Origin of the sequence: Streptomyces hesseae, assembly GCF_031845785.1 — a bacterium.
Classification (GTDB): Bacteria; Actinomycetota; Actinomycetes; order Streptomycetales; family Streptomycetaceae; genus Streptomyces; species Streptomyces hesseae.
On the sequence record NZ_JAVRFI010000008.1, the window covers coordinates 1 to 57,671 of the forward strand.

Consider the following 57,671-nt stretch of genomic DNA (forward strand, 5'->3'; position numbering starts at 1 on the left):
CTGCCCCAACCACCCCCCCGATTGCCCCGAAGCGTCGAGGAACCCTGGAGGTGAGTGGGGCGGCCGCGTCAGTCCTGCTGCGGGTGGTGCGCCGGGATGGCCGGGAGTTCGCCCGTGCTCTCGTAGCGGCTCAGCATCTCGATGCGGCGCGTGTGACGCTCGTCACCGGAGTACGGCGTGGCCAGGAAGATCTCGACGAACTTCGTCGCCTCCTCCTGCGAGTGCATGCGGGCGCCGACGCTGATGACGTTGGCGTTGTTGTGCTCGCGGCCGAGGGAGGCCGTCTGCTCGCTCCAGGCCAGGGCTGCCCGGACGCCCTGGACCTTGTTCGCGGCGATCGCCTCGCCGTTGCCCGAACCGCCGATCACGATGCCGAGGGCGTCGGCGTCCGCGGCGGTCCTCTCGGCCGCGCGGAGACAGAAGGGCGGGTAGTCGTCCTGGGCGTCGTAGATGTGAGGACCGCAGTCGACGGCCTCATGGCCGTGGGCCTTGAGCCACTCGACGAGGTGGTTCTTGAGTTCGTAGCCGGCATGGTCGGAACCGAGGTACACGCGCATGCGTCCGAGTGTGGCACGAACGCGGAGGCGGATCGATCAGCAGGGGGCGGCGGCGCCCATGGTGACTCTGGGTGAACACAACGAAATGGATTCGGGTCTTCCTAAAGACGCCTTTAAAAAGTTCTAATGCGGTGGCTCGCAACCCGAGAACCAAAGGAACGACCCGAAGGAACGTGCAGATGAGCGCGACACCGCCGACCATGACGAAGGGGTCGACGACCGGCGATCCCGGTAACGCCCCGGCGTCGGGCGGGGACGGCCTCAAGGCCGGACTCAAGAACCGCCACCTGTCCATGATCGCCATCGGTGGTGTCATCGGAGCGGGCCTCTTCGTGGGTTCCGCGTCCGGCATCGCCGCCGCCGGCCCCGGCATCCTGATCTCGTACGCCCTCGTGGGCGCGATGGTCGTCTTCGTGATGCGGATGCTCGGCGAGATGGCCGCCGCCAACCCCACCTCCGGTTCCTTCTCCGCCTACGCGGACAAGGCACTGGGCCGCTGGGCCGGTTTCACCATCGGCTGGCTGTACTGGTTCTTCTGGGTCGTCGTGCTCGCGGTCGAGGCGACCGCCGGCGCCAAGATCCTCCACGGCTGGGTGCCGGGCGTGCCGCAGTGGGGCTGGGCCCTGATAGTGATGGTGGTCCTCACGGCCACCAACCTGGCCTCGGTCAGCTCCTACGGCGAGTTCGAGTTCTGGTTCGCCGGCATCAAGGTCGTGGCGATCGGCGCGTTCGTCGTCATCGGTCTGCTCGCCGTCTTCGGCGTGCTGCCCGGCTCCGACAACCCCGGCCACGGCTTCGACTTCCTCACCTCGCACGGCGGTTTCCTGCCGCACGGCCCCGGGGCGATCCTCACCGGTGTGCTGATGGTCGTCTTCTCCTTCATGGGCAGCGAGATCGTCACCCTGGCCGCCGGTGAGTCCGAGGACCCGCAGCGCGCGGTGACCAAGGCCACCAACAGCGTGATCTGGCGTATCGGCGTCTTCTACCTGGGCTCGATCCTCGTCGTGGTCTCCCTGCTCCCCTGGGACTCCAAGGAGATCGCCGAGAAGGGCAGCTACGTCGCGGCCCTCGACTCGATCGGCATCCCGCACGCCGGCCAGATCATGAACGTGATCGTGCTGACCGCCGTGCTGTCCTGCCTGAACTCGGGCCTCTACACCGCCTCCCGCATGGCCTTCTCCCTCGGCCAGCGCGGCGACGCCCCGAAGGCCTTCGCCAAGGTCAACCCCCGCGGCGTCCCGCAGGCGGCGATCCTGGGCTCGGTCGTCTTCGGCTTCATCTCGGTCGGCTTCAACTACATGTGGCCCGACACCGTCTTCAAGTTCCTGCTGAACTCCTCGGGCGCGGTCGCGCTCTTCGTCTGGCTGGTCATCTGCATCACGCAGCTGAAGATGCGCGGGGTCATCCTGCGCGAGATGCCGGAGAAGCTCGTCGTCCGGATGTGGCTCTTCCCGTATCTGACCTGGGCCACCATCGGCATGATCGTCTTCGTGCTCGGCTACATGGTCGTGGACGGCGGCGACAACCGGGAGCAGGTCCTGCTCTCCACCCTCGTGGGCGCCCTGGTCCTGGCCATCGGCCTGGTCCTGGACAAGCGGCGCAAGGCCGTCCGGGCCGCGGAGTAATCCAGCGGTACGGACAAGCGGTACGGATACGGGCCGGGCCCGCACCCCCTCCTCGGGGTGCGGGCCCGGCCCGTACGTATATATACGTGGCGCGTGCGCGGACTCAGCCGCGGCGGCCCAGCAGCTTCCACGCCGCCGGGAGCGCGCCCATCGCCAGGGCGGCCTTGAGGACGTCACCGATCAGGAAGGGCGTCAGGCCCGCCGCGACGGCCTGGGCGAACGACATGTGGGTGGCCAGCGCCAGGTAGGGGACGCCGACCGCGTAGATGATCGCGGAGCCCAGGGCCATGGTGCCGGCGGTGCGCAGTACGGAGCGGTCGGCGCCGCGGCGGGCCAGGGCGCCCACGACGGTCGCGGCGAGCAGCATGCCCAGCACATAGCCGAAGGACGGGAAGGCGGCGCCGGAGCGGGCCTCGGCGAACCACGGCATGCCCACGACGCCGGCCACGGCGTACAGGGCGAGGGAGAGGAAGCCGCGGCGGGCGCCGAGCGCGGTGCCCACGAGCAGGGCGGCGAAGGTCTGGCCGCTGACCGGGACCGGGGAGCCGGGGACGGGCACGGCGATCTGGGCGGTGAGGCCGGTCAGCGCGGCGCCGCCGACGATCAGGGCGGCGTCGCGGACGCGGGCCCGGCCGGCCGTCGAGGCGGGGAGCAGGTCGGCGAGGACCGTACCGGTCCGGGGAAGGGTGGCGACGGTGGCCATCGGTACTCCGCGAGTGTTGAGGGACGAGTGGGACACGCCGACGTTAGCCGAGCGTAAGGCTCTGGGCACCGGGCGGCGGTGACAAAGGCCGACGCCCGGTCTTGGCGGGTTCCGAGCGCACGGAGGGCGGAGTACGCACTGTTGGCGGAGGTTTCACCGGGAAACGTGATGCTCGTCACGGACTGCGAGTGGAGCTTGGCCAGTGGCCCCCACCCGGGAGACTCTGGTCCCTACCCTTTGCGCGAATTTGCGTTCTTGCAGATGCGCACAACTTCGCAAGACCCGAAAGAACGAGCTCCATGCACGATGCACCGCCCGTCGTCGAGCCACTCGCCGGCGAGAAGGAACCGCTTGCGGCGGGTCTGAAGCAGCGCCATCTGACGATGCTCGGGCTGGGCGGGGTGATCGGCGCCGGGCTCTTCGTGGGTTCGGGCGCCGGGATCGCGGTCGCCGGGCCCGGGATCATCCTGTCCTATCTACTGGCCGGCGGGCTTGCGATGCTGGTCATGCGCATGCTGGGCGAGCTGTCGGCGGCGATGCCCGCCTCGGGCGCCTTCTCGGTGCACGCGGAGCGGGCGCTGGGCCGCTGGGCCGGGTTCTCGGTGGGCTGGCTCTACTGGTTCCTGCTGGTGGTCGTGCTCGCCGTGGAGGCCTCGGCGGCCGCCCGGATCGCCCATGGCTGGGCACCGGGGGTGCCGCAGTGGGGCTGGGTGCTGCTGTTCATGGTCGTCTTCACTGCTGCCAACCTCGCGGCCGTGAAGAACTTCGGTGAGTTCGAGTTCTGGTTCGCCGCCCTCAAGGTCGGCGCGATCGTGCTCTTCCTCGCCCTGGGCCTTCTTGCGATCTTCGGCGTTCTTCCCGACACCGACGCCGTCGGCATGACGAACCTCACCGGCCAGGGCGGGCTGCTGCCGCACGGCTGGGGCGGTGTGATCTCCGGTGTGCTGGCCGTCGTCTTCGCCTTCGGCGGCATGGAGGTCCTCACGATCGCGGCCGCCGAGTCGGAGGACCCGGCGCGCGCGGTGGGCCGGGCGGTGCGCAGCGCGATGTGGCGCATCCTCTTCTTCTATGTGGGCTCGATGCTGGTCATCGTCACCCTTCTGCCCTGGTCGTCGCTGAAGCCCGGGGAGAGCCCCTACGTGGCCGTGCTGGACCGCATCGGGGTGCCGGCGGCCGGTCAGATCATGAACATCGTGGTCTTCGTGGCGCTGCTGTCCGCCCTGAACGCCAACCTCTACGGCTCGTCCCGGATGGTCTTCTCGCTCGCCGAGCGGAAGGAGGCCCCCCGCGCGCTGCTGAAGGTCTCGACGGGCGGAGTGCCCCGGCGGGCGGTCCTCGCCTCGGTCGCGTTCGGCTTTGCCTCGGTGATTCTCAATCTGAAGTGGCCGGATTCGATCTTCCAGTATCTGCTGAACGCGGTCGGCTCGGTTCTGCTCTTCGTCTGGGGCCTTATCGCCGTTTCCCAGTTGCGGCTGCGTCGGCGGATCGAGCGCGAGACGCCCGAGCGGCTGACCCTGCGGATGTGGTGCTTCCCCTATCTGACCTGGGTCGCGCTGGCCGCGATGGCCGCCGTGCTGGTGCTGATGCTGACCGACGACACAGCCCGTCCGCAGCTGCTGTGGTCGGCGGGAGCGACGGCCGCGGTGGTCGTGGTGGCCCTGCTGCGCGACCTCCGGCAGCGGTCCTCGGCAACCGCCGACCGCTGACCAATTTCGTTTCTGCCGAAATGTCAGTCGCGGAAGGTCACATGTCTGTCTGAATACCGGACAGATGTGTGAAGGGTGTTGTCCTCGGCCAACCTGACCTCCACACTGAGGCAAATTTCCGCTCACACCCAACGGGGCTTTTACGATCATGACTGGTATACCCTCCCCGCCGGCGACCGGCCCCGCCGACGCGATCCCGGACACCCCACCGGGCCCCTCGCTGTCGCACGGACTCAAGCAGCGCCATCTGTCGATGATCGCGCTCGGCGGCGTCATCGGCGCCGGGCTCTTCGTGGGGTCCGGTGCGGGCATCGCCGCGGCCGGACCGTCGATCGTGCTCGCGTATGCGGCCTCCGGCATTCTCGTGATGCTCGTGATGCGCATGCTCGGTGAGATGTCCGCGGCCAACCCCGCCTCGGGCAGCTTCTCGGTCCACGCCGAGCGGATGATCGGCCCCTGGGCCGGCTTCACCGCCGGCTGGGTGTTCTGGACCCTGCTGTGCGTCGCCGTCGCCGCCGAGGGCATCGGCGCGGCGGCCATCATGACGAGCTGGTTCCCCGGTACGTCCTCCTGGATGTGGGTCGCCCTGTTCATGGTCGTCTTCACCGGCAGCAATCTCGCGGCGGTGAGCAATTTCGGCGAGTTCGAGTTCTGGTTCGCCACCCTCAAGGTGGCCGCGATCGCGGTCTTCCTGGTTCTGGGCATCCTCGCCATCGCGGGCGTCCTCCCCGGCACCCACGCCCCCGGCACGGCCAACCTCACCGGGCAGGGCGGCTTCTTCCCCATGGGCGGCAACGGCCTCGTCGTCGGCCTGCTCGCCTCCGTGTTCGCCTACGGCGGCCTGGAGACGGTGACCATCGCCGCCGCCGAGTCCGAGCACCCGCGCAAGGGCGTGGCGAGCGCGGTCCGCACGGCCATGTGGCGCATCGCCCTGTTCTACGTGGGCTCGCTGCTGGTCGTCGTCACCCTGATCCCCTGGAACGACCCCTCGGTCGCCAAGAGCGGCCCCTACGTCGCCGTCCTCAACCACCTGGACATCCCCGGCGCCGGTCAGATCATGAACGTGGTCGTGTTCATCGCCCTGCTCTCGGCGATGAACGCCAACATCTACGGCTCCTCGCGCATCGCCTTCTCGCTGGTCTCCCGGGGTCAGGGCCCCCGCCGGCTGGGCAAGGTCACCGGCGGGGTGCCGCGCTACGCGGTCATCGCCTCCGCCGCCTTCGGCTACGTCGCCGTGCTGCTGAGCTACTGGTGGCCGGACACCATCTTCAAGTGGCTGCTCAACATGGTCGGCGCGGCCACGCTGGTGGTCTGGTGCTTCATCGCGGTCTCCCAGCTGCGCGGCCGCAAGCGCACCCCGAAGGACCAGCTCCTCGTGAAGATGTGGCTCTTCCCCTACCTCACCTGGGCGGCCATCTTCGGCATCCTCTGCGTGCTGGGCCTGATGCTCCGCGATGAGGACACCCGCATCCAGCTGTACTTCACGGGCGGTCTCACGATCGTGCTCGCGCTGGTCGGATACCTGCGGCAGCGGGCGGTGGCCGCGAAGCGCTGACGCGCCGCCGTCCCCCTGTCATCGAGGCGGGGTAGGTCCTGATCTTCAGGACCTACCCCGCCTCCGTCTTTGGACCGAAGCCCTCCCCCGTTACCACTTCTGACTGGTACTTACTGGTAGCGTCTACCTGCAAGTAAATTGCAATAAGCAGTCGCGGAGGGCTCGGCATGGCCATCTACACACTTCCTGAACTTCCTTATGACTACTCGGCGCTGGCCCCGGTCATCAGCCCCGAGATCATTGAGCTGCATCACGACAAGCACCACGCGGCGTACGTCAAGGGCGCGAACGACACCCTCGACCAGCTCGCCGAGGCCCGTGACAAGGACGCGTGGGGGTCCATCAACGGCCTTGAGAAGAACCTGGCCTTCCACCTCTCCGGCCACATCCTCCACAGCATCTACTGGACCAACATGACCGGCGACGGCGGCGGCGAGCCGCTGGACAAGGACGGCGTGGGCGAGCTCGCCGGCGCCATCGCCGAGTCCTTCGGCTCCTTCGCCAAGTTCAAGGCCCAGCTGACCAAGGCCGCCGCCACCACGCAGGGCTCCGGCTGGGGCGTGCTCGCCTACGAGCCCATCAGCGGCCGTCTGATCGTCGAGCAGGTCTACGACCACCAGGGCAATGTGGGCCAGGGCTCCGTGCCGATCCTGGTCTTCGACGCCTGGGAGCACGCCTTCTACCTTCAGTACAAGAACCAGAAGGTGGACTTCATCGACGCCATGTGGGCCGTCGTCAACTGGCAGGACGTCAACGCGCGCTACCTCGCGGCGAAGGAGAAGGGCAGCTCCATCATCCTGGCGCCCTGAACCCCGCCCCTTGAGGCCGCCTGCTCGTGATCGTCTTCTCACCCTTCACGCGGCAGGCACGGTGGAGGCCCCCGCGCGGTCGCATCGCGCGGGGGCCTCGCCCATTGTTCAGGACCGATTGTCCAGGACCGATTGTTCAGGCGTGGTGCCCGAACGCCTCGCCGGTCACGGCGAACTCCTTCGCCAGGCCCGTCTCGTGCAACCGGGCGAACGGAGTGAAGGGTACGCCCAGCTCCCGTCCCCCGCGATCGAAGTTCCACGCCTTGTGCACGGCGCAGCGGTAGTCCACGACGGTGGTGCCGTCCACGGCGACCCGGACCGTGCCCGTCAGCCGGAATTCCACGTACCGCAGCGCCAGCCACCAGTCGGGGCTGACGCCGCGGGTGATCAGTACATCGCGCCAGCCGCTGTCGGCCGGGTAGGCGGCGGGGGCGCGGTCCCCCGACCTCGCCCAGCGCTTCAGGGCCTCGGCGCGCCACCGCGTCAGCTGGGCCTCCGTCGCGGCCCGCACGGCGGGCAGGGCGAGCAGCCGCTCGGCGTCGACGCGGTGCGGGGCGCCGGTGCCGCGGAGGTAGTGGCGCAGCATGCCCGCCGCGTTGCGCAGGCCCAGCAGCCGCCACAGGGCGGCGAGGGCGTGGCACGCCAGCAGGGTGAGCAGGTCGTAGGGGCGTACGGGCAGCGTGGCGTGGGCGGCGTTGCCGCAGGGGGGCTCGGGGTCGGCCCAGCCGCCGGTGCGGCCGAGGGGCCGGGTGAGGTCGGTCTGGCCCATAGGGGGACATTAATGGAGCCGGGGCCGGGGTGCGCGTTGATCAGCCCCCCGGCCCCGCCCCGGCCCGCCGCGTCAGTCGTCAGTCGAAGATCGGGCCCACCGTCCGGGTCCGCTTGATCTCGTAGAAGCCAGGCGTCGACGCCACCAGGAGCGTGCCGTCCCAGAGCTTCGCCGCCGCCTCGCCCTTCGGGGCCGGCGTGACGACCGGGCCGAAGAAGGCGACCTCGGCGCCGTCCGGGCCGGGCACGGAGATGATCGGCGTGCCGACGTCCTGGCCGACCTTGTCGATGCCCTCCTTGTGGGAGGCGCGCAGCAGCTTGTCGTACTCGTCCGTGTCCGCCGCGTCCGCGAGCGTGGCGGGCAGGCCCGCGTCCTCCAGGGCGGCCACTATCGTCTCGCGCGTGCGCGGCTGGTCCTGGTTGTGGAAGCGGGTGCCCAGCGCGGTGTAGAGGCGGCCCACGGCCTCGGCGCCGAACTGCTGCTCGGCCGCGACGCACACCCGCACGGGCGCCCAGGCCCGGCCGCCGGGGGCCATCGCGTCGCGGTACTCCTCCGGGAGCTCGTCCAGCTTGTCCTCGTTGAGCACGCCCAGGCTCATCACGTGCCAGCGCACGTCGACGGGCCGGACCTTCTCCACCTCGAGCATCCATCGCGAGGTCATCCAGGCCCACGGGCAGATGGGGTCGAACCAGAAGTCGGCGGTCGCTCTCTCCACAGTCACGCGGGTCTCCTCTGAAGCCGGTTGGTCGGCAGCCGGTTGGTCAGTGATTCAACAAGGAGCCGCGTGCCATGATTCCTGGTGTTCGATAAATGGGACGAGTGACGAGACAAAGCCGAGGGAGCCGCGTCGTGCCCGGTGAGAACCTGACCCGTGAGGAAGCCCGCGTCCGCGCCCGGCTGCTGACCGTGGACGCCTATGACGTGGCGCTGGACCTGCGCTCCGCGACCGGCCCGGGCGGCGGCGAGCCACGGACCTTCCGCTCCGTCGCCACCATCCGCTTCCGCTGCGCCGATCCTGGCGCCACGAGCTTCGCGGACCTGGTCGCGCCCGCGGTGACCGCCGTCACCCTCAACGGCCGGGAGCTGGACCCCAAGGAGGTCTTCGACGGCGCCCGCGTCGAGCTCACGGACCTGGCCGAGGAGAACGTGCTGGTCGTGGACGCGCTCTGCGCGTACAGCCGGACCGGTGAGGGCCTGCACCGCTTCGTCGACCCCGAGGACGGCGAGGTCTACCTCTACACCCAGTACGAGCCCGCCGACGCCCGCCGGGTCTTCGCCAACTTCGAGCAGCCCGACCTCAAGGCACCCTTCACCTTCTCGGTGACCGCGCCCGCCGGCTGGACCGTGCTGAGCAACGGCGCGCAGGACGGCGAGGCCGAGCGCGTGGACGACTCCTCGGCCACCTGGCGGTTCGTCCCCACGCAGCCGATCTCCACCTACATCACTGCTGTCGTCGCCGGCCCGTACCACGTCGTCCGCGACCACTACAGCCGCACCCTCGCCGACGGGACCGTCCTCGACATCCCGCTGGGCGCGCTGTGCCGCAAGGGGCTCGCCCCGCACTTCGACCCCGACGAGATCTTCACCGTCACCAAGCAGGGCCTGGACTTCTTCCACGACCACTTCGACTACCCGTACCCCTTCGGGAAGTACGACCAGGCGTTCGTCCCCGAGTACAACATCGGCGCGATGGAGAACCCAGGCTGTGTGACCTTCCGGGAGGAGTTCGTCTTCCGGGGCAAGGTGACGCAGTCGGCCTACGAGCGCCGGGCGAACGTCATCCTCCACGAGATGGCGCACATGTGGTTCGGCGACCTGGTCACCATGGAGTGGTGGGACGACCTGTGGCTCAAGGAGTCGTTCGCCGACTTCATGGGCTCCTTCTCGCTCGTCGAGGCCACCCGCTTCGAGAACGGCTGGGTGTCCTTCGCCAACCAGCGCAAGGCCTGGGCCTACCGCGCCGACCAGCTGCCCTCCACCCACCCGGTCACGGCGGACATCCACGACCTGGAGGACGCCAAGCTCAACTTCGACGGGATCACCTACGCCAAGGGCGCCTCGGTCCTCAAGCAGCTCGTCGCCTACGTGGGCCGCGACGCCTTCCTGGAGGGCGCCCGGCGCTACTTCAAGCGGCACGCCTACGGCAACACCCGTCTGACCGACCTCCTCCAGGTGCTGGAGGAGACCTCGGGCCGGGACATGGCCGCCTGGTCGCGGTCCTGGCTGGAGACGGCCGGCGTCAACGTGCTGACCCCGCAGGTCACCTATGACTCCACCGGGCGGATCACCGAGCTCGCGGTCCTCCAGGAGGCCAAGGACTCCCACCCCGAGCTCCGCCCGCACCGCCTCGCCGTCGGCCTCTACCGCCGCGAGGAGCCGGGCGGCCCGCTGCTGCGCTACGCCCGCGCCGAGGCCGACGTCACCGGCCCCCGTACGGTCGTGGCCGAGCTGACGGGCGCCGAGCGGCCCGAGCTGATCCTCGTCAACGACGACGACCTCACCTACTGCAAGATCCGCTTCGACGAGGGCTCGCTGGCCACCCTGCGCGAGCACCTGGGCGACCTCACCGACCCGCTGGCGCGGGCCCTGTGCTGGTCGGCGATGTGGAACCTCACCCGCGACGGGCTGCTGCCCGCCCGTGACTACCTGGAGCTGGTCCAGCGCTTCGCGGGCGCCGAGACCGAGATCGGGGTGCTCCAGATGGTGCAGACCTGGGCCACCGGGGCGCTCACCCACTACTCGGTCCCGGCCCGGCGCGAGGGCGCCGGCCGGGAGCTCGCGGGCAGCGCGCTGCGCGAGCTGCGGCTGGCCGAGCCGGGCAGCGGCCACCAGCTGGCCTGGGCGCGGTTCTTCGCCACCCACGCGGCCGAGGACGGCGACATCGAGATGCTGCGCGGCCTGCTGGACGGCACCGCCCGGATCGACGGGCTGGACGTCGACCAGGAGCTGCGCTGGACGTTCCAGGCCGCGCTGACCTCCCGGGGCGCGGCCGACGAGTCCGCGCTCGCGGCCGAGCTGGCCCGGGACAACACCGCCTCCGGCAAGCGGCACCACGTGCGGGCGCTGGCCTCCCGGCCGGCCGCGGAGGTCAAGGAAGGGGCGTGGCAGGCGGTCGTGGAATCCGACACGCTCTCCAACGCCCTGGCCGAGGCCACCATCTCGGGCTTCGACCAGCCGGGGCAGCGGGAGCTGCTGGCGCCGTTCGCGCCGCGCTACTTCGAGGTGATCGAGCGCGTGTGGCGGGAGCGGTCCATCGAGATCGCCATGGCCGTGGTGCGCGGGCTGTTCCCGGCGCTCCAGGACCGCCCGGAGACCCTGGCCGCCACCGACGCCTGGCTGGCGGCGCACCCGGACGCGGCCCCGGCGCTGCGGCGGCTGGTGCTGGAGGCGCGGGACGACCTGGCGCGGGCCCTGCGCGCCCAGGAGTGCGACGCGAACGCGGTTACGGCCTGATCCGACGCAGTTTCGACCCAACACCACCGGCCCGCCGGGCACGTTGTCATGAAGTGACGACGGGCCGGTAACAGCGGTTAGGGGGCGGCCGGGGAGCGGGAATGGCCGGGTCATGAACCCCAACACCCCCCTCTCCCCCCGCCCCCTCCACCACCTCTCCGACGTCCGCCACCGCGTCCTGAGCACACGTCAGCTGCGGGAGCACGGCGTCACCGGGTCCGTCACCGCCGAGCGGTGCCGCCCCGGCGGCCCCTGGCAGCAGCTGCTGCCGGGGGTCTTCCTGCTCCACACGGGCCCCGCCACCAGCGAGGAGCGGCTGCACGCCGCCCTGATGTACACCGTGCCGCGCGACCGGGTGCCCCGGCAGCCCGGCCCGGCCACGGACCGCGACGCCGCGCCCGCCCCCTACGGCCAGGCCATGATCACCGGACCGGCCGCGCTGGCGCTCCACCGCTTCACCTCCGTGCCCTCGCTGCTCTCCCTGGAGCACATCGACGTCCTCGTGCCGCGCACCCGCCGGCTGCGCGCGACGGGCTTCGTCCGGCTGGTCCGGGCACACACCGTGCCCCGGCCGAAGCTGCTGACGGGCCTGCCCGTCGCCCCGGCCGCCCGGGCGGTGGCCGACACCGTGGCGCGGCTGACCGAGCCGCAGGCCGTCCGGCGGCTGCTGGCGGAGGCGGTGCGCGGCGGGCACTGCGAGCCCTCGGTGCTCGTCCGGGAGCTGTCGCGGGCACGGCTGCTGAGCCGGCCGCACGTGGTGGACGCCGTCGACGCGCTGCTGGCCGAGGGCCGGTCGTTCGCGGAGGGCAGGCTGTACGAGATGGTGCGCGAGCACGCGCTGCCGGCCCCGCTGTGGAACGTCGACCTGCGGCTGCCCGGCGGGCCGTGCCTGGGGGGCGTGGACGCCTACTGGCCGGACCACGGGGTGGCGCTGGAGATCGACGTACGGGCCCCGCGCCAGGAGGGCGAGGTGCCGTGGTCGGAGCCGTCCCGCAAGCGCGAGCACCTGGACCGGCTGGGCATCACGCTGATCCGGCTGACGCCGAGGAAGCTGCGCGACGACGCGGCGCTGGAGCAGCAGGCCGCGGTCGTGCGCACCGCACTGGTGGCGTCGGCCGACCACGGGCCCACCGCGTATGTGGTGGTGCTGCCGCGGTGACGTGCCGGGCCGGTGGCCGGCGCGTCACCGCGGGGTCGGCGGGTCGGCGGCTCATCGGGTGGATAGGACCAGCTCGGTGTTGCGGTCGGTGGGCGCCCCGGCGAGGGAGGTGTCCGAGCCGGGGGCGTTGAAGGCCAGCTCGCGGTAGAGGGAGGCCAGGCCCGATTGCGAGAGGTCCTGGAAGTCGGTGCGGTAGGGGGCGTCCGACTCGATGAGCGTGGTGAACAGGGAGATCGTCCCGTCGTGGTTGTCGGTGATCTCGACGATGCGGGCGAGCTGGGGGTAGTCGACGTGGGAGGCCGTCGCGATCTCCCAGAAGGTGCCCCGGGGGCGGATGCGGTTGCGGTGGCTGTGGCCGTTGATCCAGGCCAGGACATTGTTGTGGCGCTGGAGCAGGGCGATCATCTCGTCGCCGCCGTGCCGCTTGTCGCGGGCCCGGGCGGGGTCGGGGACGGTGTTGGTCATGCTCCAGCTCGGGTGGTGGCTGAAGATCAGCGCGTACTGGTCCCGATGCTCCGTCAGAGTGCGGTCCAGCCAGTTCAGTTGCTCGGTGCTCAGGGAGCCCTGGTAGTGGCCGCCGGGGTCGGTGGAGTCGACGCTGACGCCGATGACCTTCTCGGAGATCTTGAAGGTGTAGTAGAGGGTGCCGGAGTCGAGGTTGGCCTTGGTGTAGCCGTGGCCGACGGGCCCCCGGCCGGCGTGCTGGGGGTCGAGGTGCGCGGCGATGTACTGCCGGGGGGTGAGCGGGGCCCGGCGCGGGTCGGGGGTGATCCTGCGCATCTCCTTCCGGTGCGCCTTGAGCATGGCCTCTATGCGCTTGCCCTTGGGGTCGGAGCCGCCCGCCTCGCCCTGCATCAGGTATTTGGCCTCGTCGGGCGGGATGTACTGGAGCTTGCGGTCGCCGACGCAGACGTCGGCGATGAAGGAGCCCGTCGCCGGGTAGCAGCCGCCGGAGAGCAGGTCGTGATTGCCGAAGGTGGAGTACCAGGGGACGTTCAGCCCGGGACTCGTGACCCGTCGGGTGACGGCGTCGAAGTAGCCGTCGATCCTCGGGTAGCCGGCCTGTTTGTCCTGGTCGCGCAGGTCGCCCTCGGGATGCCAGTAGAGCTTGAGGCCGCTGTTCTGGACGCCCTCGTAGTGCCGGGGGTCGCCGGTGTTGGGGTCCAGCCGGCCGCCGCTGAGGGCCGTGAGGAACCACTCCACCTCGATCCTGGCGTTCTCGTCCCCGTTGTCCCCCGTGGTGATCACGAACGCGAACGGGGTACCGGTCACCGGGCCCCGGCGCACCTTGTTGACCCGCTCGACGAGGGAGACCACGCCGGGCAGGGTGAGCGCCTCGTGCGGACGCCAGGCACCGGGCTCGCCGGAGCGGAAGAACTCGTAGCGCAGCGGGTGCTGTACGTCCGTCAAGTGCAGGTCGGTGAACTGCACGAAGGAGGCGAGGGTGGTGCGCCGGTCCTCGCGGCCGCCCTGGGGGGCGGCCAGCTCGGCCCGCACCTGCCGGGGCCAGCCGGGCCCGTCGCCCAGGCGCCGGTAGCCGCCGGTGCCGCGTGGCGCGGCGACGGAGACCAGTGTGGTGCCGGCCCCGGTGGGGGCGGCGGCGGGCTCCGCCGTGGGGGTGCCGGCCTGGGCGGTCGCACTCGCGGTCGCCCGGGCGACCGGTTCGGGCGGGGGATCGGCGGCCGCGTGGCTGTCGCCCGTCCCCAGCCCCAGTCCGGCGGCCGTGGTGACGGCGCCCGCGGCGGCCAGGAAGGCACGGCGGTCGAACTGCGACGCTGCGGTTCTGCGGGATCTGCGGTCCATGGCGGTCTCCCCGGGTGCGAACGCGAAGGCGAGCGGTCTGGCGTGCGGGCGGCGGGCCCCGTTGTCAAGGATCGTTGGCAGCCCGGATGACCTGGGCGTGAACAGGGCCGCAACGGTCGCCGCCGGTCACATCGCAAGGATCTTGGCTACTGCGAACTGACATACACCACTCGTCCCCTGGCGTACTGACGCTCACTCAGCGTTCACCCGCGTGGGAACCCTTGAGCCGCCCTTGGATGCAGTCTTTTAGTCCGTTTGTCCTACAGGCGCTGAGCCGAGGGAAGGGCGCCGACCGCTTCATGGCCCTCCGTCCCGCTTCATCCCACATGGCGTGTGGCGGGTTTACGCCATCTTTATATTCCTGCCCTGGCAACTCTCCCCAAACCCGCATCACTTCCATAAAAGTGATCGCTCATCCGGTTCCGATTTTCGGACGCCGCGTCGTGGTGCCCAGCGTTGTGCACTCTCCGCTCATTTTGCTGGCGCCTCATCACTTCCAGTCCAGGGATGCCCATGACCACCCCCACCCCCGACGCCCCGATCGCGCCGGGCGGCGCGAGACGCGCGGCCCGAATAGCCCTCGCGGCCTCCCTCGTGGCCGCCCTCACCGCCGCGGGCGCCGCGCCCGCCTTCGCGGACGACCCGAAGCCGGCCCCGGGCCCGGCGAAGTCCGCCTCGGACAAGCTCGGTTCGCACGACGCGGGCCTGCTCGCCAAGGCCAAGGCCGAGGGCGACAAGACCGTCACCATGATGATCGCCACGGCGCCGGGCCAGACCGGGCAGGTCGCCGCGAAGCTGGACGCGATCAAGGGCGCCTCGGTGGGCCAGGCGTACGACAAGCTCGGCTACGTCCGGGCGACCGTCCCCACCACCAAGGCCGACGCCGCCATCGACGAGGCCAAGAAGCTGGCCTCGGTGCACGGCATCGACCTCAAGCAGGAGATCCCCCTCCCGGACCCCACCCCGCGCGGGGATGCCGGAAACACGGCGCAGGGGGCGCCGAAGCTCGCCAGGGACAAGAAGTACCCGGCCCCCGGCAAGGACACCCCGGCGAAGAACCCGTACCAGCCGGCCTTCGAGACCGGTGCCGTCGACTTCGTCAAGGACCACCCCAAGGCCGACGGCCGGGGCGTGACCATCGGCATCCTGGACTCCGGCATCGACCTCGGGCACCCGGCGCTCCAGCGGACCACCACCGGCGAGCGCAAGGTCGTCGACTGGGTCACCTCGACGGACCCCCTGACGGACGCCGACGGCACCTGGCTGCCGATGACCCAGGACGTCTCCGGCCCGAGCTTCTCCTTCAACGGCCGCACCTACACCGCGCCCGGCACGGGCACGTACCAGGTGGCCCTCTTCAAGGAGAGCGTCACCGCCGGCGGCGACATGAAGGGCGACCTCAACCGGGACGGCGACACCACCGACTCCTGGGCGGTCCTCTACGACAAGGCCAAGGGCACCGTCCGGGTCGACCTCGACGACGACGGGAACTTCGGGAACGACGAGGAGATGAAGCCGTACAAGGACGGCTTCCAGGTCGGGTACTTCGGCAAGGACGACCCGGCCACCCCGATCGCCGAGCGCATCCCCTTCGTCGTGCAGATCCGCAAGGACGTGCCGATGGACCCGAAGGGCGGCGACTGGACCGGCAAGAAGGCCGACTTCGTCAGCATCGGCCTCATCGAGTCCGAGCACGGCACCCATGTCGCGGGCATCACCGCCGCCAACGGCCTCTTCGGCGGGAAGATGAACGGCGCGGCGCCCGGCGCCAAGCTCGTCTCCTCCCGGGCCTGCACCTGGTCGGGCGGCTGCACCAACGTGGCGCTCACCGAGGGCATGATCGACCTCGTCGTCAACCGCGGCGTGGACATCGTCAACATGTCGATCGGCGGTCTGCCGGCGCTCAACGACGGCAACAACGCCCGCTCCGAGCTCTACACCCGGCTCATCGACACCTACGGCGTCCAGCTGGTGATCTCCGCGGGCAACAGCGGCCCCGGCGCCAACACCATCGGCGACCCCGGCCTGGCCGACAAGGTCATCAGCGTCGGCGCGTCCGTCTCCAAGGAGACCTGGGCCGCCAACTACGGCTCCGAGGTGAAGACCCCGTACGCGATGATGCCCTTCTCCTCGCGCGGCCCGCGCGAGGACGGCGGCTTCACCCCGACGATCACCGCCCCGGGCGCCTCCATCAACACCACCCCGACCTGGGAGCCCGGCGCCCCCGTCGCCGAGTCCGGCTACGACCTGCCGCCCGGCTACGGCATGCTCCAAGGCACCTCGATGGCCTCCCCGCAGGCCGCGGGCGCCTCGGCGCTGCTGATCTCGGCCGCCAAGCAGAAGAAGACCAAGCTCACCCCGGCCGATCTGCGCACGGCGCTCACCAGCACCGCGAAGAAGATCAAGGGCGCCCAGGCGTATGAGCAGGGCTCCGGCCTCATCGACATCGTCGAGGCGTGGGAGGCGATCCGCGAGGGCGCGACCGCCCATGACTACACGGTCAAGGCCCCCGTCTCCACCACGCTCTCCGGCGCGCTGAAGACTCCCGGCTTCGGCACCGGCCTCTACGACCGCGAGGGCGGCCTCAAGGCCGGCGAGAGCCGTACGTACGACATCACCGTCACCCGTACCTCCGGCCCGGACAAGCCCGTGTGGCACGAGCTGGAGTGGCGGACCAACGACGGCACGTTCTCGCTGGTCGGCGACGACGAGGTCAAGCTGCCGCTGAACAAGCCGGTCACCGTCAAGGTCCGGGCCAAGGCGAAGACCGCGGGCATCCACAGCGCGATCCTCAATGTGAACGACGACCGCACCGAGGGCGTCGACAAGCAGATCATGACGACCGTCGTGGTCGCCGAGCCGCTCGCCCAGCCGTCGTACGTGGTGAAGAAGACGGCCACCGCCACGCGCAACGCGTCCACCTCGTACTTCGTGACCGTGCCCAAGGGCGCCAAGACCCTTGAGGTGGCGATGGGCGGGCTGGCCGCCGGCAGCCAGACCCGGTTCATCGCGATCGACTCCTCCGGCGTACCGGTCGACCCCGCCTCCACCGTCAACTGCTACCCGAACTACAAGAACCCGGCCAACACCTGCCGCCCGGACCTGCGGACCTACGCAAACCCGCTGCCCGGCGTCTGGGAGATCGAGGTCGAGTCCCGCCGCACCTCCCCGCTGCTGGACAACCCCTACACCCTGACGGCCTCGGCGCTCGGCACCACCTTCGAGCCGGCGGTCCAGTCCGTCCCCGAGGCCAAGGTCGGCACGCCGGTCGCCGTCTCCTGGAAGGCCACCAACGGCTTCGCGGCCCTGGACGGCACCCTCAAGGGCGGCCGGCTGGGCTCCTCGAAGATCACCCGTCCGGTGATCAAGCAGGGTGAGAAGCAGACCACCACGGTCACCCTCGGCGAGGGCGTCACCCGCTTCGAGGCCGCGATCGGCGGCACCGCCGACCCCAAGGCCGACCTGGACCTGACCGTCCTCAAGGACGGCAAGGTCGTCGGCTCCTCCACCAGCGGCGGCTCGAACGAGCTGGTCACCCTGGCCAAGCCCGCCGCCGGCGAGTACACGGTCGAGGTCAGCGGCTACTCCGTCCCGGCGGGCAGCACCGCCTACGACTACCGCGACGTCTACTTCGCGCCCTCCCTGGGCGAGATCAAGACCACCGCGGACCCGGTCAAGCTCGGCGCGGGCCAGTCCGCCCAGCTCACGGCCCAGGTCGTGGTCGCCGGCGCGGCTCCCGAGGGCCGCTCCTTCTTCGGCGACGTCCAGCTGGTCAACGCGGCCGGGTCGGTCGCGGGGACCGGCAGCGTGAAGATCGAGAAGGTTCTGCCGTAACCCTTCGGGGGTCCATACCCTTCGGGGATCCATGGCAGACGGGGCGGGCGTCCACGGGGGCGCCCGCCCCATCCGGTTCGAGTGGAGCGTTACGCCTGCTTGTCCAGGTCACGCCTACCGTTGTTCTCCGCCCGTTCCCGTGCCCGCTGCTCCTCGGCCTCTGCCGAGTCCAGCCAAGGGTTGAGCCTCAGCGCCTTGGCGCGCACGTCTCGCCACGAACGTCCGGCCATTTAAGCCTCCCTGCCTCTTAACCCGATCGGGTCACCGAGGACACGGAATCCGCGCGGTCACAGACACGATGACTATTCTGGTGGCATGAGTGTATTCACGGTCCGCATACCGGATGAGCTCGACGCCGACGTGCGTAAGGCTGCTGCTGATTCGGGGCTCTCCCTCAACGCCTACATGATCCGCACTCTGCGCCGCCAGATGGTGAAGGAAGCCGCAGAAGCCCAGGCCGCCGTCGGCGGGGTCCTTCTCGTCGACACCGGAGACGCCGACCCCGCGGGAGATATCCGTTGAAGCGTGGATCCGTCTGGGAACTCCCCTTCGCCGAGATCACAAGGACCGTCCTGGTCCTGTCCATCGACGAGGCCAACGAGAGCTACCGAGCGGCCGTGTGCTTGCTTCTGCACCCGGCAGGCGCCTATCCCGACACCCTCCTGTCCGTCCCCATCGCCGACCCGGTACGGGCCGTGGCCGTCCCGGTGAACCTGACGCAGTATGCGGCTCACCGGTTCGAAGACGCCAAGCTACTGGGTCACGTCACTCCTGACACGCTGGCACGCATCGAGCGAGCGGTGCGCGCCGTTCTCGATCTCTAGGCAGACCCGGTCCCGCCCCTCGGACAATCGATTGGACTTTTGGGGCGGGTACCACCACATGATGGAACCGTGCCGCCGGGCGGAACCGTCTCTGGTGGCAGTGGCAGATGTGGCGCACGTGAGTAGGGAGTCCTCGTGAGGATCGGAATCGTCGGAGCGACCGGCCAGGTCGGCGGAGTCATGCGCAAGATCCTCGCCGAGCGCGCTGCGTTTAATTCTCTGGGCCCGGTCGACACGCTGCGGCTGTTCGCCTCGGCCCGCTCCGCCGGTACGACCCTGCCCTGGGAGGGCACGGAGATCACCGTCGAGGACGCGGCCACGGCCGACTACTCCGGTCTGGACATCGTGCTCTTCTCCGCCGGTGGCGCCACCTCCAGGGCGCTGGCCGAGAAGGTCGCCGCGCAGGGCGCCGTCGTGATCGACAACTCCTCCGCGTGGCGTCGCGACCCCGAGGTGCCGCTGGTCGTCTCCGAGGTCAACCCGGAGGCGATCGCGAACCGCCCCAAGGGCATCATCGCCAACCCGAACTGCACCACGATGGCCGCCATGCCGGTCCTCAAGCCGCTGCACGCGGAGGCGGGGCTGACCGCCCTGATCGCCACCACCTACCAGGCGGTCTCCGGCTCCGGCGTGGCCGGTGTGGCCGAGCTCGACGGGCAGGTGCGCGCGGCCGCCGGCAAGGCGACCGAGCTCGCCCACGACGGCGAGGCCGTGGACTTCCCCGCCCCGGGCGTCTACAAGCGCACCATCGCCTTCAACGTGCTGCCCCTGGCCGGCGCGATCGTCGACGACGGCAGCTTCGAGACCGACGAGGAGCAGAAGCTCCGTCACGAGTCCCGCAAGATCCTGGACATCCCGGAGCTCAAGGTGTCCGGCACCTGCGTCCGCGTCCCGGTCTTCTCCGGCCACTCCCTCCAGGTCAACGCCCGCTTCGAGCGGCCGATCGGCGTCGAGCGCGCCTACGAGCTGCTGGGGGCCGCCCCGGGCGTCGAGCTGTCCGAGATCCCGACCCCGCTCCAGGCGGCCGGCAAGGACGCCTCCTACGTCGGCCGCATCCGCGTCGACGAGACCGTCGAGCACGGCCTGGCGCTGTTCCTCTCCAACGACAACCTCCGCAAGGGCGCCGCGCTGAACGCCGTCCAGATCGCGGAGCTGGTCGCCGAGGAGCTGCGCGGCTGACGCCGGGCGTACGCGAGGCGAAGGGGCGGGCCGCCACGGCCCGCCCCTTCGTTCATCCGCCGTCAGCGTACGGACCGCGACGTCCCGGGCACGGCGTGGAAGGATGGCCGGAAAATCGCGATGTGAAGGAGATGTCCAGGTGCCCGGTACGAATCTGACCCGCGAAGAGGCACAGGAGCGGGCGCGGCTGCTCAGCGTGGACTCGTACGAGGTCGAGCTCGACCTCTCCGGTGCCCAGGACGGCGGCACCTACCGGTCCGTGACGACCGTGCGCTTCGACTCCGCCGAGGCGGGCGCGGAGTCCTTCATCGATCTGGTCGCCCCCACCGTGCACGAGGTCGTCCTCAACGGCACCGCGCTGGCCGCCGCCGACGTCTTCAAGGACAGCCGCATCGCGCTGCCGGGCCTCGCCGCCGGGCGCAACGAGCTGAAGGTCGTCGCCGACTGCGCGTACACCAACACCGGCGAGGGCCTCCACCGCTTCGTGGACCCGGTCGACCAGCAGGCGTACCTCTACACCCAGTTCGAGGTGCCGGACGCCCGCCGGGTGTTCGCCTCCTTCGAGCAGCCCGACCTGAAGGCGACGTTCCAGTTCACCGTGAAGGCCCCCGAGGGCTGGACGGTCATCTCGAACTCCCCCACCCCCGAGCGCCCCGCCGACAACATCTGGCGCTTCGAGCCGACCCCGCGCATCTCGACGTACATCACCGCGCTGATCGCCGGCCCGTACCACTCGGTGCACAGCACCTACGAGAAGGACGGCCAGACCGTCCCGCTGGGCATCTACTGCCGCCCCTCGCTCGCCGAGTTCCTGGACGCCGACGCGATCTTCGAGGTGACGCGGCAGGGCTTCGACTGGTTCCAGGAGAAGTTCGACTACGCCTACCCCTTCGCCAAGTACGACCAGCTCTTCGTGCCGGAGTTCAACGCCGGCGCCATGGAGAACGCGGGCGCGGTCACCATCCGCGACCAGTACGTCTTCCGCTCGAAGGTCACGGACGCCGCGTACGAGGTGCGGGCCGAGACGATCCTCCACGAGCTGGCCCACATGTGGTTCGGCGACCTGGTCACCATGGAGTGGTGGAACGACCTCTGGCTGAACGAGTCGTTCGCCACGTACACCTCCATCGCCTGCCAGGCCTACGCGCCCGGCAGCAAGTGGCCCCACTCGTGGACCACGTTCGCCAACTCCATGAAGACCTGGGCCTACCGGCAGGACCAGCTGCCCTCGACCCACCCGATCATGGCGGAGATCCGCGACCTGGACGACGTCCTGGTCAACTTCGACGGCATCACCTACGCCAAGGGCGCGTCCGTCCTCAAGCAGCTCGTCGCCTACGTCGGCATGGACGCCTTCTTCCAGGGCGTGCAGGCCTACTTCAAGGCCCACGCCTACGGCAACACCCGGCTGTCCGACCTGCTGGGCGCCCTGGAGAAGACCTCCGGCCGCGACCTCTCGGCCTGGTCGAGGAAGTGGCTGGAGACGGCCGGCATCAACATCCTGCGGCCCGAGATCACCACGGACGCCGACGGCGTCATCACCGCCTTCGCCGTCCGCCAGGAGGCCCCGGCCCTGCCCGCCGGCGCCAAGGGCGAGCCGACACTGCGCCCGCACCGCATCGCGATCGGCTTCTACGCGCTGGAGGACGGCAAGCTCGTCCGCCAGGAGCGCCTCGAGCTGGACGTCGACGGCGCCCTGACCGACGTCCCGCAGCTGGTCGGCAAGGCCCGCCCGGCGGTCGTGCTGCTCAACGACGACGACCTGTCGTACGCCAAGGTGCGTCTGGACGCCGAGTCCCTGGCGACCGTCACCCAGCACCTGGGCGACTTCGCCGAGTCCCTCCCCCGCGCCCTGTGCTGGGCCTCGGCCTGGGACATGACCCGCGACGGCGAGATGGCCACCCGCGACTACCTGGACCTGGTCCTCTCGGGCATCGCCAAGGAGTCGGACATCGGCGTGGTCCAGTCCCTCCAGCGCCAGGTCAAGACCGCCCTGGAGCTCTACGCGTCCCCGGCCTGGCGCGAGACGGGCCTGGCCAAGTGGACCGAGGCGGCGCTCACGCACCTGCGCGCGGCCACGCCGGGCAGCGACCACCAGCTCGCCTGGGCCCGCGCCTTCGCCGCCACCGCCCGCACCGACGCGCAGCTGGACCTGCTCGCCGGGCTGCTGGACGGCACCGAGACCGTCGAGGGCCTGGCCGTCGACACCGACCTGCGCTGGGACCTGCTCGGCCGGCTGGCCGCGACGGGCCGCGCCGACGAGAAGGCCATCGCCGCCGAGCTGGAGCGCGACAGGACGTCGGCGGGCGAGGAGCACGCCGCGTGGGCCCGCGCCGCCCGCCCGACGGCCGAGGCCAAGGCCGAGGCCTGGGCGTCGGTCGTCGAGTCCGACAAGCTGCCCAACGCGGTCCAGGAGTCGGTCATCGGCGGCTTCCAGCAGGCCGACCAGCGCGAGCTCCTCGCGTCGTACGCGGACCGGTACTTCGCGGTGGTCAAGGCCGTCTGGGACAAGCGCAGCCACGAGATGGCCCAGCAGATCGCGGTCGGGCTGTACCCGGCGCTCCAGGTCTCCCAGGAGACGCTGGACGCGACGGACGCGTGGCTGGCGTCGGCCGAGCCGAATGCCGCCTTGCGGCGGCTGGTGACCGAGTCCCGTGCGGGGGTCGAGCGTGCGCTCAAGGCGCAGGCGGCGGACGCGGCGGCGACCGCTTAATCCGCGCTGACGCGCGTCGTCCTCAAGCGCCGGACGGGCTGGAATCAGCCCGTCCGGCGCTTGAGGACAAGACACAGTAGCCCGTCCGGCGTTTTGGCGTTCTGGCTAGCCCTGACGGGCGGCGCGGCGGGCCATGATGGCCGCGCGGCGCTCGTCGAACTTTCGTGCCTGCGCGTCCAGGTCATCCATGTAGCGGCCCAGCTCCTCCTGGGCCTGCCGCCCCTCCGGGCCCAGGCCGTCGATCTCCAGGACCTTCAGGAAGCGCAGCACCGGCTGCAGCACGTCGTCGTGGTGGATCCGCAGGTTGTAGATCCCGCCGATCGCCATCGTCGCCGCCGCCCGCTCGAAGCCCGGGATGCCGTGGCCCGGCATCCGGAAGCCGGTGACGACGTCACGCACCGCGCTCATCGTCTGGTCGGGCGCCAGCACGAAGGCCTGCTTGAGCAGGTTGCGGTAGAAGACCATGTGCAGGTTCTCGTCGGTGGCGATGCGCGAGAGCATGCGGTCGCAGACCGGGTCGCCGGAGTGGTGGCCGGTGTTGCGGTGGGAGATCCGCGTGGCCAGCTCCTGGAAGGCGACGTAGGCCACCGAGTGGAGCATGCTGTGCCGGTTGTCGGACTCGAAGCCCTCCGACATGTGCTGCATCCGGAACCGCTCCAGCGCCACCGGGTCGACGGCGCGCGAGGTGAGCAGGTAGTCGCGCATGACGATGCCGTGCCGCCCCTCCTCCGCCGTCCAGCGGTGGACCCACGTGCCCCAGGCCCCGTCGCGGCCGAAGAGCTGGGCGATCTCGTGGTGGTAGCTGGGGAGATTGTCCTCGGTCAGCAGGTTGACGATGAGGGCGGTGCGCCCTATGTCAGTGACCTTGGACTGCTCGGGCGCCCAGGCCTCGCCCTCCATGACGCCGTCGAAGTTCCGCCCGTCGCTCCACGGCACGTACTCGTGCGGCATCCATTCCTTGGCGACCTTCAGGTGGCGGTTCAGCTCGGTCTCGACGACTTCCTCGAGCGCGTACAGCAGGCGGCTGTCGCTCCAGACGGCCTGGCCGTGGGAAGTGGGGGCGATGGTCACGGGCATCTCCTGGAACGATCATCACCTACGGTGGCGTAGGTTACGACACCGTAGGTTAACCGTCCCCCGAACGCCAAAGCCGGTGGCCTCTACAGTCATCTGGGCAGCAAAAAAGCCGACACCCGGAGGGTGTCGGCTTTCGCTGCGCGCGGTCTGGTGTCAGCGCGAGTGGTGGGTGTTGACGGTGTGGGTCGCGGCGTTGTCGGAGTTCCTGGCGAGGACCATGGTCAGGCCCGCGATCACCAGGAAGAGGACGATCGGTGCGGCCACGTAGAGGCCGAGCGTGTTGATCACGCTCAGGCCGGGGCCCGGGTCGTCACCGTCGTCGCGGGTGAGCGCGAAGGCGGGCGACGACATCAGCAGCATCAGCAGCGTGCCGGCGGAGATCGCACCGGCGCGCACGGCGTTCTTGTTGACCTTATTGCTCACAACCTCAAATTATCGGACCGGCGTGGGGGCCGCGCGCCCGGGGTGGCCTATCGGCGCCCGGCCCGCCCCTTGCCCCGTCCGCCGGGGCCCGTGTCCCGTCCGTCAGGGCCCTTACCTCGTCCACCAGGGCCTGGAGCCGGGGCGAGGCCACCAGCTCCTCCAGCGACAGCGGCCGGCCCGAGGCGTCGGCCACGGGCAGCCGCCAGTTCGGGTACTGGTCCCAGGTGCCCGGCAGGTTCTGCGGGCGGCGGTCCCCGACCGCGTCCGGCAGCCAGACGCCGACCAGGCGGGCGGGGGTGCGCAGCAGGAAGCGGTGGACGGCCAGGACCGCGCCCTCCTCGTCACCGGGCCCCTCCGGCAGCAGGCCCAGCCGTCCCAGGACGGCCAGCCAGCGGGCGACGTCCGCCGCGTCCTCGCGCTGCTCGACGGCGAGCGGCCGGGTGAGCAGCCCCAGCCGGTGCCGCAGCGCCACATGGTCGCCGGTGAGCCGGGCGGCGGTGCTGGGCAGGTCATGGGTGGTGGCGGTGGCCAGACAGGCCTCGCGCCAGCGCTCCGGGGGGAGCGGGTCGGGGTCCTCCGCCGCAGTCCCGTCGGCGTTCTCGTAGTCCCTCTCGAACCACAGCACCGACGTGCCGAGCACCCCGCGCTCCGCCAGGGCCTCCCGGACGCCGGGCTCCACGGTGCCCAGGTCCTCGCCGATGACGGCGGCTCCCGCGCGGTGGGCCTCCAGGGCGAGGACGCCCAGCATGGCCTCGGCGTCGTAGCGCACGTAGGCGCCGCGCCGGGGCTCGTAGCCCTGGGGCACCCACCAGAGCCGGAACAGGCCCATCACATGGTCGATGCGCAGCGCCCCCGCGTGCCGCAGCAGCCCGCGCAGCAGATCGCGGTAGGGGGCGTAGCCGGTGGCGGCGAGGGCGTCGGGGCGCCAGGGCGGCAGGCCCCAGTCCTGGCCGTGGGGGCTGAAGGCGTCGGGGGGCGCGCCGATGGACATCCCGGCGGCGAAGGCGTCCTGCTGGGCCCAGGCGTCCGCCCCCGAGGGGTGGACGCCGACGGCCAGGTCGTGGACGAGGCCGACGCGCATGCCGGCGTCGCGGGCGGCCCGCTGGGCGGCGGCGAGCTGCCGGTCGGTGAGCCAGGCGAGCCAGCAGTGGAAGTCGACGCGGTCCAGCAGCTCGCCGCGGGCGCGGGCGGTGCGGGCCGAGCGGGGGTCGCGCAGGCCGGCGGGCCAGGACCGCCAGTCGGGGCCGTGGGCCTCGGCGAGGGCGCACCAGGTGGAGTGGTCGTCGAGGGCCTGGCCGCCCTCGGCGAGGAAGGCGGCGTAGGCGGCCCGGCGGCCGGGGGAGGCGGGGACGGCCCGCAGCAGCTCCAGGGCCCGGCGTTTGAGCTCCCAGACGGCGTCGCGGTCGATCAGCGCGTCGTGGCGCAGGACGGCCTCGCGGAGGGCGGCGGCGCGGTCGAGCAGCGTCCCGGCCTCCTCGCGTGCCGCTCCGGTCAGGTAGGCGAACTCGGGGATCTCCTCGACGCGCAGATGGACGGGGTCGGGGAAGCGGCGGGAGGAGGGGCGGTAGGGCGAGGGGTCGGTGGGCGGTCCGGGGACGGCCGCGTGGAGGGGGTTGACCTGGAGGAAGTCGGAGCCGGCGGAGTGGCCGGCCCAGGCGGCGAGGTCGGCGAGGTCGCCGAGGTCGCCCATGCCCCAGGAGCGGGTGGACAGCAGGGAGTAGAGCTGGACCAGGAAGCCGTGGCCGCGCCCGGGGGGCGCGGGCAGCCGCTCGGGCGCGACGATCAGCGGCGCGCTCGCGGACCGTCCGTCGGGGGTGCGGGCGCGCAGGACGTGCCCGCCGTACGGGAGGGGGTCCACGCTCCGTTCCGCGTCCCGTCCCCCGTCCCAGGGGAGCGTCGTGCCGTCCTCCGTTTCGACGCTCAGGGTCGTGCCCTCGGGGAGCGGGAGCGGGGGCGGCGCGCCCGCGCGGCCCCGCAGGACGACGGCCGGGGGCAGCAGCCTGCCGCGCTCGGCCTGCTCGCGGGCCTCCAGGGCGTCCCGGACGGCCCGGGGCGTGGAGGCGTCGACGCCCAGCGCGGCGAGGACGGCGACGAGCGTGTCCTCGGGGACCCGGACGACGCTGCCGGGCGCCGCCTCGTAGGACGTGGCGACGCCGTGCAGCTCGGCGAGGCGTGCTCTGTCCATCCGGACCTCCGTGGTCGCCACCGCCGACGGCTTCTGCCTACCCACTCCGCGCGGCGGACGACACATCCGTACATCCCGCCGGGCATTACCGGCAGTTCGGTCACCTGCGTTGACACCGCTTCAGCGCTGGTGATGGGCTCGTCGCGGTTCCGGGGCACCGCCCCGGACCTTGGTCCCGCAACGCGTCCGGAGGAGAAGAACGATGCCCCACGGAAGCGAGCGGACCGGCCGGGCCGTGGGCACGGGACGTCTGGGACGCCCCGGACCGCGCCGCGCCGGGGTCACCGTGCTGGCGGCCGCGCTCCTCGGCGGACTGCTCGGCGGGGCCGCGGACGCCGTCGCCGACCCCCTGCCGGGTGACGCCGCGTCGGCCGCCGCCGGTTCACCCGGCTCGCCGGACCGGGAGAGCGCCGGGGCCCTGCCGCCGGTGTGGCCGCGCCCCCAGTCGGCGCGGGCCCTGGGCGCGTTCGCGCGGGTGGGCGACGAGGTCACGCTGATGGCCGATCAGGGGACCGACCAGTACGCCCTGGAGGCGTTGCGCGACGTGCTGCGCGCCCAGGGCGCCCGGACGGTCGTCGACGCGCAGCCCGGCGGCACCCCGCCGGCCGACGGCCTGATCGTCTACGCGGGCGGGAAGGCCGCCGAGGACACGCTGCGCTCGCTGGGCGCCCAGCCCGTCGACGACCTGCCCACGGGCGGCTACCGGCTGGCCGCCGGGCAGCTGGACGGGCGGCCGGTGGTGGCGCTGGCGGGCGTGGGCGAGGACGGGCTCTTCCACGCGGCGCAGACGCTGCGTCAGCTGGCCGTGGCGCACGACGGCGGCCGCGCGTTCGCGGGGGCCGTGATCCGCGACTGGCCGGGCACGGCGGTGCGCGGGCTGACCGAGGGCTTCTACGGACAGCCCTGGTCGCACCAGCAGCGGCTGGCGCAGCTGGACTTCCTGGGCCGCACCAAGCAGAACCGCTATCTCTACGCGCCCGGCGACGACCCCTACCGCCAGGCCCGCTGGCGCGCCCCCTACCCGGCCGAGCGGCGCGCGGAGTTCCGCGAGCTGGCCGAGCGGGCCCGCCGCAACCATGTGACGCTGGGCTGGGCGGTCGCGCCGGGGCAGGAGATGTGCTTCTCGTCGGCCTCGGACATGCGGGCGCTCAAGCGCAAGGTCGACGCGATGTGGGCGCTGGGGGTGCGCGCCTTCCAGCTCCAGTTCCAGGACGTCAGCTACAGCGAGTGGCACTGCGACGCGGACGCCGACGCGTTCGGCTCCGGGCCGAAGGCGGCGGCGAAGGCGCAGGCGAAGGTCGCGGGCGAGCTGGCGAAGCACCTGGCGGCCAAGGGCCCGGAGGCGGCCCCGCTGTCCCTGCTGCCGACCGAGTACTACCAGGACGGGCGCACCACCTTCCGGCACGCGCTGGCCGGGGCGCTGGACCCGCGGGTGGAGGTGGCCTGGACGGGGGTGGGGGTGGTGCCGAAGACCATCACCGGCGGTGAACTGGCCGACGCCCGGGCGGCCTTGGGGCATCCGCTGGTGACCATGGACAACTACCCGGTCAACGACTTCGCGCAGGACCGTATCTTCCTCGGCCCGTACACCGGCCGTGAGCCGGCCGTGGCCGCGGGCTCCGTCGCGCTGCTGGCCAACGCGGCGGCGCAGCCCGTCGCTTCGCGCATTCCGCTGTTCACCGCCGCCGACTACGCGTGGAACCCGCGCGGCTACCGGCCCGACGAGTCCTGGCGGGCGGCCGTCGACGACCTCGCGGGCGGGCAGTCGGGCGACGCGGCGACGCGCGAGGCCCTGCTGGCGCTCGCCGCGAACGACGCGTCCTCGGTGCTCGGCGGCGAGGAGTCGGCGTATCTGCGCCCGCTGCTGGACGCCTTCTGGGACGCGCAGGGCACGACGGACGCGGGCAGGCTGGCCGAGGCCGCCGACCGGCTGAAGGCGGCCTTCCGCACCATGGCCGACGCCCCCGCGCGGCTCACCCCGCTGCTCGGCGGCGAGGTGCGGCCGTGGCTGGAGCAGCTGGGCCGGCACGGCGAGGCGGGCCGGCGGGCCGTGGACATGATCACCGCGCAGGCGCGGGGCGACGGCGCGGCGGCCTGGCAGGCCCAGCTGGACGTCCAGCGGCTGCGCGAGGCGATCACGACGGGCCGGGCGACCGTGGGCAAGGGCGTGCTGCTGCCGTTCCTCGATCAGGCCCTGGCCCGGGCCAACGGCTGGACCGGGGTCGACCGGCCGCTGCGCACGGCGGGCGCGGCCACCGACGGCGACCCGGCCACGGCCGTCACCCCCCGGCCGGGGGTCCCGCTGTCCGTACGGCTGCCCCAGCCGCGTCCGCTGACCGTGGTCACCCTGCTCACCCAGCCCGCGCCCGGGGCGGCCGGCGTGGTCGAGGCCCATGACCCGGCCCGGGGCTGGCAGCCGCTGGGCAAGGTCGCGGACGGCGGCTGGACCCAGCTGCCGGGCAAGGGCGTACGGGCCGACGCGCTGCGCGTGGTGTGGGACGGCGGCGCCACCCCGCCCGCGGTGCACGAGCTCACCCCGTGGTTCGCCGACAGCCCCACCGCCGACGTCGAGCTGACCGGCGGCGACATGGACGCGGAGATCGGCGGGCGGCCCGCGGTCGTCGAGCTCCGCATGATCAACCAGCGTCCGGAGGCGATCCGGGAGCGGCTCGCCGTCGCCGCGCCGACGGGCGTGACCGTCAAGGCCCCGGCCGAGCTCACCGCCGTGCGCGGGGGCGTGACCACGGCCCGGATCGAGCTGTCGGTGCCGGCGGGGGCGCCCGCCCGGACGTTCACGGTGCCCGTCCGGCTGGCCGGGCAGGAGAAGACGGTGACCGTCCGCGCGTATCCGCCGACCGGCGGCCCGGACCTGGCGCGCGGCGCCCGGGCGACGTCCTCCGGCGACGAGACCGCCGCGTTCCCCGCCTCGGCCGCGATCGACGGCGATCCGCGCACCCGCTGGTCGTCCCCGCACACCGACGCCGCCTGGTGGCAGCTGGAGCTGGCCCGTCCCGTCCGGCTGGGCCGGCTGGTGCTGCACTGGCAGGACGCCCACCCCGTCCGCTACCGCGTCCAGGTCTCGCCGGACGGCCGTACCTGGCGGGACGCGGCGGTGGTCACCGACGGCAAGGGCGGCGTGGAGTCGGTGCGCATGGACGCGCCGGACGCGCGGTTCGTGCGCGTCCAGGGCGAGAAGCGGGCCACCCGCTTCGGGTATTCGCTGTGGGAGGTGGAGGCCTACGCCGTGCGGGAGCCCGCCAAGGGCTCCTGAGCGGGGGCGCCGGGGCTTGCCCGGCGCCGCCCGCGCGTGGCCATGAACGACGAAGGCCCGGTCGTCTCAGGCGGAAATGCCGTCGATCCGGGCCAACGCGTCCTCGGCGCCGTATGCCTCCAGGTAAGGCAACCAGCGCGGATCCCTATGGCCCGTGCCGATGATCCGCCACGCCAGGCCGGACGGCGGCGCGGGCTGATGGCGCAGCCGCCAGCCCAGCTCCCAGACGTGCCGGTCGGCCTTGACGTGATTGCAGCGGCGGCAGGCCGCCACCACGTTCTCCCAGTTGTGCTGGCCGCCGCGGCTGCGCGGGACGACGTGGTCGACGCTGGTTGCGACGCCACCGCAGTACGCGCAGCGTCCGCCGTCCCGGGCGAAGAGGGCACGGCGGGTGAGCGGGACGGGGCCCCGAAAGGGCACCCGCACGAAGCGCTTCAGGCGGACGACGCTGGGCGCGGGGATGGTGCAGGTCGCACTGTGCAGAAAGGCGCCGGTGTCCTCGAGGCTGACGGCCTTCTCATTGAGGACGAGTATGAGCGCGCGGCGGAGCGGTACGACGCCGAGCGGCTCGTACGACGCGTTGAGGACCAGGACATGCGGCACGGGTGCCTCCTTGTACGCCGGCGGCGCGTGGCTCGCGCCGGGACGATCTCCTGCAAGTGTCCCCTGGCCCCCGCCACAAGCGCCACCATCATCGGGTAACGGGTCTCAGGTGTTTTGGGGCACACCCCGGACAATCACGGCCACGCACGCGCAAGACGTGTCCCATCTCGAACACAACAACGGAGCATTTCGTCTGCCCCGTTAGTGTGGTGGGTCGGCCCGTACCGCTCCTCGCCACGGGTCACGTCCCCTATCGGAGGATTTCTGCTGTGTTCCGGTCCGCTGCCCTGGCCGCAGACGCGACACCCCGCCCGGGGTCCCTGGACGAGGCCCAACGCACCGCGGGCGACGCCGCGGGCTGGGTCGAGGAGAACTGGTCCATCTGGCTGAGCAACAGCCTGCGGATCATCCTGATCGTCGTGATCGCGGTGGCCATGCGCTCCCTGATCCGCCGGGCCATCACCAAGCTGATAGAGCGGATGAACCGCACCGCCCAGGCCGTCGACGGCACGGCGCTGGGCAGCCTGCTGGTCAACGCCGAGCGGCGGCGCCAGCGCTCGGAGGCCATCGGCTCGGTGCTGCGCAGCATCGCCTCGTTCCTGATCATGGGTACGGCGGCGCTGACCGTGCTCTCCGTACTCAAGATCAACCTGGCGCCGCTGCTGGCCAGCGCCGGTGTCGCGGGCGTCGCCATCGGTTTCGGCGCCCGGAATCTCGTGACGGACTTCCTCTCGGGCGTCTTCATGATCCTGGAGGACCAGTACGGCGTCGGCGACGAGGTCGACGCGGGCGTCGCCAAGGGCACCGTCATCGAGGTCGGGCTGCGCGTGACCAAGCTGCGCGGCGGCGACGGCGAGATCTGGTACGTCCGCAACGGCGAGGTCAAGCGGATCGGCAACCTCAGCCAGGGCTGGGCGACCGCGGGCGTCGACGTCCAGGTGCGCTCGGACGAGGACCTGGACCGGGTGCGCACGGTGATCGAGCGCACCGGCGAGGAGATGCAGAAGGACGAGCCGTGGAACGAGCGGCTGTGGGAGCCCGTCGAGGTGCTGGGCCTGAACGCGGTCTACCTCGACTCGGTGGTCGTCCGGGTGTCGGCCAAGACCGTGCCGGGCAAGGCGCTCTCCGTGGAGCGCGAGCTGCGCTGGCGCATCAAGCGCGCCCTGGACGCCGAGGGCATCCCCGTGGTCGGCCAGCCGCAGGAGCCGGAGCTGCGGACGACGCCGCCCGGGGCGGACCCGGCGGCGGCCGTCTCCGCCCCGTCCGCCATGGCCAACCCCACCTCCCCGCAGTCGCTGGCCACGGCGCCGATACCGCCGGTGCCGCCGGGCGTGACGCTCGGCAAGCCGTAGTTCCCGGGAAATGGGAGAGGGCCCCCTCGCCGCCGATATGGCGAGGGGGCCCTTCGTTCGCTCGGGGTGCGTCAGCCCTCCCGGAGGACCTTGTCCAGGAAGTCGTCGAGGTTGCCGCGCAGCCGGTCCATGCGCTCCTCGGCGGAGAGGGACTCCTTGTAGCGCATGGCCATCAGCGGCGTCTTCTTCCCCCGTACGTACAGCGAGCAGGCCAGGTCCGCGCACATATAGGCGCCGACCGTGTTGCCGTCGCGGCCGGAGGCGCCGACCTTGCGGGCGGCCAGCAGGGAGACGCCCGAACCGCCGTGGGTGGTCAGGCACAGCGAGCACATGGTGGTCTTGGTCAGGGCCCGGGGCCCGCTCTGCGGCACCCGCAGGGTGACGCCCACCAGCTCACCGGCGCGCTCCGTCACGAGATAGCCCCGGTCCGGGGCGCCCGGGTCCCGCCAGCCCAGGAAGTCCAGATCGGCCCAGGGAAGCCCGTCGAGCTCCCGGGGCAGGCTCATCCTGCGGGCCTCGCCCTTCGAGCAGTTGACGAAGGAGGCGCGTATCTCGCTGTCGCCCAGTGGTTCCATGCGTCGGGAACCTACCGGCGGGGCCATCGCGATGTCGCGTTATTTTTGCCTCGGAACATCCTCGGAACTTTGGGTTCCGCCGGTCCGGACTCCTTGACGGTGCGGCTGACCTGCGCCTAACGTCCTGGGCAGCCAATAGGAAAGTTTCTTTACAGACTGTCGGGGGACGACCTCGAGGGCGGGGGACCAAGCGCCATGGCCGGAACCGGAATCCCCGGGACACCTCGCGTCCTGCGCGCGATGAACGACCGCGCCGCGCTGAACCTGCTGATCAGCCACGGTTCCCTGACCCGTACCCGCCTCGGCGAGCTCACCGGGCTGTCCAAGCCCACCGCCTCCCAGCTGCTCGCCCGGCTGGAGGCCGCCGGGCTGGTGCGCGCCGTCGGCAATGTCACCGGCCGCCCCGGCCCCAACGCCCAGCTGTACGAGGTGAACCCCTCGGTCGCCCATGTGGCCGGGCTCGCCGTCGACAAGGAGGGCATCTCGGCCGCCGTCGCGGACATCGCGGGCACCGTGCTCGGCGAGCACCGCGTCGAGGCCGACGTCACGGACGAGGGGGTGCCGGGCCGCACCGCCCACCTGGTGGCCACCGCGGTCGACGGCGCGCTGACCGCCGCCGGCCTGGGCTGCGAGGCCCTCCACCGCACGGTCATCGGCACCCCCGGCGCCCTCGACCCGCGCACCGGCACCCTGCGCTACGCCCCGCACCTGCCCGGCTGGCACTCGCGCACCCTGCGCGCCGAGCTCGCCGAGGTCATCGGCACGCCGGTCGTCATCGAGAACGACGTCAATCTCGCCGCCGTCGCCGAGCGCCACACCGGTGCCGCGCACGACACCGACGACTACGTCCTGGTCTGGATCGACGAGGGCGTCGGCGCGGCCATCGTCCTCGGCGGCCGGCTGCTGCGCGGGGCGACCGGCGGCGCCGGCGAGATCGGCTACATGCCCCTGCCCGGCGCCCCGCTCGCCCGCGGCAGGGCCAGCGCCAGCGCCAGCGCCGGGAACGCCCCGGACGGCGGGGGCGGCTTCGAGACGCTCGTGGGCATCCCGGCCGTGGCCTCCCTGGCGCGCGAGCACGGCTTCGACGCCCCCACGGGCCCCGAGGCGCTGGAGCGCGCGGCGCGCACCCCCGGCCCGGCCTCCGACGCCTTCCTCGCCGAGCTGGGGTCGCGGGTCGCCACCGGGCTCGCGGCGGTCGTCGCCGTCGTCGACCCGGAGCTGATCGTGCTCTCGGGCGTGGTCTGCCGGGCCGGTGGCGAGCGGCTCCGCGAGGTGGTCGAGACCGGGCTGACCGGGCTCGCCCTGCCCCGGCCCCGGCTGCGGCTGAGCGAGGTGGCGGGCTCGCCCATCCTCATCGGCGCCCTGCGCACCGCCCTCGCCGACGTCCGGAACGACGTCTTCGACACCGCCTGAGCCCGCCTCCGCCGCTTTTCCCGGCTTCCCCCCACCGCGCGACATCCCCCGTCCACCGCCGCCAAGGAAGCTCCGCCATGCAGCGCTTACGACACCGCCGCCGCACACCCGGTGTGCTCGTCCCCTTATTGGTGACCGCAGGATTGCTCCTCTCCGGCTGCGCCCGCCCCGCTGTGGGCAGCGCCGAGGACGACCCGACCCGCCCGGTGACGCTCCGGTTCTGGCACGGCTGGTCGGACAGGAACGAGGTCGCGGCCGTCGACGCCGCGATCGCCCGGTTCGAGCGGCGGCATCCCAACATCCGGGTGGTGACGACCGGGAACGTCACGGACGACACCGTCAACCAGGCCCTGCGGGCGGGCGGCGGTATCGCTCCCGACGTGGTGTCGTCCTTCACCACCGACAACGTCGGCCAGTACTGCTCCTCGGGGATGTGGGCCGACCTCGACCCCTTCCTGAGGAAGTCCGGCCTGGACAAGACGGCCGTCTTCCCCGGCACCCTCCTCGGCTACACCTCCTACCGCGGCCGGCAGTGCGCCCTCCCGCTGCTCGCCGACGCCTACGGGCTCTACTACAACCTGGACGCCTTCGAGGAGGCCGGCATCACCCGGCCGCCGCGCACGATGTCGGAGTTCAAGGAAGCGGCCGTCAAACTCACCCGGCGGACGGCCGGGGGCTCGTACGAACAGCTGGGCTACATGCCCGGCTTCCGGTTCTACGAGAACAGCCCGGACCGGCTCTTCGCCCAGTGGGCGCCCACTTATTTCAATGCCGACGGGACGTCCCGGCTCGCCCGGGAGCCCGCGACGGAGCAGTTCTTCCGCTTCCAGCGGGGCCTGGTCACCGCCCTCGGCGGCTACACCCCGCTGGAACGGTTCCGCACCACCTTCGGCGCGGAGATGTCCGCGCAGAACGCCTTCCGCACGGGAAAGGTCGCCATGCACCTCGACGGTGAGTGGCGCGGCCGGATGCTCAAGGAGGACGGCGCGGACTTCCGCTGGGGCACGGCCCCCATGCCCGTACCCGACGACCGGGCCGACGCCTACGGGCGCGGCTTCCTCACCGGCACGGTCGTCGGCATCGCGCACAGCAGCCGGCATCAGAACGCGGCCTGGGAGCTGGTGCGGTTCCTGACGACCGACACCGATCAGGTCGTCGCCTTCGCGAACGCCATCCACAACGTGCCCTCCACCAAGGCCGCGCTCGCCTCGCCCGCGCTCGACGCCGACCCCGCCTTCCGCACCTTCGTCGGCATCGCCGCCGACCCGCACAGCGTCTCCATGCCGCCCTCGGCCAACGGCGGGATGTACCTCCAGGCCCTGAAGGACTTCGCCTACGACAGCGAGGCGGGCCGGGTCCCCGACCTGGGCCGGGGGCTGCGCCGTCTCGACCGGCGGATCGACGCCGACACCCGGCAGTCCGCCGACTGATCGCCCGCACGTCCGCCCCGTCCGCCACCCGACGAAGGCCCTGTCATGGCACACCTGATCACCGCCCCCGGCCCCCGCCGCCGGCACACCCGGGAACGCCTGCGCGTCCTCGGCTTCCTCTCCCCCTGGCTGATCGGCTTCACCGTCTTCTTCGGCTATCCGCTGATCGCCACCGTCTACTTCTCGTTCATGCGCTACAACCAGATCCGGCCCCCGTCCTTCGTGGGGCTGCGCAACTGGCGTTACGTGTTCACGCAGATGCCACTGTTCGGGCCGGCGTTATGGAACACGCTGTGGCTGGTCGTGGTCATGGTGTCTCTGCGCGTCATCTTCGGGCTGGGCACCGGACTGCTGATCACCAAGGTGAAAACGGGGGCGGGCTTCTTCCGCACCGCCTTCTACCTGCCCTACCTCGCCCCGCCCGTGGCCGCCACGGTCGCCTTCGTCTTCCTCCTCAACCCGGGCACCGGCCCGGTGAACGGCGCCCTCGCGGCGCTCGGCGTCTCCGGGCCCGACTGGTTCAACGACCCCCACTGGGCCAAGCCCTCGCTGGTGCTGCTGTCGCTGTGGGGCATAGGCGACCTGATGGTCGTCTTCCTGGCCGCCCTGCTGGACGTGCCCAAGGAGCAGTACGAGGCCGCGAAGCTCGACGGCGCGGGGGCGTTCGCGACGTTCCGTTATGTCACCTGGCCGGCGATCACCCCGGTGGTGATGTTCGCGGTCGTGACGGGCGTCGTGCAGACGATGCAGTACTACACGCAGGCGCTCGTCGCCGGGAAGCTCGCCTCCGGGGTCGGCCTCGGCCCCGGCTCGACCGTCCAGCCCGGCTATCCGGACCACTCCACGCTCACCGTGACCCAGCTCGTCTACTCGCTCGGCTTCCACAACTTCAACACCGGTGCCGCGTGTGTGCTCTCCCTGGTGCTCTTCGCCATCGCCATGGCCGCCGCCTCGCTGCTGATGCGCGGCCGCGCCGGGCTGCTCGGGGCGGAGGACTGAACCATGGGACGACGCCGCGTCCTGCACTGGATCGCCGTGCACACCACCGCCGTGGCGGCGGCGCTCTTCTTCACCCTGCCGTTCGTGTTCGTCCTCCTCACCTCCGTGATGAGCGACGACCAGGCCATGGCCGGCGAGCTGTGGCCGCGCGCCTGGCACTGGTCCAACTACGCGGAGGTCCTCCGCACCCCCGGCTTCCTCACCTGGTGGCGGAACTCGCTGCTGTACGCCGGGCTGGGCACGCTGTTCACCGTGTGCTCCTCCGTCCCGGTCGCCTACGCGCTCGCCCGGTTCCGCTTCCGGGGCCGGCGGGCCGCGCTCGGCCTCGTGATCGCCACGATGACGCTGCCGCCGCAGGTCGTCGTGATCCCCATGTACCTGGTGTGGGCTCAGCAGCTGCATCTGTCGGGGACGCTGTGGCCGCTGATCGTGCCGCTGGCGTTCGGCGACGCGTACTCCATCTTCCTGCTGCGGCAGTTCCTGCTCACCATCCCCGGCGAGTACCTGGAGGCCGCGCGGCTCGACGGCTGCGGCGAGCTGCGCACGTTGCTGCGCGTCGTCGTGCCGATGGCGAAGCCGGGCATCACGGCGGTCGCGCTGTTTCAGTTCTTCGCCTGCTGGAACGATTATTTCGGGCCACAGATCTACGCCGCACAGAACCCGGGCGCCTGGACGCTGAGTTACGGCCTGGAGTCCTTCAAGAGCGCCCACAGCGTCAACTGGAATCTGACGATGGCCGCCACCCTGCTGGTCATGGCACCGGTGATCGCCGTCTTCTTCTTCGCCCAGAAGGCCTTCGTCGAAGGCGTCACACTGACAGGAGTCAAGGGTTGAAGCTCGCAGTAGTGGGTGGTGGCTCCACCTACACCCCCGAACTCGTCGACGGATTCGCACGGCTGCGGGACGTCCTCGCCGTCGAGGAGCTCGTCCTCGTCGACCCCGCGGCCGAACGACTGGAGCCGGTCGGCGGCCTGGCGCGGCGCATCCTCGCCGCGCAGGGCCATCCGGGCCGGGTCAGCTGGACCGACGACCTCGACGCGGCCGTCGACGGCGCCGACGCCGTACTGCTCCAGCTACGCGTGGGCGGTCAGGCGGCCCGCGAGCGGGACGAGACCTGGCCGCTGGAGTGCGGCTGCGTGGGGCAGGAGACCACGGGCGCGGGCGGCCTCGCCAAGGCGCTGCGGACGGTCCCGGTGGTGCTGGACATCGCCGAGCGGGTGCGGAGCCGGAACCCCGCCGCGTGGATCGTGGACTTCACCAACCCCGTCGGAATCGTCACCCGCGCCCTGCTGACCGCCGGGCACCGCGCTGTCGGGCTGTGCAACGTGGCCATCGGCTTCCAGCGGAAGTTCGCCGCCCTGCTCGGGGTGGCGCCCGGTGAGGTGGAGCTGGACCACGTCGGCCTGAACCACCTCACCTGGGAGCGGGAGGTGCGCGTCGGCGGCCGGGACGTCCTGCCCACGCTGCTCGCGGAGCACGGCGACGCGATCGCGGCGGACCTGCGGATGCCGCGCCGGCTGCTGGACCGGCTGGGCGTCGTCCCCTCGTACTACCTGCGCTACTTCTACGAGCACGACGCGGTCGTCGAGGAGCTGCGGACGAAGCCCTCTCGGGCGGCGGAGGTCGCGGCGATGGAGCGCGCCCTGCTGGAGATGTACGCCGACCCGGCGCTGGACCGCAAGCCGGAGCTGCTGGCGAAGCGCGGCGGGGCGTTCTACTCGGAGGCCGCGGTCGCGTTGACGTCGTCGCTGCTGACCGGCACCGGGCCCGTCCAGGTGGTCAACACGCTCAACAACGGCACGCTGCCCTTCCTCCCCGACGACGCCGTCGTCGAGGTGCCCGCGGCGGTGGACGCGGCCGGGGCGCGCCCCCTGCCCGTACAGCCGCTGGAGCCGCTGCACGCCGGGCTCGTCGCGCATGTGACGGCCTATGAGCACCTGGCGCTGGAGGCGGCCCTCAAGGGCGGCCGGGACCGGGTCTTCGCGGCGCTCCTCGCCCATCCGCTCGTCGGCCAGACCGACCGCGCGGAGAAGCTGACGGACTCCCTCCTCCACCACAACCGGGAGCACCTGCCATGGGCCTGATCGTGGCGATCGACGCGGGCGGCAGCAAGACCGACGTGGCCGTCCTCGGCCCGGACGGCGCGGTGGCGGCCCGGGCCCGGGGCGGTGGCTTCCGGCCGCAGTCGACGGGGGTCGAGCGCGCCGTGGACACCCTCCAGGCGGCCGTCGCCGAGGCGCTGGCCGGGCTCCCGCGCCCGGCGGACGTCCGGCTCTTCTCGGCCTGCCTGGCGGGCGCCGACTTCCCCGTGGAGGAGGCGGAACTGACGGAGGCCATCGCCCGGCGGAACCGGCCGGCGGGCGGCCCGGCGACGGGTCCCGGCGTCCGGGTCGCCAACGACACCTTCGCGCTGCTGCGCGCGGGGCTGTCCGACGAGGAGCCGGCGGGTGTCGCCGTCGTGTGCGGGGCGGGAATCAACTGCTCGGGGCTGGCGCCCGGGGGCCGGGTCGCCCGGTTCGCCGCCGTCGGGCGGATCTCGGGCGACTGGGGCGGCGGGGCGCACCTGGCCGAGGAGGCGGTGTGGTGGGCGGCGCGGGCGGCGGACGGGCGCGGCGAGGCGACGGCTCTCGCGCGGGAACTCCCCGCCCACTTCGGGCTGTCCACGATGCCGGAGCTGATCGAGGCCCTCCACCTGGGGCGGATCGAACGGGCGCGGCGGCACGAGCTTGCGCCGGTGCTCTTCGCCGTGGCCGCCGCCGGTGACGCGGTGGCCGGGGCGATCGTGGCGCGGCAGGCCGACGAGGTGGTCGCCCTGGCCGCGGTCGCCCTGGACCGGCTGGGGCTGCTCGACGCGGCGGTGCCGGTGGTGCTGGGCGGCGGGGTGCTCACGGCCCGTCATCCGCTGCTGCACGAACGCGTCGTGAAGAGGCTGGCCGGGCGGGCGCCCCGGGCCGTGCCCCGCGTCGTGACCGCGTCGCCGGTGCTGGGGGCGGCGCTGCTGGCCCTCGACCACCTCGGGGCGCCGGCCGCCGCCTACGCCAGGCTGCGTGCGCACTTCGCGTAGCGCGCGCACTTCGTAGCGAACGAGAACGGCGGAAACCGCGCCGTGGACTCCGGCATTCCTGGCCGGAATCCACGGCGCGGCGCCATGTTCGCGTCATGTTCACGTCGTGAGAGACGTCACCGGGGAAGGCAGTCCGCCGTAAATCCTTCGCGGGAGGACGGTCCGGCTCGGTGAACTTCCTGACACCCGCGTCAATAGCGGGATTGGTCAGAAATTCCTTCCCTTCCACTGGTTGACCATTCATATACCCAATGTCCGTATTCGGGTCAACCATTTCCCCCCTCTTCAAGATCGTGGAAGCATCCCGCCACGCATGGATTGATCACGAAATACGACAAAGAATTGCCGCAACTCACCCCAATAAGGGCGTTGTCGGCACATCCCGAGGGGGGATACACACATGTCGAAGAACGTCACCCGCCGCGTCGTCCTGCGCGGCACCGCGATAGCCGTCGCCGGAGCGGCCCTCGCCGCTCCGGCCGCCATGGCGGCGACCCGCGCCGCCATGCCCATGGACCACTCCGGCATGGACCACACCGGTCACGGCTCCCACGACCCCCAGCCGTTCGACGAGGTCTACCAGGGCCGGCGCATCGTCGGCACGCCCGTCACCGGCGGCCACGAGGCCCACCACGGCGGCTTCGCCGTGACGATCGACGGCAAGGAACTGCACGTCATGCGGAACGCGGACGGCACCTGGATCAGTGTGATCAACCACTACCAGACCTTCGCCGACCCGCTGTCGCTCACCCGCGCCGCCGTCGAGAAGCTCCAGGGCGCCGTGCTCGTCCCGATCACCACCGCCTGACCTTTTCCGTCCGCCGACCCCGCCCGGCCCGATGCGGCCGGTCCCCCGACCCGAGAGGACGTAGACCCCCATGGCAGTGCGCAAGAACCAGGCGACCCTGACGGCCACGGAGAAGCGCAACTTCGTCAACGCCGTGCTGGCGCTGAAGAAGAGTGGCAAGTACGACGAATTCGTGCGGACGCACAATGAGTTCATCATGAGCGACGGCGACGACACCGACCGCGTCGGCCACCGTTCGCCGTCCTTCCTTCCCTGGCACCGCCGCTTCCTCCTCCAGTTCGAGCAGGAGCTCCAGAGAATCGATTCTTCGGTCACGCTCCCCTACTGGGACTGGACCGCCGACCGCACCACCACCGCCTCCATATGGGGCGCCGACTTCCTCGGCGGCAACGGCCGCAGCCGCGACGCGCAGGTCACCACCGGCCCGTTCGCTTACTCCACCGGCCAGTGGAACATCAACGTCTCGGCCGACAGCCGCCCCTACCTCCAGCGGGAGATGGGCACGAGCGTCCGCGCGCTGCCCACCCGCGCCGAGGTCGACTCCGTGCTCGCCATGGCCGTCTACGACATGGCCCCCTGGAACAGCGCCTCCGACGGCTTCCGCAACAACCTGGAGGGCTGGCGCGGCGTCAACCTCCACAACCGCGTACACGTGTGGATGGGTGGCCAGATGGCCACCGGCGTCTCCCCCAACGACCCGGTCTTCTGGCTGCACCACTGCTTCATCGACAAGCTGTGGGCCGACTGGCAGCGCATGCACCCCACCTCGGGTTACCTGCCGACCGGTGGCACCACCAACGTCGTGGACCTCAAGGACACCATGCGTCCGTGGAACAACGTGACCCCGGCCGACATGCTCGACCACACGAAGTTCTACACCTACGACCGCTGACGACTGCGACCGCTGACGACACCTCCACCGCGGCGTGCGACGCCGGGGGTTGCCGGGCCCGACGGCCCGTCGCCCCCGGCGTTCCCCGTTTTGCGGGCGCTCCCCGTCCGCACGGGAACCGAACAGACGCCCACCGCGTGAAACGGGGTGAAAGGCCGAAAAGGACACCCGGGCGACACTCACGACCCGTGCAAGATCGATGCACAAGATGCACAACCGGTGTGTTTGTCAGTCCCTGCGGCCATACTGCTGGCCTGGCACCCGTTCCCCGCCGCCCGGGGGACAGCGGGCCGCGGCGACCGAGGGGGAGGTCACGTGTCACCAGCGCAGCCGGATACGGGGACGCGGCGCACCGCGTGGCGCGAGGGCATGGAGCGGTTCGCGGACGCCGCCACGACGGAGCCCGGCAGACTCCGCGTCATCGGCGCGGTCCTGGCCGCGCTGCTGGTCGCCTTCGGCGCGGTCACCGCCTGGCAGGTCGCCGACCGGTCGTCGGCGGCGGACGCCGTCATCGACCGCAGCCAGCCGCTGAGCACCGACGCCGCCGACATCTACCGCTCCCTCGCCGACGCCGACACGGCCGCCGCGGCGGGCTTCCTGGCCGGCCGGGACGAGCCCCGGACCGTCCGCCAGCGCTACGAGAAGGACATCGGCGTCGCCTCCGAGCTCCTGGTGAAGGCCGCCGCCGACACCGGCGGATCCGATTCCGCCCGTGAGCAGATAGCCAGGCTCAATCAGCAACTCCCCGTCTACACCGGCCTGGTGGAATCGGCCCGCGCGGCCGGCCGGCAGGGCCTGCCGCTGGGCGGCGCCTATCTGCGCTACGCCAGCGACCGGATGCGCGAGGAGCTGCTGCCGGCCGCCCGCGCCCTCTACGAGGCCGAGACCGGACGTCTGCGTTCCGACTACGCGGATGCCAAGTCCTGGCCCTGGGTGGCCCTCGGCACCGGCGTCGTGGCCCTCGGCGCCCTCGGCTGGGCCCAGCGCCGCGCCTTCCTGCGCACCAACCGGGTGTTCAACCACGGCCTCCTCGCCGGGACCGCCGCCGGCACGGTGGTCCTGTTATGGCTGACCGTCGGCCACGCCCTGGCCCGCGCGGACCTGACCGACTCCTACGAGAACGGCGCCAAGTCCCTCCAGGTGCTCAGCGAGGCCCGGATCGCCTCCCTCCAGGCCCGGGGCGACGAGAGCCTCACCCTGGTGGCGCGGGGCGCCGTGCTCACCCCGGCGGGCGACGACGCCTACGAGGCCAGCTACCGCGCGGGCATGCGCAAACTGATCGGCGGCGACGTCACCGGCTCCGGCGAACCCGCCCCGGACAGCCTGCTGGGCCGGGCCCGCTCCCTCGCGGACGGCGCGGAAGGACGCGATCCGGTGCTGGCGGCGATCCGTGACGTCGAACAGTGGCAGCAGCGGCACGGCGAGGCCCGCAGCGCCGACGTCGGCGGGTACTACGGCCAGGCGCTCGCCAAGGTGATCGGGGAGAAGGGCAGTACCAAGGGCAGCACCGGCGAATCGTTCGACCAGGTGGAATCCGCGCTGCGCGGCGCCCTCGCCCACGAGGAGGACGACTTCCGCCGGGCGGCGGAGGACGGGCGCGGCGCGTTCACGGGGCTGGCGGCCGGAGCCGCCGTCCTGGCCGTGCTGGGGGCCGCGGGCGCGGTGCTCGGCATCGGCCGCAGGCTGTCGGAGTACCGGTGAGACGGGGAGGCTCAGCGATGGGCGGACGACGCGGAACCCGGGTCCGGGCCGCGGTGACGGCCGGCGTGTGGACGCTCGCCGCAGCCGTGGGCGCGGCCGTCCTGCCGGCGGCGCGCCCCACCGGCCCCGTGGCCCCCGCCACCGCCCCGGCGGCGGCCGTGCGCGCGCCCGCGACATGCGTCGCCCCGGAGGCGAGCCTGCGCCCCTCGACGGCCGACGGCCCGGCCGTCCGGCGCGTCAAGGAGCGCGGCCGGCTGATCGTCGGCGTCGACCAGAACAGCTACCGCTGGGGCTATCGCGACCCCGCCACCGGCGAGCTCAGCGGCTTCGACATCGACCTGGCCCGCGCCATCGCCAAGGCCATCCTCGGCGACCCCGGCAAGGTCGTCTTCCTGGCGATCCCCACGAACCAGCGCATACCCGCCCTGGAAAAGGGCAAGGTGGACATCATCGCGCGCACCATGACGATCAACTGCGAGCGGGTCCGGCAAGTCGCCTTCTCCACGGCCTACTTCGAGGCCGGACAGCAGGTACTGGCCCCCAAGACCTCACCGGTCACGGCGTTCGACGACAGCTTGAAGGGGAAGAAAGTCTGTACGGCCAAGGGATCCACGGGCGAGACCGAGCTGAAGAACGAGTCGCACGGCGCGTCCGTGCTGACCGTGCCCAATCAGCTCGACTGCCTGGTCCGGCTCCAGCTCGGACAGGTCGACGCGGTGATCACCGACAGCGCCCTGGCCGCCGGACAGGCGGCCCAGGACCCGTCCGTGCGACTGGTCGGCAAACCGTTCACCACCGAGTCCTACGGCGTGGCGATGAACCTCAAGGACGAAGACCTGGTACGCCGGGTCAACGCGGTACTGGAGGACTACCGCCGGGGCGGTGAGGCGAGCCCCTGGATGCTGGCGTACCGCAAGTGGCTGGCGGCCGACCTCCAGGGGATCACCGCTCCGCCGGAGCCCCGGTACCGGGACTGACGGCACGGAAGGACCGAAGCACCACACCGTTCGCGCGCGGCACCGGCCGCGGGACAGGAGAGGGGACCGATGGCGGTCGCGGGGCCCACCGGGCCGGCCTTGAGCCGCGAGGAGGTGGACCGTGCGCTGGCACGGCTCGGCGCGGAGCACGAGGCGGTCGAGTCCTCCCTGCTCGCCCTCCAGGACCACGCCGGGCGGCGGCTGCTGGAGGGCGCGGAGCTGACCGGCGCCACCAGGAGCCGGTGGGAGTCCACCGAGCTGCTCATCACCCAGCTGTGGGTGTACTTCGACGCCTACACCGACGCCCTGGAGGCGGCCCGTGAGCTGCGCGGCCGCCGCCGCTGGCCCACCTCGGGCGAGCTGTCCGAGCTGACCGACCTGCTGCGCGGCACCGCCGTCACCCTGCCCGCCGGCCCGCCCCAGGCCGGCATGGTGACCCTGGGCGTGGCGGCCAGGCTGAGCGAGCGGCTGAGCCTCATGGAGCTCGTCGAGCGGATGAACTCCTGGTACGGCCAGGCCCTGGACGTGGTCGTCATCGCCGACGCCGTCTGGTCGGCGCTGCCCACCCGGATCGACCTGCTCGCCGCCGAGCTGGGGCGCGTCCGCTCCCTCGCCCACTCCGTGGGCGTCCTGCCCGGCGAGCACCCCGCGGGCGACGACCTGGAGCGCCTCACCATGGAACTGGCCGCGCTGCGGTCCGAGGTGATATCCGATCCGCTCGTCTTCTGGACCGGCGCCCCGCCCGGCACCGCGCCCGGCGGCCGCCCCGACACAGCCCGCTACGACCGGGCCGAGCGCGCCCTGGAGGACGTGCGCCGGGAGATCGAGGCCGTCCTCGACGTCCGGCAGGACGCCGAGCGCCGGCTGATGCGCGTGCGCGACGTGCTCTCGCGCGCCGACCGCACCCTGGGCGAGGCGCGCCGGGCCCGGATGGAGGTCCTGTCGAAGATCGCCGCCTATGAGGTGCCCGTGGTCTCCGGCCCGCCGACCGTGCTCTACGAGCAGCTGGAAATGGCCGGCGAGTACCGCAGACGCGCCGCGTGGCACCGGCTCTCCCCGCTCCTGGAGAGCCTGGAGCAGCGCGCCGAGGAGGAGTTGCTGCGCGCCCGCGAGTCGCTGACGGCGGTCACGGCCCCCCTGGCCGTACGGGCCGAGCTGCGCGGCCGGCTCGACGCGTACAAGGCCAAGGCGGCGCGGCTGGGCCTGGCGGAGGACGGTCTCGTCGTGGAGCGGTACGACGTGGCGCGCCGCATGCTGTGGAGCGCGCCCTGCGATCTCGTCGCCGCCGAACAGGCGGTGCTGCGCTATCAGCGGGCCGTGGCCGGGGCGCTGGCCCCGCAGGGCTCGGCCGCCTCGGGAACCGACGGGCACAGGGGGGACGCATGACCGGTGACGAATGCCAGCGCCCGGGCTGCGCCGGCAGCTACGAGGACGTGGGCGGCGGCGAGCGGTACTGCGACACGTGCGGTCTCGCTCCCGTCGTCTCGCCGGGCGGGCAGATCGCCTCGCCCGCGACGGGGATGACACACGCGGGCGGGCGGGGCGGTTCGGGTGATTCGGGCTCGTCCGGCTCATCGGGCTCGTCGGGCTCGTCGGGATCCTCCCGCTCGTCGTCGCGTTCGTCGTCGCGATCGTCGGGGTCGCGCCGGTCGGTGTCGGGGCGGCTGTCGCGTTCGGTGTCCGGTGGCACGGCGGGCGTCGTGACGCGGTCGGTCTCGGTGCGCAGCCGGAAGTCCGTCGCGTCCGGCGCCGGACGCAACAAGCTGGGCGCGGGCCTGGTCAGCATGCCGGGCGTACCGCGCCCCGAGCCCCGGGCGGCGGTGCTGGAGCACCCGGAGGTGCCCGAGCGCAAGCGGTTCTGCAGCCGGAGCGACTGCGGTGCGCCCGTGGGGCGTTCGGGGCCCCACCGGGCGGGGCGCACGGAGGGCTACTGCACCAAGTGCGGCCACCCGTACTCCTTCGTGCCGAAGCTGCGCCCGGGCGATGTGGTGCGCGGGCAGTACGAGGTGGCGGGCTGTCTCGCGCACGGCGGGCTCGGCTGGATCTACCTGGCCATCGACCGGGCCGTCGCCGACCGCTGGGTGGTCCTCAAGGGCCTGCTCGACACCGGCGACGAGGACGCGCTGGCCGCGGCCGTCGCCGAGCGACGCTTCCTCGCGGAGATCGAGCACTCGAACATCGTCCGCATCTACAACTTCGTCGAACACCTCGACCAGCGCACGGGCAGCCTCGACGGCTACATCGTCATGGAGTACGTAGGCGGCAAGTCCCTCAAGGAGATCGCCAACGAGCGCCGCCACCCCGACGGGCGCCGCGACCCGCTGCCGGTCGAGCAGGCGTGCGCGTACGGCATCGAGGCGCTGGAGGCGCTGGCGCATCTGCACAGCCGCAATCTGCTGTACTGCGACTTCAAGGTCGACAACGCCATCCAGCAGCAGGACCAGCTGAAGCTGATCGACATGGGCGCGGTGCGGCGGATGGACGACGAGGTCAGCCCCATCTACGGCACGATCGGCTACCAGGCCCCCGAGATCGCCGAGCTGGGCGCGTCGGTCGCCTCCGACCTCTACACGGTGGCGCGCACGCTCGCCGTGCTCACCTTCGACTTCCAGGGCTACACGAACGTCTTCGTGGACAGCCTCCCCGCCCCGGACCACATCGAAGTCTTCACCCGCTACGAGTCCTTCTACCGGCTGCTGGTCCGGGCCACCGACCCGGACCCGGCCCGGCGGTTCGCCTCCGCCGACGAGATGGCGGAGCAGCTGACGGGCGTCCTCCGCGAGGTCGTCGCCCTCCAGACGGGCACCCCGCGCCCCGCGCTGTCCACGCTCTTCGGCCCCGAGCCGCGGGTGGTGGACACGGTCCTCTTCGAGGAGTGCGACCGCGACGTGTCCACCCTGGGCGGCCGAGCTCCGGCGCCGCGCCGGGGCGGACGGCCCCTCGGCGACCTCCTCCGCAGACGCGTGGGGGGTACGCCGCCCCGGGCGGCGGGAGCGGGCGGCGGAACGCCGTCCGGGACGGCGGGAGCGGCGGGAGCGGCCGGCGCGGGCGCGTGGCCGACAGCCGTCGGAGGGCAGGCGGGCACGGCCTTCGGCGCCGCCCAGGGGGCGGGCGGCGCGGGAACGCCCGGCCTGGGGACGCCCAGCGCCGTCGGCTGGCCGACGGGCACCGGCCCGGGCGCGGGCACGGGCGGCGCGGGGATGCCCGGCGCAGGCGCCTGGTCGACGGGCACCGGCCCCGGCGCCGGCCCGGGCTCGCCCGGCGCGGCGGCGACCGGCGCGCCCGCAGGACGTGCCGTCCCGGTCGTCGGCGTCCCGCCCGCCAGGACCACCGGCCCGACAGGCATCGGGCAGGGAACCGCCGGCACGGCCCCCACGGGCCGGCCGGGCGCGGCCGGCCCCGCCGTACCCCCCATCGGCGGGACACCGGCGGTGTCCGCCCCGGGCGGCGCGGCGGCGCGCCCCACTCCCGGCATGACCGCCGGACCGACGGGCACCGGCCCTGGGATGGGCGCCGCAGGTACGCCCAGCGCGGGCGCTTGGCCGACGGGCACCGGCCCGGGAGCAGGCGGCGCAGGGACACCCGGCGCCGCCACCTGGCCGACAGGCACCGGCCCAGGCGCGCCCGGCGCGGCGGCGGCCGGCCCGGCCGGCGTCCCGACGCTGCCGGGTGGGACCGATCCGGCAAGTGCCCTCGCGGGCGCCCCCCGCGGAGCCGGTGCGCCCGAGGGCGGCGTCGCCGTCGCGGCCGCGTTGCGGCCGATCGACGGGCGGGCCGCCGCGCTCGCGTTGCCGTTCCCGCTCGTCGATCCCGGTGATCCCAACGCGGGATTCCTCGCGGGTCTGATCGCCTCGCAGCCCGCCGAGTTGTACGCCGCCCTTCAGGCCGCCCCGACCGAGTCGCCGGAGCTGCGGCTGCGGCGGGTGCGGGCCCAGTTGGTGCTCGGCGAGGACGGGCCGGCGGCCCAGGCGCTCGCCGCGCTGGAGGCCGCGAGCCCCGACGACTGGCGCACCGTGTGGCACCGGGGCGTCCACGCCCTCGCCGTCGGCGACCACACCACGGCGGCGCTGTCCTTCGACGCCGTCTACGACGCCTTCCCCGGGGAGCCCGCGCCCAAGCTGGCCCTCGGGCTGTGCGCGGAGGTGCTCGGCCAGCTCGACAACGCCGCCGAGTACTACCACCTGGTGTGGGCGACCGACCCGAGCTTCGTCGGCGCGGCGTTCGCCCTGGCCCGGGTGCGGCTGGCCGCCGGGGACCGCGAGGGCGCGGTGCGGGCCCTGGAGTCCGTACCGGCGGCGTCCATCCACTGCACGGCGGCCAGGGTCGCGGCGGTGCGCGCCCGGCTGCGGGGGCGCTCGGCCCGGGAGCCGCTGCTGGACGACCTGCGGGCCGCCGCCGGCCAGGTCGAGGGACTCACCGACCTCGGGCTGGACGCGGTGCGGCGCGAACGGCTGTCGACGGAAGTGCTCGGCGCCGCGCTTGACTGGGTGCTGTCGGGCAGCCAGGGCACGCCGGGCGCCACCCCAGCGCCCCCGGGACCGCCCGTGCTGCTCGGCAGCGGGCTGGACGAGCGGGAACTGCGGTTCGGGCTGGAGCGCTCGTACCGGGTGCTCGCGCGGCTGGCCCAGCGCGGTGAGGAACGGATCGAACTGGTGGAACGGGCCAACCGTTACCGCCCCAGGACATGGGTGTGATCGATGTCGCAACTGCCCCCACAGCTGACGGCGTGCCCCGCCTGTCACGAGCCGCTGGAACCCGCCGACAACTTCTGCGGAGGCTGCGGCGTGGATCTCTCGGCGGTGCCGCCCGCGCCCGACGACCCACGGGCGGCGGGGTGGCGGCGGCCTGACACGCCCACGGCGCGGGAGGCGGACGACTACCGTCTCGCCCCGCCCGCCGCCGGCGTCCCCGCGCAGCCGGCGCGTGGCGCGGGCCCCGCCGGGCCCTGCGCGGCCTGCCGGTCGGGCATGATCGACAACGACGGGTACTGCGAACACTGCGGACATGCACAGCCGCGCGAACGGGATCACATGGAGCACGAGTCGGCAGGCGTCGCGGCGGTCACGGACCGCGGCCTGCGCCACCACCGCAACGAGGACGCGTACGCCGTGTCCACCACCGACCTCCCCGGCCGGCCGCCGGCCGTCGTCGCGGTCGTCAGCGACGGCGTGTCGTCCGCGGCCCGCCCCGACGAGGCGTCGGCCGCCGCCGTCGAGGCCGCCCACGAATCGCTGGTGACGGCGCTGGGCCGGGGCACCGCCCCCAAGGAGGCCTCGCACGAGGCGGTCATCGCCGCCGCCGAAGCCGTGGCCTCCCTTGCCACACCCGGCCACGAGCCGCGCGAGCACGGCCACTACCGCCATGAAAACGCCCCCGCCTGCACCATCGTCAGCGCCGTCGTCACCGACGACCTGCTGACCGTCGGCTGGGTCGGCGACAGCCGCGCCTACTGGGTGCCCGACGACCGCACCAAGCAGCCCGCGCGGCTCACCGAGGACGACTCCTGGGCCGCCCAGATGGTGGCGGCGGGCCTGATGTCGGAGGCCGAGGCCTACGCCGACGAGCGCGCCCACGCCATCACCGGCTGGCTCGGCGCGGACGCCTACGAGGTGGAACCGCACACCGCCTCGTACCACCTCGACCGCCCCGGCGTGGTGATCGTCTGCACCGACGGGCTGTGGAACTACGCCGAGTCCGCCGAGGAGATGGCGGCCGTCGTGCCCGCCGACGCCCGCTCCCGGCCGCTGGAGTGCGCACGCCGTCTGCTGGCCCACGCTCTGGACGGAGGGGGCCACGACAACGTAACAGTGGCTGTGGTGCCGTTCCCGTCCCGGGCCGAAGGGGCAGGATCGGCCTGACGCGCCGCAGTTTCCACGGGGGGATCCACGCACGGTGCCGGGCTCCGGCGCCGCGCCGTTCGTCCGCCCCGCCGCACGCCCGTGCCGACCACGTGGAGTACGTACGAAGGAGCGGATCAGATGGCCCATTTCGCCAAACCGAGCGTGCCCGGGTTCGCCGTCGACGTGTACCAGAACGTCAACCTCCCCGACGGGGGCCGGGAGGTCAACGCCATCGTGACGGTGACCTCCACCGGAGCCGACTGCGGTTCCGGCACCGGCTCCGGCACCGGGGAAACCTCGCTGCCGGCCGCCTCCCCCTCGCCCGGCGCGGTCACGCTCGGCCCCCGCCCCCCGGACGCCGCCGTCGTCCTGATGGTCGACTGCTCGGGCTCGATGGACTACCCGCCCGCCAAGATGCGCAGCGCCCGCGAGGCCACGGCCGCCGCCGTCGACGCGCTGCGCGACGGCGTCGCCTTCGCCGTGATCGGCGGCACCCACCAGGCGCGCGAGGTCTACCCGGCGGGCGGGCGGCTCGCGATAGCCGACGACATGACGCGCGGCCAGGCCAAGGAGGCGCTGCGCAAGCTCAGCCCGGGCGGCGGCACCGCCATCGGCACCTGGCTGCGCCTCGCCGACCGGCTGCTGTCCTCGTCCGACGCGGCGATACGTCACGGCATCCTGCTCACCGACGGCCGCAACGAGCACGAGGAGCCCGACGCGCTACGGGCGTCGCTGGACGCGTGCGCGGGCCGGTTCACCTGTGACGCGCGGGGCGTGGGGACGGACTGGGAGGTCAAGGAGGTCACGGGCATCGCCTCCGCGCTGCTGGGCAGCGCCGACATCGTCGCCGACCCGGCCGGGCTGGCCGAGGACTTCACGCGGATGATGGAAGCGGTGATGGGCAAGGAGGTCGCGGACGTCTCCCTGCGGCTGTGGACACCGCAGGGCGCCGAGGTGGTCTTCGTCAAGCAGGTCGCGCCCACGATGGAAGAGCTGACGGACCGCCGTCAGGAGTCCGGGCCGCGCTCCGGCGACTATCCGACGGGCGCGTGGGGCGACGAGTCCCGCGACTACCACGTCTGCGTCCGGGTGCCGAGCGCCCACGTGGGCCAGGAGATGCTCGCCGCCCGGGTGTCGCTGGTGCTGCCCACCCCTGACGGTTCATCACCGCACGTTCTGGCCCAGGGCCTGATCCGGGCGGTGTGGACGGACGACCTGGAGGCGTCGACGTCCATCAACCCCCAGGTGGCCCACTACACCGGCCAGGCCGAGCTGGCCATGGCCATCCAGCAGGGCCTGGACCTGCGCAAGGCGGGGGACGTGGACGGCGCGACCGCCAAGCTCGGCCGGGCCGTCCAGCTGGCAAGCCGATCCGGCCACGCTGACACCGCGAAACTCCTTGCGAAGGTGGTGGACGTCGTGGACGCGGCGAACGGTACTGTGCGGCTGAAGGCGAAGGTCTCGGAAGAGGCCGAAATGACGCTGGAAACCCGTTCCACCAAAACTGTTCGCGTCAAGAAGTAGCGCCGAGAAACAACCGCCTGAGGGGGAAGAGACCGACATGCCGACCTGCCCGAACGGCCACCCGTCGGAGGCAGCGGACTGGTGCGAGGTGTGCGGCCACCGGATGTCGGCGGCCACGGCCCCGCCCGGTCCCCCGGCCACCGTCCCACCGCCGCCCACCGCGCCGCCCGGGCCCGGCGGCACCGGCGGCTACGGCTACCCGGGCGGCGACGCCACCGTCCAGGCGGAGCTCTGTCCGCAGTGCCGCACCCCCCGCGAGGCGCAGGGCCCCTTCTGCGAGGAGTGCCGCTACAACTTCGTCACCCGGTCGGCGAACCCCTACGCCTCGCCGCCCCCGCCCCCGCAGCCCCTCCAGTCGGCACCGCCGCCTCCGGCGCAGCACACCCAGTCGCCGCCGAGCTTCGAGTACACCGGGTCCCGGCCGTCGCGGGTCAACCGCCCGGCCGAGCCGCTGGCGCCCTTCGGCGAGGACGACGACTGGGTGCTGGCCTCGCCGGACGCGGCGCCCGCCGCCCAGGGCGACCGGTCGGCCCCGGCGGCCGGGCACAACCCGTACGCGTACGAGCCCTACGAGCCCTATGAGCACCAGGGGACGCGGGGTACGGACGGGAGCGCCCCGCAGTCGGCGCCCCCGCCGCCGAGTGTGCCCGCGCCGACGGCGGGCTGGGTCGCGGTCGTCGCGCCCGACCGGGAGTACTTCCTGTCGATGATGAACCGCAGCGGCCCGGAGGCGGCGGGGCTGAACCTGCCCGCCTACTCCCCCGAGCTGCGCTTCCCCCTCGGCGGCCAGCAGGTCACCATCGGCCGGCGTCGGCACAGCACCGGGGAGTCCCCCGACATCGACCTGTCGCGTCCCCCGGAGGACCCGGGCGTCTCGCACCAGCACGCGATGCTGGTGCAGCAGCCGGACGGGGGCTGGGCCGTCGTCGACCAGGACTCCACCAACGGCACGACGATCAACGGTTCCGAGGACGCGATCCAGCCCTATGTGCCCGTGCCGCTGCGGGACGGGGACCGGGTGCACGTGGGCGCGTGGACGACGATCACGGTCCGGCGGGGCTGAGGAGCCGGAAGGGACGTAGGACTCCGGTCCTCGGCCGGGGGGTCTGAGACCATGGAGGCGTGAATGAGATTCCGCGCGGCACGCTTTCCGAGCAGACCTTCTATGAGCAGGTCGGCGGGGAGGAGACCTTCCGGCGCCTGGTCCACCGCTTCTACGAGGGTGTGGCCGGTGACCCGCTGCTGCGGCCGATGTACCCGGAGGAGGACCTCGGCCCGGCCGAGGAGCGGCTGGTCCTCTTCCTGATGCAGTACTGGGGCGGCCCCCGGACGTACAGCGACAACCGGGGCCACCCGCGCCTGCGGATGCGGCACGCCCCCTTCGTCGTCGACCGGGCCGCCCACGACGCCTGGCTCCGCCATATGCGCGACGCGGTGGACGACCTCGGTCTCGCCCCGGAGCTGGAGCGTCAGCTCTGGAACTACCTGACCTACGCGGCCGCGTCCATGGTCAACACGGAGGGCTGACACCCGCCGGCTTGTGGGCGGGCGTTCCGCAGGGCTGGGGGCACCTCCCAGCGGTAGCTGGGGGAGGGCGGGCACAAGCCCACCCACCGGCCCGCACCCGCTCCTACGCGGGCGTGACCGAAAGTCCCCGCAACCCGCCGCCCCCAACGCTGACGGCAACCGACCCATAAGGCGTCCGCAACCGCAGCCACCCCCGCGCAGCGAAAAGCACTGGCGCCTCGGGCGCCGACGCCGCGACCGGTCCGGCACCACCGGCAAAGGCCTCGGCCCGCACAGGCCGCAGAAAGCCCAACGACTGGGCCGCGTGAACCGCCCGCAAGGGCAAACCCGTATCCCCGAGCGTCCGGGACCAGATCTCCCGCCCGATCCGATCGCGCTCGGCACGAGTACGCCGGTGCTCGGGCAGCGCCTCGTCCCGCGCGCGGAACTCGGCGACCGCCGCGGCCACCGCACCCCGCACGGCCTCCGCCCCCGGGAACCCCTCGACCCGTCGCCAGCCGCCGCGCGGCGGCAGGACACCGGCCCAGGGCGGTCCGGTGACGGCCTCGGGGACGGTGATCTCCAGCGTCCCGGAGGACGCCGGGGCACCGGCGTCGAGGGCGTCCGCGAGCTGTCCCGCCGAGACGGTGACGTCCAGCGCGACGGGCTCGGCGAGCCGGGCCGTGCGGATGGCCAGGACCTCGAAGGACGGCGGGCGGCCGAAGATGCCGAGGACACCGCCGCCCGCCTGGAGGCGGACGGCGGCGGCCCGGTCGTAGTGGATCAGCCGGGCCAGGAAGGCGGCCAGGGCGGCCGCCTCCCGGGCGTCGGCGAAGCACAGCCGTCGCGTCATGCGGCGACGGCTTCCCCGGAGGTCCCGGCGGGTTCGTCGGCGAACGTCTTGAGCAGTTCCTTCTCCTCGGCGGTGACCCGCCGGGGGCGGCCGCTCGCGAAGTCGAACGGGACGATCACCGTGGACGCCCGGACATAGACCTGCTCGGCGTCCTTGACCTCGTAGGAGACGGTCATGGACGCCGCGCCGACCTTGGTCACCCAGGTCTCGACGGTCACCGGCTCCGGCCGGTGGACCAGCGGGCGGAGGTAGTCGATCTCGTGACGGGCCACGACGGACCCGTCGACGAAGGACTCCTTGCCCGCTCCCGCCTTCAGCTGGTGGATGAGGTCGATCCGCGCCTCTTCGAGGTAGCGCAGGAAGACCGCGTTGTTGACATGGCCGTAGGCGTCCATGTCGGACCAGCGGAGGGGGCACGAGTAGATGTGGCGCGCCACGATCAGTCCCGGGTGAGCTTCTTGTAGGTGGCACGGTGCGGACGGGCCGCGTCCGCACCGAGGCGCTCGATCTTGTTCTTCTCGTACGACTCGAAGTTGCCCTCGAACCAGAACCACTTGGAGTCGCCCTCGTACGCCAGGATGTGCGTGGCCACTCGGTCCAGGAACCAGCGGTCGTGGGAGACGACCACGGCCGCGCCGGGGAAGTCCAGCAGGGCGTTCTCGAGCGAGGAGAGGGTCTCGACGTCGAGGTCGTTGGTGGGCTCGTCGAGGAGCAGCAGGTTGCCGCCCTGCTTGAGGGTCAGCGCCAGGTTGAGACGGTTGCGCTCACCACCGGAGAGCACACCGGCCGGCTTCTGCTGGTCCGGGCCCTTGAAGCCGAACGCGGAGACGTAGGCGCGGGAGGGCATCTCGACCTGGCCGACGTTGATGTAGTCCAGCTCGTCGGAGACGACGGCCCACAGCGTCTTCTTGGGGTCGATGTTGGCGCGGCTCTGGTCGACGTAGGAGATCTTGACGGTCTCGCCGACCTTGATCGTGCCGGAGTCCGGCTTCTCCAGGCCCTGGATCATCTTGAACAGGGTGGTCTTGCCGGCGCCGTTCGGGCCGATGACACCCACGATGCCGTTGCGCGGCAGGGTGAAGGACAGGTCGTCGATGAGGACCTTGTCGCCGAAGGCCTTGGAGAGGTTGTTGACCTCGACGACGATGCTGCCCAGACGCGGGCCCGGCGGGATCTGGATCTCCTCGAAGTCCAGCTTCCGCATCTTGTCGGCCTCGGCCGCCATCTCCTCGTAACGGGCGAGGCGCGCCTTGGACTTGGCCTGGCGGCCCTTGGCGTTGGAGCGGACCCACTCCAGCTCTTCCTTGAGCCGCTTGGCGCGCTTGGCGTCCTTCTGGCCCTCGACCTTCAGACGCGAGGCCTTGTTCTCCAGGTAGGTGGAGTAGTTGCCCTCGTAGGGGTGGGCGCGGCCGCGGTCGAGCTCGAGAATCCACTCGGCGACGTTGTCGAGGAAGTAACGGTCGTGGGTGATCGCCACGACGGTGCCGGCGTACTTGGCGAGGTGCTGCTCGAGCCAGTTGACGGACTCGGCGTCCAGGTGGTTGGTGGGCTCGTCGAGGAGCAGCAGGTCAGGGGCCTCCAGCAGCAGCTTGCAGAGGGCGACGCGGCGCTTCTCACCACCGGAGAGGTTGACGACCGGCCAGTCGGCGGGCGGGCAGCCCAGCGCGTCCATGGCCTGCTCAAGCTGGGCGTCGAGGTCCCAGGCGTTGGCGTGGTCCAGGTCCTCCTGAAGCTTGCCCATCTCCTCGAGCAGCGCGTCGGAGTAGTCGGTCGCCATCAGCTCGGCGATCTCGTTGAACCGGTCGAGCTTGCCCTTGACCTCGGCGACGCCGTCCTGGACGTTCTCCAGCACGGTCTTGTTCTCGTCGAGCTCCGGCTCCTGCATCAGGATGCCGACGCTGTAGCCGGGCGACAGGAACGCGTCGCCGTTGGACGGCTGCTCCAGGCCCGCCATGATCTTGAGGACGGTGGACTTACCGGCACCGTTGGGGCCGACCACACCGATCTTCGCACCGGGCAGGAAGCTCAGCGTCACGTCATCGAGGATGACCTTGTCGCCGTGCGCCTTGCGCGTCTTGCGCATGGTGTAGATGTACTCAGCCAAGAGAAACCGTCCGGCAATCGAGAGGGGCCAATGTGCGGCTCCGCCGCGTGAGGGCAGATACACCCCATCTTGCCGTACGGGAAGCCTTGGGCGGAAACGCGTTGTGGGCGACGTGCCGGTGACCGAGCGGAACTTCCCGGTCACCGATCGTCGTGGTCCGGGCCGTGCTACCGGCCGGACGGCTCCTTCCTGCGGAGGAGGAAGACGGCGCCGCCGCCGACCACGATGAGGACGATGGCCAGGCCCGCGATCTTGGGCGTGGCGGTGCTGCCGCCGGTGCCGGCGAGGTCGCTGCCGACGGAGCCGCCGGAGCCATGGCCGCCGGAGCTGCCGGCGCCGCCGGGCCCCTTCGCCGGGGTGGGGCTCGGCGAGGCCATGGGCTTGCCGGGGCCGCTCATGGCGTTGACGGGTGTCGCCGTCCTGCAGTCGAGGATGCCGGAGAACGTCTTCGAGAAGCCGTTGGGGCCGGTGACGGTGATCTTGTAGGGCTGGTCCTCGCCGACCTTCACCAGTGCGGTGTCTCTGCCGCCGGGCGCGACGGTGTGCTTCCTGCCGTCCAGGTCGAAGGTCCAGGGCTGGTCGCCCTTGTTCACCGCGGTGATCTCCACACCGCCCTCGGCGCAGTTCACCTGGGCGCTGACCGCGGGTATCGCGCCCTTGGCGGCCCAGCTCGCCGTGGCTCCGGCGGACACGGTGCTCTCGCTGGAGCCGGCCAGTATCAGGGACTGCGTCTTGGTGTGGTCGCCGACGAAGACCCGGCCGACCGGGACCTTGGTGCTGGCCGTGGCCCTGAGCGTGGTGGAGCCGTCGGGGGTGCCGGCCGGGACGTCGAAGTAGAGCTCGGTGCCGTTGGTCGTGGTGGTGACCGGCTTGCCGTCCTTGTCGACGATCTTCACGCCCTTGCCGGCGGCGTCGGTGGAGGGGGCGACGGTGACGCTGCCCGCGTCGGTGCGGACCGTGACCGGCCCGAGGTGCCCGCCGGCCTTGCCGGAGACGGCCGGCGGGGTGAGGGTCAGGGACGCCTTGGGCTCCTCGGTGTCCTCCGCGCTCTTGTAGAGGTAGTCGGCGAGCTTCTGGGCCGCGGCGTTCCCGGCGTCCACGCCGACGCCGTCCGAGTAGCGCCAGATGGCGACCTGGGTGCCCGCGGCGGCGGTGTTGGCGTCGAGGGTGTCGGCGCCGGAGGCCTTGGCGAGCGCGCTGAGATCATTGACCTGCGGGTAGGAGTGCTCAAGGATCCAGCGGATCCTTCCCGCGTTCTTGTTGGCGTGCAGGGACGACTCGCCCCAGCCGGTCTCCCGGTACCTCGCGCCGTCGACGGTGCTGGTGCGGATGTCGACACAGTAGGTCTGGAGCGTTCCGCCGCCGTCGACCTTCATCTCGAAGAGGCCGGCCAGGACGTTCCGGCCCTGCCCCTCGCGCAGGACGGCCGGGCCGCCGGCCGTGATCCGGCCGAGCGTGGCGGACACGCCGCCCTGGCTCCGCGGCGCCTCGTCCGCGGCCGCGGCGCCCGCGGTGGCGGCCGCACCGGCGACGGCCAGCCCGGCCGTCAGCACCACCGCGGCAAGACGGGCGGCGCCCCGTCTCGTGACAGAGTTCATGGATTTCCTTTCGGGCGCGGCGCGGATCACGCGGGACCGGCTCCGGGTCGTCGCGTACGCACCCCGCAGGGCAACTCAAAACTCAGCAGCCCCCGTTGCTATGGAGGGTGATCTTAGGGAGCGGTGATCACTTGGAAGTCGCACATCCCTTCGGATGGCGGTTCCGAATCGGAATCGTTACCACCGCAAGGTTTCCGGCCCGGGATTGTCGATAAATCACCGGCACAAACACCGCATTTCAGAGGGGCGTCACGGCCACGGACGTCGCTTCCGCGACCTCGGCGAGGGGCGCGACGGCGCCGCCCCCGGCCACCATCCGCACCGGCTCGATCGGCAGCGGCCTGGCCGGTGACACTCTGCGGAACGCCGACGTACCGCGCGTGAGGTCGTGGCCGATGGACACGGCGTCAATGTCCGCCGAGAACCAGCGCTTTCCCTCGCGCTCCTGATCCTGGATGCGCAACTTTCCCTGCACGATGAGCGGTTCGCCGACCGACACCGAGCCCACCACGTTCGCCGCCAGCGTCCGCCACGCCCACACCGTGTAGAAGCTCGTGTAGGCGTCCGCCCACTCCTCCCGCTGCCGGTCCCAGCGACGCACCGTCGCCGCCAGCCGGAAGCGCGAGACCGCCGCGCCGTTGGCCGCCTCCCGGTAGTCGGGCGGCGAGGCCACATTGCCCACGACCGTCACCAGCGTCTCGTTCACCCTGAACGCCTCCCCCGTCGCTCATGGACCCCGAGGCCCTGCCCCCGCCGGTCCGTGAGCTCATAGTGACCGTGATCGGCG

The 57,671-nt window shown here is 72.2% G+C and carries 45 protein-coding genes; 29 read left to right on the plus strand and 16 right to left on the minus strand.

What is annotated here, in order from left to right; translation table 11 throughout:
• Positions 1 to 68: 68 nt before the first annotated feature.
• Positions 69 to 557: a ribose-5-phosphate isomerase gene (locus tag RM609_RS14640; RefSeq protein WP_311611092.1), complete on the minus strand. Its 489-nt coding sequence runs from the start codon at positions 555 to 557 to the stop codon at positions 69 to 71.
• Between the two features lie 179 nt (positions 558 to 736).
• Here RM609_RS14640 and RM609_RS14645 point away from each other — a divergent pair, with 179 nt between their 5' ends.
• Positions 737 to 2,182 carry an amino acid permease gene (locus RM609_RS14645; protein WP_438828438.1) on the plus strand — a complete coding sequence of 482 codons (1,446 nt, stop codon included), beginning with the start codon at positions 737 to 739 and terminating at the stop codon, positions 2,180 to 2,182.
• 103 nt (positions 2,183 to 2,285) lie between these two features.
• Here the strand turns inward: RM609_RS14645 and RM609_RS14650 are convergent, their stop codons facing one another.
• Positions 2,286 to 2,885, minus strand: coding sequence for a biotin transporter BioY (locus tag RM609_RS14650; protein ID WP_311611093.1), 600 nt, complete (start codon positions 2,883 to 2,885; stop codon positions 2,286 to 2,288).
• A gap of 299 nt (positions 2,886 to 3,184) precedes the next feature.
• Between RM609_RS14650 and RM609_RS14655 the strand changes: the two genes are divergently transcribed.
• From RM609_RS14655 to RM609_RS14665, 3 genes are all read left to right on the plus strand, one after another.
• Positions 3,185 to 4,591 carry an amino acid permease gene (locus tag RM609_RS14655; RefSeq protein ID WP_311611095.1) on the plus strand — a complete coding sequence of 469 codons (1,407 nt, stop codon included), beginning with the start codon at positions 3,185 to 3,187 and terminating at the stop codon, positions 4,589 to 4,591.
• A gap of 148 nt (positions 4,592 to 4,739) precedes the next feature.
• The gene (locus RM609_RS14660; protein ID WP_438828439.1) at positions 4,740 to 6,146 is read left to right on the plus strand and encodes an amino acid permease; all 1,407 of its coding nucleotides are present in this window, start codon (positions 4,740 to 4,742) and stop codon (positions 6,144 to 6,146) included.
• A 167-nt stretch (positions 6,147 to 6,313) separates the two neighbouring features.
• Positions 6,314 to 6,955, plus strand: a complete 642-nt coding sequence (locus tag RM609_RS14665; protein WP_311611096.1) for a superoxide dismutase — start codon at positions 6,314 to 6,316, stop codon at positions 6,953 to 6,955.
• A 136-nt stretch (positions 6,956 to 7,091) separates the two neighbouring features.
• On the opposite strand, the gene RM609_RS14670 is transcribed toward RM609_RS14665, so the two are convergent.
• Complete coding sequence (locus tag RM609_RS14670; RefSeq protein WP_311611097.1) at positions 7,092 to 7,724, minus strand: hypothetical protein; 633 nt, start codon at positions 7,722 to 7,724, stop codon at positions 7,092 to 7,094.
• Positions 7,725 to 7,803: 79 nt separating this feature from the next.
• Positions 7,804 to 8,445: a mycothiol-dependent nitroreductase Rv2466c family protein gene (locus RM609_RS14675; RefSeq protein WP_311611099.1), complete on the minus strand. Its 642-nt coding sequence runs from the start codon at positions 8,443 to 8,445 to the stop codon at positions 7,804 to 7,806.
• 128 nt (positions 8,446 to 8,573) lie between these two features.
• Here RM609_RS14675 and pepN (RM609_RS14680) point away from each other — a divergent pair, with 128 nt between their 5' ends.
• On the plus strand, positions 8,574 to 11,177 hold the full coding sequence (pepN, locus tag RM609_RS14680; RefSeq protein ID WP_311611100.1) for an aminopeptidase N: 2,604 nt from the start codon (positions 8,574 to 8,576) through the stop codon (positions 11,175 to 11,177).
• 112 nt (positions 11,178 to 11,289) lie between these two features.
• On the plus strand, positions 11,290 to 12,336 hold the full coding sequence (locus RM609_RS14685) for a hypothetical protein (RefSeq protein ID WP_311611102.1): 1,047 nt from the start codon (positions 11,290 to 11,292) through the stop codon (positions 12,334 to 12,336).
• Positions 12,337 to 12,387: 51 nt separating this feature from the next.
• On the opposite strand, the gene RM609_RS14690 is transcribed toward RM609_RS14685, so the two are convergent.
• The gene (locus tag RM609_RS14690; RefSeq protein ID WP_311611104.1) at positions 12,388 to 14,139 is read right to left on the minus strand and encodes a TIGR03767 family metallophosphoesterase; all 1,752 of its coding nucleotides are present in this window, start codon (positions 14,137 to 14,139) and stop codon (positions 12,388 to 12,390) included.
• Positions 14,140 to 14,652: 513 nt separating this feature from the next.
• Here RM609_RS14690 and RM609_RS14695 point away from each other — a divergent pair.
• Entirely contained in the window at positions 14,653 to 17,973 is a 3,321-nt protein-coding gene (locus RM609_RS14695; RefSeq protein WP_311611105.1) for a S8 family serine peptidase, read from the plus strand.
• Positions 17,974 to 18,062: 89 nt separating this feature from the next.
• On the opposite strand, the gene RM609_RS14700 is transcribed toward RM609_RS14695, so the two are convergent.
• A complete protein-coding gene (locus RM609_RS14700; RefSeq protein ID WP_311611106.1) occupies positions 18,063 to 18,203 on the minus strand; it encodes a hypothetical protein in 141 nt (46 codons plus the stop codon).
• A gap of 85 nt (positions 18,204 to 18,288) precedes the next feature.
• Here RM609_RS14700 and RM609_RS14705 point away from each other — a divergent pair, with 85 nt between their 5' ends.
• The 4 genes from RM609_RS14705 (at position 18,289) to pepN (RM609_RS14720) (ending at position 22,689) form a co-directional block, all read left to right on the plus strand.
• A complete protein-coding gene (locus RM609_RS14705) occupies positions 18,289 to 18,495 on the plus strand; it encodes a toxin-antitoxin system HicB family antitoxin (RefSeq protein ID WP_311611108.1) in 207 nt (68 codons plus the stop codon).
• On the plus strand, positions 18,492 to 18,797 hold the full coding sequence (locus tag RM609_RS14710; RefSeq protein WP_311611110.1) for a hypothetical protein: 306 nt from the start codon (positions 18,492 to 18,494) through the stop codon (positions 18,795 to 18,797). Before RM609_RS14705 ends, RM609_RS14710 begins: the two co-directional genes overlap by 4 nt.
• Before the next feature lie 135 nt (positions 18,798 to 18,932).
• Positions 18,933 to 19,976, plus strand: coding sequence for an aspartate-semialdehyde dehydrogenase (locus RM609_RS14715; RefSeq protein ID WP_311611112.1), 1,044 nt, complete (start codon positions 18,933 to 18,935; stop codon positions 19,974 to 19,976).
• Positions 19,977 to 20,115: 139 nt separating this feature from the next.
• On the plus strand, positions 20,116 to 22,689 hold the full coding sequence (gene pepN / locus RM609_RS14720) for an aminopeptidase N (protein WP_311611113.1): 2,574 nt from the start codon (positions 20,116 to 20,118) through the stop codon (positions 22,687 to 22,689).
• Between the two features lie 105 nt (positions 22,690 to 22,794).
• Here the strand turns inward: pepN (RM609_RS14720) and RM609_RS14725 are convergent, their stop codons facing one another.
• The 3 genes from RM609_RS14725 to malQ all read right to left on the minus strand — a co-directional run bounded on the left by RM609_RS14725 (position 22,795) and on the right by malQ (position 26,374).
• Positions 22,795 to 23,760, minus strand: coding sequence for an acyl-ACP desaturase (locus RM609_RS14725; RefSeq protein WP_311611114.1), 966 nt, complete (start codon positions 23,758 to 23,760; stop codon positions 22,795 to 22,797).
• A 159-nt stretch (positions 23,761 to 23,919) separates the two neighbouring features.
• Positions 23,920 to 24,189 carry a hypothetical protein gene (locus RM609_RS14730; RefSeq protein ID WP_229357981.1) on the minus strand — a complete coding sequence of 90 codons (270 nt, stop codon included), beginning with the start codon at positions 24,187 to 24,189 and terminating at the stop codon, positions 23,920 to 23,922.
• A 4-nt stretch (positions 24,190 to 24,193) separates the two neighbouring features.
• Positions 24,194 to 26,374 carry a 4-alpha-glucanotransferase gene (gene malQ, locus RM609_RS14735; RefSeq protein WP_311611117.1) on the minus strand — a complete coding sequence of 727 codons (2,181 nt, stop codon included), beginning with the start codon at positions 26,372 to 26,374 and terminating at the stop codon, positions 24,194 to 24,196.
• 202 nt (positions 26,375 to 26,576) lie between these two features.
• Between malQ and RM609_RS14740 the strand changes: the two genes are divergently transcribed.
• On the plus strand, positions 26,577 to 29,645 hold the full coding sequence (locus RM609_RS14740; RefSeq protein WP_311611118.1) for a beta-N-acetylglucosaminidase domain-containing protein: 3,069 nt from the start codon (positions 26,577 to 26,579) through the stop codon (positions 29,643 to 29,645).
• A gap of 66 nt (positions 29,646 to 29,711) precedes the next feature.
• On the opposite strand, the gene RM609_RS14745 is transcribed toward RM609_RS14740, so the two are convergent.
• The gene (locus tag RM609_RS14745; RefSeq protein WP_311611120.1) at positions 29,712 to 30,248 is read right to left on the minus strand and encodes an HNH endonuclease; all 537 of its coding nucleotides are present in this window, start codon (positions 30,246 to 30,248) and stop codon (positions 29,712 to 29,714) included.
• Between the two features lie 269 nt (positions 30,249 to 30,517).
• Here RM609_RS14745 and RM609_RS14750 point away from each other — a divergent pair, with 269 nt between their 5' ends.
• Positions 30,518 to 31,600 (plus strand): mechanosensitive ion channel family protein, encoded by a 1,083-nt coding sequence (locus RM609_RS14750; protein WP_311611121.1) that lies wholly within the window; start codon positions 30,518 to 30,520, stop codon positions 31,598 to 31,600.
• Between the two features lie 71 nt (positions 31,601 to 31,671).
• Here RM609_RS14750 and RM609_RS14755 read toward each other — a convergent pair whose 3' ends face one another.
• Positions 31,672 to 32,175, minus strand: a complete 504-nt coding sequence (locus RM609_RS14755; protein WP_311611122.1) for an FBP domain-containing protein — start codon at positions 32,173 to 32,175, stop codon at positions 31,672 to 31,674.
• Between the two features lie 195 nt (positions 32,176 to 32,370).
• Between RM609_RS14755 and RM609_RS14760 the strand changes: the two genes are divergently transcribed.
• The 16 genes from RM609_RS14760 to RM609_RS14835 all read left to right on the plus strand — a co-directional run bounded on the left by RM609_RS14760 (position 32,371) and on the right by RM609_RS14835 (position 52,350).
• Entirely contained in the window at positions 32,371 to 33,588 is a 1,218-nt protein-coding gene (locus tag RM609_RS14760) for an ROK family transcriptional regulator (RefSeq protein WP_311611123.1), read from the plus strand.
• Between the two features lie 77 nt (positions 33,589 to 33,665).
• Positions 33,666 to 35,018, plus strand: a complete 1,353-nt coding sequence (locus tag RM609_RS14765) for an ABC transporter substrate-binding protein (RefSeq protein WP_311611125.1) — start codon at positions 33,666 to 33,668, stop codon at positions 35,016 to 35,018.
• A gap of 45 nt (positions 35,019 to 35,063) precedes the next feature.
• On the plus strand, positions 35,064 to 36,017 hold the full coding sequence (locus tag RM609_RS14770; protein ID WP_311611126.1) for a carbohydrate ABC transporter permease: 954 nt from the start codon (positions 35,064 to 35,066) through the stop codon (positions 36,015 to 36,017).
• 3 nt (positions 36,018 to 36,020) lie between these two features.
• Positions 36,021 to 36,851 carry a carbohydrate ABC transporter permease gene (locus tag RM609_RS14775; RefSeq protein WP_311611128.1) on the plus strand — a complete coding sequence of 277 codons (831 nt, stop codon included), beginning with the start codon at positions 36,021 to 36,023 and terminating at the stop codon, positions 36,849 to 36,851.
• Positions 36,848 to 38,101 (plus strand): 6-phospho-beta-glucosidase, encoded by a 1,254-nt coding sequence (locus RM609_RS14780; RefSeq protein WP_311611129.1) that lies wholly within the window; start codon positions 36,848 to 36,850, stop codon positions 38,099 to 38,101. Before RM609_RS14775 ends, RM609_RS14780 begins: the two co-directional genes overlap by 4 nt.
• Positions 38,092 to 39,081, plus strand: a complete 990-nt coding sequence (locus RM609_RS14785) for an N-acetylglucosamine kinase (RefSeq protein WP_311611131.1) — start codon at positions 38,092 to 38,094, stop codon at positions 39,079 to 39,081. The genes RM609_RS14780 and RM609_RS14785 overlap by 10 nt, the downstream gene beginning before the upstream one ends.
• 400 nt (positions 39,082 to 39,481) lie before the next feature.
• Positions 39,482 to 39,889 carry an apotyrosinase chaperone MelC1 gene (gene melC1 / locus RM609_RS14790; protein ID WP_311611132.1) on the plus strand — a complete coding sequence of 136 codons (408 nt, stop codon included), beginning with the start codon at positions 39,482 to 39,484 and terminating at the stop codon, positions 39,887 to 39,889.
• A gap of 70 nt (positions 39,890 to 39,959) precedes the next feature.
• On the plus strand, positions 39,960 to 40,781 hold the full coding sequence (melC2, locus tag RM609_RS14795) for a tyrosinase MelC2 (protein WP_311611133.1): 822 nt from the start codon (positions 39,960 to 39,962) through the stop codon (positions 40,779 to 40,781).
• A 315-nt stretch (positions 40,782 to 41,096) separates the two neighbouring features.
• Positions 41,097 to 42,482: a GlnX family signal transduction membrane protein gene (locus RM609_RS14800; protein WP_498073167.1), complete on the plus strand. Its 1,386-nt coding sequence runs from the start codon at positions 41,097 to 41,099 to the stop codon at positions 42,480 to 42,482.
• Between the two features lie 17 nt (positions 42,483 to 42,499).
• The gene (locus RM609_RS14805; protein ID WP_311611134.1) at positions 42,500 to 43,459 is read left to right on the plus strand and encodes a glutamate ABC transporter substrate-binding protein; all 960 of its coding nucleotides are present in this window, start codon (positions 42,500 to 42,502) and stop codon (positions 43,457 to 43,459) included.
• A gap of 69 nt (positions 43,460 to 43,528) precedes the next feature.
• Positions 43,529 to 44,845, plus strand: coding sequence for a coiled-coil domain-containing protein (locus tag RM609_RS14810; protein WP_311611135.1), 1,317 nt, complete (start codon positions 43,529 to 43,531; stop codon positions 44,843 to 44,845).
• Positions 44,842 to 48,153, plus strand: coding sequence for a tetratricopeptide repeat protein (locus RM609_RS14815; RefSeq protein ID WP_311611136.1), 3,312 nt, complete (start codon positions 44,842 to 44,844; stop codon positions 48,151 to 48,153). Before RM609_RS14810 ends, RM609_RS14815 begins: the two co-directional genes overlap by 4 nt.
• Before the next feature lie 3 nt (positions 48,154 to 48,156).
• Complete coding sequence (locus RM609_RS14820; protein ID WP_311611137.1) at positions 48,157 to 49,317, plus strand: protein phosphatase 2C domain-containing protein; 1,161 nt, start codon at positions 48,157 to 48,159, stop codon at positions 49,315 to 49,317.
• Between the two features lie 120 nt (positions 49,318 to 49,437).
• On the plus strand, positions 49,438 to 50,823 hold the full coding sequence (locus RM609_RS14825; protein ID WP_311611139.1) for a vWA domain-containing protein: 1,386 nt from the start codon (positions 49,438 to 49,440) through the stop codon (positions 50,821 to 50,823).
• 37 nt (positions 50,824 to 50,860) lie between these two features.
• Positions 50,861 to 51,886, plus strand: coding sequence for an FHA domain-containing protein (locus RM609_RS14830; RefSeq protein ID WP_311611141.1), 1,026 nt, complete (start codon positions 50,861 to 50,863; stop codon positions 51,884 to 51,886).
• A 59-nt stretch (positions 51,887 to 51,945) separates the two neighbouring features.
• Positions 51,946 to 52,350, plus strand: coding sequence for a globin (locus RM609_RS14835; protein ID WP_311611143.1), 405 nt, complete (start codon positions 51,946 to 51,948; stop codon positions 52,348 to 52,350).
• A gap of 103 nt (positions 52,351 to 52,453) precedes the next feature.
• Here the strand turns inward: RM609_RS14835 and RM609_RS14840 are convergent, their stop codons facing one another.
• From RM609_RS14840 to RM609_RS14860, 5 genes are all read right to left on the minus strand, one after another.
• Positions 52,454 to 53,182 (minus strand): DUF8010 domain-containing protein, encoded by a 729-nt coding sequence (locus RM609_RS14840; protein ID WP_311611145.1) that lies wholly within the window; start codon positions 53,180 to 53,182, stop codon positions 52,454 to 52,456.
• Positions 53,179 to 53,619 (minus strand): acyl-CoA thioesterase, encoded by a 441-nt coding sequence (locus RM609_RS14845; protein WP_311611146.1) that lies wholly within the window; start codon positions 53,617 to 53,619, stop codon positions 53,179 to 53,181. The genes RM609_RS14840 and RM609_RS14845 overlap by 4 nt, the downstream gene beginning before the upstream one ends.
• Before the next feature lie 2 nt (positions 53,620 to 53,621).
• Positions 53,622 to 55,286 (minus strand): energy-dependent translational throttle protein EttA, encoded by a 1,665-nt coding sequence (gene ettA / locus RM609_RS14850; RefSeq protein ID WP_311611147.1) that lies wholly within the window; start codon positions 55,284 to 55,286, stop codon positions 53,622 to 53,624.
• A gap of 167 nt (positions 55,287 to 55,453) precedes the next feature.
• The gene (locus tag RM609_RS14855; RefSeq protein WP_311611148.1) at positions 55,454 to 56,884 is read right to left on the minus strand and encodes a Cys-Gln thioester bond-forming surface protein; all 1,431 of its coding nucleotides are present in this window, start codon (positions 56,882 to 56,884) and stop codon (positions 55,454 to 55,456) included.
• A 238-nt stretch (positions 56,885 to 57,122) separates the two neighbouring features.
• Positions 57,123 to 57,590 (minus strand): single-stranded DNA-binding protein, encoded by a 468-nt coding sequence (locus RM609_RS14860; protein WP_311611149.1) that lies wholly within the window; start codon positions 57,588 to 57,590, stop codon positions 57,123 to 57,125.
• Positions 57,591 to 57,671 lie beyond the last annotated feature (81 nt).

Bases quoted from the DNA above. Each gene is read 5' to 3' on its own strand.
- RM609_RS14640 (WP_311611092.1), bottom strand. From the start codon at position 557: ATGCGCGTGTACCTCGGTTCCGACCATGCCGGCTACGAACTCAAGAAC.
- RM609_RS14645 (WP_438828438.1), top strand. From the start codon at position 737: ATGAGCGCGACACCGCCGACCATGACGAAGGGGTCGACGACCGGCGAT.
- RM609_RS14650 (WP_311611093.1), bottom strand. From the start codon at position 2,885: ATGGCCACCGTCGCCACCCTTCCCCGGACCGGTACGGTCCTCGCCGAC.
- RM609_RS14655 (WP_311611095.1), top strand. From the start codon at position 3,185: ATGCACGATGCACCGCCCGTCGTCGAGCCACTCGCCGGCGAGAAGGAA.
- RM609_RS14660 (WP_438828439.1), top strand. From the start codon at position 4,740: ATGACTGGTATACCCTCCCCGCCGGCGACCGGCCCCGCCGACGCGATC.
- RM609_RS14665 (WP_311611096.1), top strand. From the start codon at position 6,314: ATGGCCATCTACACACTTCCTGAACTTCCTTATGACTACTCGGCGCTG.
- RM609_RS14670 (WP_311611097.1), bottom strand. From the start codon at position 7,724: ATGGGCCAGACCGACCTCACCCGGCCCCTCGGCCGCACCGGCGGCTGG.
- RM609_RS14685 (WP_311611102.1), top strand. From the start codon at position 11,290: ATGAACCCCAACACCCCCCTCTCCCCCCGCCCCCTCCACCACCTCTCC.
- RM609_RS14690 (WP_311611104.1), bottom strand. From the start codon at position 14,139: ATGGACCGCAGATCCCGCAGAACCGCAGCGTCGCAGTTCGACCGCCGT.
- RM609_RS14695 (WP_311611105.1), top strand. From the start codon at position 14,653: ATGACCACCCCCACCCCCGACGCCCCGATCGCGCCGGGCGGCGCGAGA.
- RM609_RS14700 (WP_311611106.1), bottom strand. From the start codon at position 18,203: ATGGCCGGACGTTCGTGGCGAGACGTGCGCGCCAAGGCGCTGAGGCTC.
- RM609_RS14705 (WP_311611108.1), top strand. From the start codon at position 18,289: ATGAGTGTATTCACGGTCCGCATACCGGATGAGCTCGACGCCGACGTG.
- malQ (WP_311611117.1), bottom strand. From the start codon at position 26,374: ATGGACAGAGCACGCCTCGCCGAGCTGCACGGCGTCGCCACGTCCTAC.
- RM609_RS14740 (WP_311611118.1), top strand. From the start codon at position 26,577: ATGCCCCACGGAAGCGAGCGGACCGGCCGGGCCGTGGGCACGGGACGT.
- RM609_RS14755 (WP_311611122.1), bottom strand. From the start codon at position 32,175: ATGGAACCACTGGGCGACAGCGAGATACGCGCCTCCTTCGTCAACTGC.
- RM609_RS14760 (WP_311611123.1), top strand. From the start codon at position 32,371: ATGGCCGGAACCGGAATCCCCGGGACACCTCGCGTCCTGCGCGCGATG.
- RM609_RS14765 (WP_311611125.1), top strand. From the start codon at position 33,666: ATGCAGCGCTTACGACACCGCCGCCGCACACCCGGTGTGCTCGTCCCC.
- RM609_RS14770 (WP_311611126.1), top strand. From the start codon at position 35,064: ATGGCACACCTGATCACCGCCCCCGGCCCCCGCCGCCGGCACACCCGG.
- RM609_RS14775 (WP_311611128.1), top strand. From the start codon at position 36,021: ATGGGACGACGCCGCGTCCTGCACTGGATCGCCGTGCACACCACCGCC.
- RM609_RS14785 (WP_311611131.1), top strand. From the start codon at position 38,092: ATGGGCCTGATCGTGGCGATCGACGCGGGCGGCAGCAAGACCGACGTG.
- melC1 (WP_311611132.1), top strand. From the start codon at position 39,482: ATGTCGAAGAACGTCACCCGCCGCGTCGTCCTGCGCGGCACCGCGATA.
- melC2 (WP_311611133.1), top strand. From the start codon at position 39,960: ATGGCAGTGCGCAAGAACCAGGCGACCCTGACGGCCACGGAGAAGCGC.
- RM609_RS14805 (WP_311611134.1), top strand. From the start codon at position 42,500: ATGGGCGGACGACGCGGAACCCGGGTCCGGGCCGCGGTGACGGCCGGC.
- RM609_RS14810 (WP_311611135.1), top strand. From the start codon at position 43,529: ATGGCGGTCGCGGGGCCCACCGGGCCGGCCTTGAGCCGCGAGGAGGTG.
- RM609_RS14815 (WP_311611136.1), top strand. From the start codon at position 44,842: ATGACCGGTGACGAATGCCAGCGCCCGGGCTGCGCCGGCAGCTACGAG.
- RM609_RS14820 (WP_311611137.1), top strand. From the start codon at position 48,157: ATGTCGCAACTGCCCCCACAGCTGACGGCGTGCCCCGCCTGTCACGAG.
- RM609_RS14825 (WP_311611139.1), top strand. From the start codon at position 49,438: ATGGCCCATTTCGCCAAACCGAGCGTGCCCGGGTTCGCCGTCGACGTG.
- RM609_RS14830 (WP_311611141.1), top strand. From the start codon at position 50,861: ATGCCGACCTGCCCGAACGGCCACCCGTCGGAGGCAGCGGACTGGTGC.
- RM609_RS14840 (WP_311611145.1), bottom strand. From the start codon at position 53,182: ATGACGCGACGGCTGTGCTTCGCCGACGCCCGGGAGGCGGCCGCCCTG.
- RM609_RS14855 (WP_311611148.1), bottom strand. From the start codon at position 56,884: ATGAACTCTGTCACGAGACGGGGCGCCGCCCGTCTTGCCGCGGTGGTG.